This is a genomic window from Shewanella sp. SP1S1-7 (genome assembly GCF_031932105.1).
GTDB classification, from domain to species: domain Bacteria; phylum Pseudomonadota; class Gammaproteobacteria; order Enterobacterales; family Shewanellaceae; genus Shewanella; species Shewanella baltica.
In genome coordinates, this window is record NZ_JAUOEU010000016.1 from 1 (window position 1) to 57,671 (window position 57,671).

Consider the following 57,671-nt stretch of genomic DNA (forward strand, 5'->3'; position numbering starts at 1 on the left):
CAGAGTGTACAATAATTCTGGAGTTGTATCGCAAAACGAACCTAACATGCTTATGAACATTTGCGATTTAGTTTCAAGTTCTTTTTCTTTTGACTCATCGAGCCACAAAGAACAATCCATACTAAACGATCTCAAAGGGAGACCAGTAGCTGAATAAACAGATAAATAACTATCAGCTTGCCAACGCGTCGACATACCGACAAGATACTTACCATTTGTCGTCCATGTTAACGTGAGGAAACGTGGCGAATTTTCTTTATAAGAAAGAGTAAATCCCACATTATTGTTATCATATAACTCAAGATATGATACATCCTTTAATTCTTTCAACTCTTTATCATAATATCTATAGTGACTATGCAAGGCTAGTTTATTCTGGCTCTTGGCAAACACAGATACTTTGCCTTGATAATCTACCAATTGACTTGCCTCAGAAACTAAAGCCGTTAGACCAATTAATAATATAAGTAATTTTCTTTTCATTTTAGTACTATTGCTCCTTCTGGTAAGTCATATATACCTTTATATGAACTTCTCGCACCAACATTAGGCAACCCACTTTGCTTCATAATAACATTTTCAAATTTTGAGGCTGTTTTTTCATTAGTTACATTCTGTAAGCTATTGCCAATTTTATGATTTTTAAAGGCATGAACTAATTCATGGGCTAGTAATCTTGAACCTGTAATAGCTACATAAGAGTTCCCGCCCTCAGCTCGTGAGTACACATTTACACTAAGATTCAGTCTAATAACATTCACTCCTTGTGAATTTCTATCTTGGCTCTGGCTAAAGCAATTTGTGCAAATATTTATATGGATCCCCTTGCCATCATACAATTGAGAAAACTCATAAAATTGGTCAGTCATCGCGATCGCATCTAAATCTTCATAAAACTGCTTTTGTTTACCTAAAGGATCATGACCTGCCATTTTTGAAAAACTGATACCTTTAATTATGCTACGTGCTTTTTCCTGCCTACTTTTAATTTGTTCAGGACTCAATTTTGTTAGAAAAATCTGGCCATCCATTTTAGATCAACAACATAATGCACTTTTGGTTTGTCTACAACTTGTACGAGCTAAAATTGCTTAAATGAGATTCATCAAAAGTTGAAGGGCTAAAGCTAAGGCATAAAAATGAGCTAACTCATTAAAAATAGTGTATTTAAGACATGCTAACCCACCCAATAAAACACATGGGCAGTGATTGGTTTGGTTAAGCAGGATTACAGTTAGTGAAAAATCTGGCCATCCATTTTAGATCAACAACATAATGCACTTTTGGTTTGTCTACAACTTGTACGAGCTAAAATTGCTTAAATGAGAGTCATCAACAGTTGAAGGGCTAAAGCTAAAGCATAAAAATGAGCTAACTCATTAAAAAATGGTGTATTTAAGACATGCTAACCCACCCAATAAAACAAATGGGCAGTGATTGGTTTGGTTAAGCAGTATTACATTTAGTTGCTGTGAAAGTGCTGACAGCTTGCCGCAAAGTGCCGTCGTCGCTTTTCTAGATGTTCGCAGTAATCAGTGAGTGCTTGCAGCGTACCCACCGGACCATGAAATAGCTTGCCAAACTCAGTGGTGAGCTTGAGCCAATTGTCATGTGGGATATTTAATCTTGCCAGTAACTTAGCGCTATTTATACTGATTGCCCCACGTTTATCACTTCGAATTATTCGACCTGTATCATCGACCAATTCAAGGTAATCCGATAATAAAAACGCAATGCCATTGGGCTGGTTGTCGCGCTCATTACCGATAAAAGGCAGTAGATTTTCAGGTTGCTCACCTTTTAATGCGGCCCGAATACGCAGCTGAATACTGGTATGGTCGGATTGTTCTGGTGTATCAGCCAGTTGCGCTCTAATCGGATTCAAATCAACATAGGCCATACAAGTTAACACAGCGGCTTCATCGAGCAGGGCTTGCGATTTAAAGCGACCTTCCCAGAAACGACCTGTACAGTTATCTTCTTGATTTGCTTGTCTTGCTATCGGTTCATTAAGGCAGCGCATAAACCATGAAATATCGCATAATCGGCTGCGGTAAATTGCGATTGAATGCTTTAATCTGTGAACTTCATGCGCCTCAACTAACTCACCTTTGGCGAATTTTTGCGTTAATTCATCGCCTTTAAACAGCTTATGCCACTGCTCAAGTACTTCGCGGTCAGTCCAACGATTGGCGCTGTCGATATCGACCCGCAGCACCACATGCAGATGATTGGACATCACAGCAAAGGCCGCCACATCAATAGCAAAAACCGCTTCGAGTTCAAACAGTAGCAATTCTACCCAAGCGCGGCGATGGTCATAATTTTTTCCCGAATAGGCATCATCACCACACAAAAACGCACGCCGCACAACGCGACTACAGCAATGGTAATAGGATGTGTCTTCAACACTTATCTGAGTTCTACGTGGGCGCGGCATACAAACCTCCTTGTTTAATGCTTAACCCAAGCATAGTAGGAGGTTAACAACTGCGCTATTTAGGCTGGGTGTCCACTTTTATATTTATGGCAAAAACGGCTTCGAGTTCAAACAGTAGTGATTCTACCCAAGCGCGGCGATGGTCATAATTTTTCCCCGAATAGGCATCATCACCACACAAAAACGCACGCCGCACCACGCGGCTACAGCAATGGTAATAAGGCGTGTCTTCAACACTTATCTGAGTTCTGCGTGGGCGCGGCATACAAACCTCCTTGTTTAATGCTTAACCCAAGCATAGTCGGAGGTTAACAACTGCGCTATTTAGGCTGGGTGTCCTCTTTTACTCTTTTACTGCCTGTTTAATGCTTAACCCAAGCATAGTCGGAGGATAACAACTGCGCTATTAACGCTGGGTGTCCACTTTTATTATTGCATCCACTTTTATTGCATTTTTACGGTAGCAGTTTTTTATACAGTTTGATGGGTAATCACTTGATATCGTTTTACCTTTCTCATTGGCTCACATGATTGCGGTTGGATAAAACTGATAAGGCCAGAGCTCTGTAGTATTACTAAAATTGGATCAATGTTTTGATGTTGGAGTTAGCTAGAGGTCATTGTGCTAACGAGGAATGGGGCAGCTTAGAATCAAAGATAGCGACTAGCATCCAGCTAAAACCGCCATATCAATGTGATACTTTATTACTCTTCGACAATAATGTGTCCCCCATATGAGCACCAATGATAAAGCTGTCTAAAGATTGGTAGATGCTATCCATACGTTAGTTACCTAGCTAAAAGAAGTGGTCATTTATCCCAAAACTTGCCACTTTGATAGTCAGATCGTGCCTGACTCTCGCTATAGCTTTTATTGTCAATTTTGACACCGCCAATACCATTCGAGTGTTTGCTAATAAATTCATCTTCATCATCGTCATCTGACTGGCCAGAGCTAGACATTGCAATTAACGTCCCTAGCACCATGAAAACAGAGACTAATATCTCAACTGAAATCTTGAGAACGGCTATTAAAAAATTAAAAGACCATGTAGCTATAATCGGAATTGCTTTTAATAATCTATCTCTGAAATTCATAGTGCCCCTACCTTGGAATCCAATTCCCACGCAATCATAGATGATTGTATTGTATAGCCCGACAATGAAACTTTATACGTATCACAATTAAGGTAGTTCAATAGTGAACGGCTTTTAACGTATACGTTTGCCAATCCCAAGCTTGTTCGCCATTTAACACCAAGTACATTAATACACTGGTTTACTTAATCTTCTGAATGCCACAGAAATCGTAAAAACTTTGTAGCATTACTAAAATTGAGTCAACAGGCCAGTACCAAGCAGAGCTAGTTCAGTCATGCGAAACAGGGAATGGTGCAATAGCTTTTTAGCTAAACGAACTGCAGAAGTGTTAATTAAGATTGGCATTATTGCAACTGTGACCGTTGGCGGCATGAATGCCGTCGTCGACCCCTCAGGGACGCTTGTTGTTAAATGCAAGGGCGGCGAGTCACAGGGGAAACAATGACAATTCATGCTGCAAACTAACTGTCGGTTCTAATTGCATCCTGATGTGAATCTTGACAGGTTCAGTCCAAGTTAATCCACCTTTTGTCATCTGCATGTCATCTAAACTTCATCATTCAGTCAAAGCCCCTCACTAAGCTCATATTCGTTAACAGCCTAACGGGGTGAATACGAGATGACAGGATTTAATTTCAAGGAATTTGAAACAACAGCGCAGGGACAGATAAATGACCCCAGCCTTTCACCTCCTATCTTTAACCGCTCGACGCAATCACCTACATCAGTTCCGACATCTGCACCAACACCCTCAAATCGATTCAATTCAGCTTCTTTTACCCCATCCGCATTAACTTCAGACCAGACGGCATCGCCCCATACACCAAGCATCACAGTTAACGCCCTCTGGCTGTCGGATATCCATTTAGGTTGTAAAGATTGCAAGGCCGACTACCTGCTCAGTTTGCTTGAAACCGTGCGTTGTCAGCACTTGTATCTGGTCGGTGACATAGTCGATTTATGGGCGCTGAAACGTAAGCTGCATTGGCCTGATAGCCACAATAAGGTGCTACAAAAATTCATCGAGCTGGCACAAAACGGCACCCAAGTGATTTATCTGCCGGGCAACCACGACGAACCGATCAAACCCTATGCCGAACTAAGCCTGTGGAATATTAAAATTGCCCGCCAACATATTCACCACGGAATTGGCGGCCATAAATTGTTGATGCTCCACGGGGATCAGTTTGATGCCGATGTGTGTGTCGGCCGTTTCTACGCCATATTGGGCGACCATTTATATGACTTATTGCTGTTCCTTAATCGCAATCTCCACAGCCTGCGGGAACGCTTAGGTTATCCCTATTGGTCACTGGCAAGTTACATCAAATCCAAAGTGGGTAAAGCTCAAGCCGCTATCGGACATTATCGCCAAGCGGTGCTCAACTATGCCCAGCATTTCGATGTTGACGGCGTGATCTGCGGCCATATCCATCAGCCAGAACTCTCAACTCACCCCAGAGCAGCACAATACTGCACGCCCCAAAGTACGCCTGAGCAGCGGCAGATCATCTACGCCAACGACGGTGACTGGGTTGAAAACTGCAGCTTAATCACCGAAACCCTTAACGGTGAATTACAGCTGTGTCGCTGGAATGAACAAACGCTCAATCTCGATATTCTCAGCAGCATAGCGTTAGTGCAACAGCCACCTGAGACGCACAAAAACAAACAACAAAAAACGGCAGCGCAGCAAATGCCAAACACAAATACCGGCGAAACTCGCCCAAGGGATGTTGCCTAACACTATGAATCAACTAAATAACATGACTCATCAATCAGATAACGCTATGGAACAAAATGACCAGACGCTAAACAGTAACCTTAACCATAATAACCAGACGCTAAACAGTAACCTTAACCATAATAACCATGCCGTGCAGCCACCTGCGCTTAAGGCGAAGAGCATGATTTTTACCGTTGATAATATGGTTGAACAAAATCTGCCTTCTATCAACGACAAACCTTGGCTCGCTAAACCCGCCAAGGCCATGCTGCGTTACCTGCTCAATGAAAAACAATGCAATGATATCGCCAATCAATATGCCTATTTACAGGGCGTGGACTTTGTCGAGCAAGTGCTGGCGAGTTTCGACTTTAGCTTTACCGTGCCCGCCAACGAGATAGCAAACATTCCCTGTGAAGGCCGAGTGGTGATCTTCGCGAACCATCCCATAGGTTCGCTCGATGGCTTAGCGCTGATCAAACTGATCAGTGAAATTCGCCCTGATATCAAAGTCGTCGCCAATGAACTCTTGATGGCACTGGAACCGCTGCACTCAATCTTACTGCCAGTGCGCAATATGACGGGCGGCACACCGAAACAGCATTTAGAAAAAATCCACCAGCACCTGCGTAACGAAGGCGCAGTGCTGATTTTCCCGTCGGGCGAAGTTTCGCGCCTTCGCCCTAACGGCGTGCGTGATACCCAGTGGCACTCTGGCTTTTTAAAAATGGCGATTTCCTGTAATGCGCCCTTACTGCCGATATTTTTAGATGCCAAAAACTCTGCGACCTTCTACGGCGCATCTATGATTTACAAGCCACTCGCCACACTGCTGCTGGTGAAGGAAATGTTCAAACAGGCCAAACGTAATATGCCGATCCGCATTGGCGAGCTTATTCCCAATGAAGCCCTGCGCACGATGGACTTTCCACTCAAGACCAAGATAAAACTACTTAAAAATCACTTGTATCGTATCGGCAAAGATAAAGATCCGCTGTTTATCACCCAAAGTGCTATCGCCCACCCTGAATCGCGCCGTGAACTGCAAGCGGCGCTGCAGCAATGCGAACTGCTAGGTGAAACGCAAGATAACAAGTTGATTTACCTGTACCAGCACCACGACAGCAATCCCATCATGCGGGAAATCGGTCGCCTGAGGGAAATCGCCTTTCGCGCCGTAGGTGAGGGTTCGGGCAAACGCCGCGATATCGACAAATACGACTCCTACTACCAGCACTTAGTCCTGTGGGATAAGGAGCAGTTTGAAATTGTCGGCGCCTACCGTTTTGCCAGTGGCGACAAAGTCTTAGAAAAATACGGTGATAACGCCCTCTACAGCCAATCGCTGTTTCAATACGCCGACAGCTTTATGCCCTTCGTGAAGCAAGGCTTAGAACTTGGCCGTAGTTTTGTGCAGCCTAAATATTGGGGTAAACGCAGCTTAGATTATCTGTGGTTTGGCATAGGCGCTTATCTCGCCAAACACCCTGAATACCGCTACCTATTTGGCCCAGTGTCTATCAGCAATCAATTGCCCGGCAGCGCCAGAGAAATGCTCGTACACTTTTACTCGCGGGAATTTGCGCCTGCGCAGCAGATGGCGGTTTCCATGTCGCCCTTTGGTTTATCCAAATCCCAAAAAGCCAAGTTAGATGATTTGTATTTCTCCGAGGATTATCAGAGCAACTTCAAGCAACTCAAACAAGTACTCGCGAGTATGGGCGCCGCCGTGCCGACGCTCTACAAGCAATATGGTGAGCTGTGTAAGGCTGATGGGGTTAAGTTTCTCGCCTTTGGTATCGACGCAGACTTTGGCGATTGTATCGATGGTTTAGTGCTGGTGGACACCCACAAACTGAAAGGCAAAAAGTATCAACGCTACATAGGCGCGCACTTGCCCGAATCGGAGCGGATGCCAATCACCGCCGATGATGAGCCAGAGGTTCAAGATCTTTGAGTTAAAACTTTGTAATGGGTGTTGGCTAAACATGCACCACTCTGTTATAAGTAACTGTAATGCAGCGCATTAACAGAGCGCATCCTAGGATGCGCAAGCTTATCAGGGGATCATCATGCCGATCATTATCGCCGATATTATGAGTACCCGAGTCGTCACGGTTGAAATGGACGACCGATTAACTGTGGCGAAGGAAATCTTCGACCAAGCGAGCTTTCATCACTTGTTGGTCGTCGATGAGTATCAACTTGAAGGCGTGTTATCGGAGCGGGATCTGCTGCGTGCCATTAGCCCCAACTTGGGCAGTAGCGCCGAAACCGCAAGAGATTTAGAAACCCTGCAAAAACGTGTGCATCAAGTGATGACCCGTAATCCGGTTACCGTTGCGCCCCACATCAATTTAGACACGGCAACCCGTATTTTGTTAGACAATGATATAGGCTGCTTGCCGGTGTTAGAAGACGGTAAGTTGGTTGGAATTGTCACTTGGAAAGACTTACTGCGGGCCTATTGTGAATACCGGGCACAAAATCAAAGCGAGTGCTAATCCTAAGACCGCACTCGCTTCTGTTTTCAATAACTCAGTTCAAATCACTCAGTTTGCCTAACTTAAATCGCCCAACCACCCATATAGAACACCACTAAACCTAAGGTAATGGCGAGCACGCCTACTTTCAGTTTGCGCCATTCGCCGCTACAGATACGGCCAACAACCAGAGTCACGAAGCCCAGCATAATACCAGTGACGATATTACAACTTAAGATGATAAACACAGCGCAGGTTAAGCCTGCCATGGCATCGACTTTATCGTCAAAGTCGAGTTTTGCTACGTTACTCAGCATCAACAAACCTACGTACATCAAAGCAGGTGCTGTCGCATAGGCTGGCACTAAATAGCTTAATGGCGCTAAAAACATCATCAATAAAAACAGTACGCCAACGATAGTCGCAGTTAAACCTGTCTTACCGCCCGCCGCAGTCCCCGCCGCCGACTCGATATACACAGCCGCTGGTGCGCCGCCCACGAAACCCGCCACCATGCTGCTAACGGAGTCTGAGGTTAAGGCTTTGCCGCCGCCGACAATATTGTCGTCTTTATCGAGCAAATTCGCTTGGCCAGCCACAGCACGGATGGTGCCGGTCGCATCGAAAATCGCCGTCATCACTAACGCTAATACGATAGGCAAGACCACAGGATTAAAGGCGCCCATAATATCAAGTTGGCCTATGAGCGAATGCTCAGAGGTGAAATCGGGGAAGGCGAATAAGCCTTGGTATTTCACGCTCGGATCGAATATTAAACCAAATACAGATAACGCGATAATCACCAACAGAATACCGCCAGGTACACCGCGGCGCTCTAAACCGATAGTTGCCGCTAAACCTATAACGGTCGCAATAACAGGCAAGCTGTTAATATCGCCCAACTTCACCGGTAAGCCTGCGCTATTGGCCACAATCAACTGCACACTGTTAGTCGCAATCAAAAGTAAAAACAAGCCGATACCTATGCCTGTACCGTGGGCTATGCCCTTAGGTAAATTAGCCAGTACCCACTGACGAACACCTGTCACGCTCACAAGTGTGAACGTCACGCCCATTAGGAAAATCGCGCCTAAGGTGACCGGAATCGACATGCCCTGACCTAGCACTAAGCTAAAGGCCGTAAAGGCTGTGAGCGAAATCGCGCAGCCAATCGCCATAGGTAAGTTTGCCCATAAACCCATGAGCAAAGAACCAAATGATGCAATTAAACAGGTGGCGATAAACACGGCGCCGGGATCAAATCCCGCTTGGCCTAACATGTTAGGCACCACAATCACTGAGTAGACCATAGCGAGGAAAGTCGTTAATCCCGCAATCACTTCTTGGCGAACTGTGCTGCCACGTTGTTGAATAGAAAAATAACGGTCCAGAAACGAACCAGAGGGTACGGCTGTTGAACTCAATTGCTCAGACATAATGTTGTTATACCTTGTGATCTCTTAAAATGGGGTCGGTACCAATTACCTAAAACGCAATTGGCGACGCTGGCTGCGGCAGATTAGAGCCCCAAATCCATCAGACTTGGGTGAGAGATCCACATCATTTTCCTACTGTGGGAAAAATCCATGATCTGCAAGCAGTGATGCTTCGCGATGATTAAAAAGCCATTAATCATGTAGACGCAGCCGTTGTTGGCCGCGGATGATACTGGAATCTCCCAAAGATAGCTAAGACATCACCTGCACTTCGATAAAAAATTAGCGGCAAAAGCCGAAATCAGTTGTTCAAAAAACAGCCCAACCCTAGGCAATAACTGCCCATTGAACTAACATTAATCACCACCAAAGTCTGCCAGAGCAGCGCTAAGCTTACGCCCTTAAAAAGTTTTCATAATCTTTCATATATTGTCAAACCCCATTCATCACAGCAAGCAAGTCCATTCATATCTCCCCTCTATAGTGCTCCTATCAAAAATCGCTTTCGATCGGAGTCGACCCCAATGACAAAGCCAAACATACAAACACCTACATCAGAGAAATCCACGCGCAAAAATGAATTAAAAGCGCTCGGGTTCATCATCTTTTTACTCTTCCCCGCGCTCACTATCGCAGGGATCAGTATTTACGGCTTCATCATTTGGATGATCCAAGCCTTCGGCGGCGTTGTCGGCCACTAATTTATATCTATTAAACATATAGTTACTTTTTGAGGACGCGATTATGAAGTGGTTAACCAACCTCTGGTGTACACTGAACAAACCCACCAAAGCACTGACATTAGGCGCCGTCAGCATCAGCGCTTTTATCATGGGTATCATCTTCTGGGGCGGATTTAACACTGCACTCGAAGCCACCAATACCGAAGCTTTTTGTATTAGCTGCCACAGTATGGAAAGCAAACCCTACCAAGAGCTGCAGGAAACTGTGCATTGGTCGAATCATTCTGGCGTGCGCGCCACCTGCCCCGATTGCCACGTGCCCCATAACTGGAGCCGTAAAATCGCCCGTAAGATGGAAGCCTCCCACGACGTCTGGGGCTGGTTATTTAACACAGTCAACACCCCTGAAAAATTCGAAGCCAAACGCTTAGAAATGGCGAGCCGTGAATGGAAACGTTTCGACCGCGACAACTCCTTAGCCTGCAAAAACTGCCACAACTACAACTCGATGAAATGGGAAGCCATGTCACCGCTGGCACAAAAACAGATGAAACGCGCTGCAGAAATCGACCAAAGCTGTATCGATTGCCATAAAGGTATTGCGCACCACTTACCAGAAATGGGCACGGCCCGTGCACCAGAACTGATTGCAGAAGTCGGATCAGGCGTCAGCTCAGTTGAAACGAATCAAACTTACTATAGCGCCCTGACTAAACCCTTATTCTTCACTGATAAAGGCGACGTTGAAGCTGGCACGCTCAACGTAGCAACGAAAGTCAAAGTGCTCGAAACCCAAGGCAAACGCATCAAGATCGGCATCGATGGCTGGCGTAAAAAGATTGGTGCTGGCCGCGTGATCTACATGGACTTTGGCGTGAACATTCTGTCGGCACAGTTAACCAAAGACGCAGCCGAAACCGAAGGTGTTATCCAAACCTTTGAAGAAAAAGAAGATCCTATGACAGGCCTTAAATGGCAGCGTATCGAAGCACAAATCTGGACCGATAAGGATTATCTGCTGACCGAGCTGCAACCACTTTGGGGTTATGCCCGCGATACCTTCCGCTCCAGCTGCAGTGTTTGCCATACCCAACCCGATGAGGCGCACTTTGACGCCAATACTTGGCCGGGAATGTTCCAAGGCATGTTGGCCTTCGTGAATATGGACCAAGACACCCAAGCACTAGTGCAGAAATATCTGCAGGAACATTCGTCAACTTTTGTGAAAAAAGAGCACTAATTCGGGAGTAATACCATGAACAGAAGAGACTTTTTAAAGGGTATCGCCTCATCCTCTTTCGTTGTCTTAGGTGGCAGCTCAGTGTTAGCGCCCTTAAATGCCTTAGCCAAAGCGGGCATCAATGAAGATGAATGGCTAACCACAGGTTCACACTTCGGCGCCTTTAAAATGAAGCGCAAAAACGGCGTCATTGCCGAAGTGAAACCCTTCGACTTAGATAAGTATCCAACGGATATGATTAACGGCATCCGCGGCATGGTCTACAATCCATCCCGTGTACGTTACCCTATGGTGCGCTTAGATTTTTTACTCAAAGGTCATAAGAGTAATACCCATCAACGAGGTGATTTCCGCTTTGTTCGTGTAACGTGGGACAAGGCATTAACACTGTTTAAGCATTCATTAGATGAAGTCCAAACCCAATACGGTCCATCAGGTCTGCATGCGGGTCAAACCGGTTGGCGCGCCACGGGTCAACTGCATTCCAGCACGAGTCATATGCAACGTGCGGTGGGGATGCACGGCAACTATGTGAAGAAAATCGGCGACTACTCCACAGGTGCAGGCCAAACGATTCTGCCCTACGTGTTAGGTTCAACCGAAGTGTATGCCCAAGGCACTTCATGGCCGCTGATCTTAGAACACAGCGACACTATCGTGCTCTGGTCGAACGATCCGTACAAGAACCTGCAAGTGGGTTGGAATGCGGAAACCCATGAATCTTTTGCCTATCTTGCGCAGTTAAAAGAGAAAGTGAAGCAAGGCAAGATCCGCGTTATCAGTATCGACCCTGTGGTGACTAAGACCCAAGCCTATTTGGGCTGTGAGCAACTCTACGTTAACCCACAGACAGATGTGACCTTAATGCTGGCCATCGCCCACGAGATGATTAGCCAAAAACTTTACGACGATAAATTTATCCAAGGCTACAGCCTAGGCTTTGAAGAGTTTGTGCCCTATGTGATGGGCACTAAAGATGGCGTCGCCAAAACCCCAGAGTGGGCCGCGCCTATCTGTGGTGTTGAAGCCCATGTTATCCGCGATTTAGCCAAAACCTTAGTCAAGGGTCGCACTCAGTTCATGATGGGTTGGTGCATCCAGCGCCAGCAACACGGCGAACAACCCTATTGGATGGCGGCGGTACTGGCGACCATGATCGGCCAAATCGGGCTACCCGGTGGTGGCATCAGTTATGGTCACCACTACTCGAGTATCGGCGTGCCTTCATCGGGTGCCGCGGCGCCAGGTGCTTTCCCCCGTAACTTGGACGAAAATCAAAAGCCACTATTTGATAGCTCAGACTTCAAGGGCGCGAGTAGCACAATTCCGGTTGCCCGCTGGATTGATGCGATTCTCGAACCCGGAAAAACCATTGATGCTAACGGCTCGAAAGTGGTTTATCCCGATATCAAGATGATGATTTTCTCGGGTAATAATCCTTGGAACCATCACCAAGACAGAAACCGTATGAAGCAAGCCTTCCATAAGCTTGAGTGTGTGGTCACTGTTGATGTGAACTGGACGGCAACTTGCCGCTTCTCGGATATCGTACTGCCCGCTTGTACTACCTATGAGCGCAACGATATCGACGTTTACGGCGCTTATGCTAACCGCGGTATTTTAGCCATGCAAAAGATGGTTGAGCCACTGTTTGATAGCTTGTCGGATTTTGAAATTTTCACTCGCTTTGCCGCCGTACTCGGCAAAGAGAAAGAATACACCCGTAACATGGGCGAAATGGAGTGGTTAGAAACCCTCTATAACGAATGTAAAGCCGCCAACGCGGGCAAGTTTGAGATGCCTGACTTTGCGACTTTCTGGAAACAAGGTTATGTGCATTTTGGTGACGGTGAAGTCTGGACGCGCCATGCAGACTTTAGAAACGATCCTGAAATCAATCCACTAGGCACGCCTTCAGGTTTGATTGAAATCTTTAGCCGTAAGATTGATCAATTCGGTTACGATGACTGTAAAGGTCACCCAACTTGGATGGAGAAAACCGAGCGTAGCCATGGCGGCCCTGGCTCTGACAAGCATCCGATTTGGTTGCAGTCATGCCACCCAGACAAGCGCTTACACTCGCAAATGTGTGAGTCGCGAGAATACCGCGAGACCTACGCAGTCAATGGCCGTGAGCCTGTGTATATCAGCCCTGTCGACGCAAAAGCGCGCGGCATCAAAGATGGCGATATAGTGCGAGTCTTTAACGACCGTGGCCAACTGTTGGCAGGTGCTGTGATATCGGACAACTTCCCTACTGGTATTGTGCGGATTCACGAAGGCGCATGGTATGGGCCAGTAGGTAAAGATGGTAGCACTGAAGGTGGGGCAGAAGTCGGCGCCCTGTGCAGTTATGGCGATCCTAACACCCTCACTTTAGACATAGGCACCTCTAAACTTGCCCAAGCTTGCTCAGCCTATACTTGCTTAGTCGAGTTTGAGAAATACCAAGGCAAAGTGCCTAAGGTCAGCTCCTTCGATGGCCCTATCGAAGTCGAAATCTAACTTTAGAACCGAAACGCTGGATGCGCCGAACGCGGCGCGTCTCAGCATCCAATCTTAGCGCCAAAACTAGGGCGTGTTGAGGAATATACAATGAGTCAAGTCGATATCAACCACGCCAGAGCCTTGGTTTATCAGCTGTTATCATCACTGTTTGCCCGCGAAGTTGACGAGCAAAGACTTAAGGAACTCACCAGCGAAGCGGCGCAGCAATTCTGGGAACAGCTTAGCCTAGAGGCTAAGCTCACTCAGTCAGTGGATAAAATTCGCTGCACGCTCAATGGGATAAAAAGCGATGAGACGTTACTCGAACTCGCGGCGGATTACTGCGGCTTATTTCTCGTTGGCACCAAACACAGCGCTTCACCCTATGCTAGCCTGTATTTAAATGGTGAGGATGAACCTCTGCTATTTGGTCAGCAACATCAGCAGATGAGTGAATTTTTACACCAGAGTAAACTGCAAGTGCAGAGTCATTTCCCTGAGCCCGCCGACCATTTGGCCGTGATGCTCGCCTATATGGCGCACTTATGTTGTCACAGTGAAGACAGTGTCCAATTAAGCTTTTTGCAAACCTGCGTCGACTCCTGGTTAGCAAAATTTATTAACCAACTCACTCAATGCGACAAAAACGGTTTTTATAGTGCAGTTGCCACACTCACCCTAGCGTGGGTGAAGCAAGATATCGCACAGCTTGAACCCGCTGAGGCGGTGATTAGCTAAACGTTCTAGAGCGACTTATCTTTAGACTAACGCTATCCAATGGGTTTATGAGCAGGCAAGTTCAGTCGTTTTGTGCAGCTAACCATTGGCTCAAGGCGACAATAGATGCCTGCCGGCAAGACTCAAGCCGCTGAAATTCACTAAGCTCCAACGCGTTATTTGCACTGGCTTTTAGCGCCAGCTCTAACTCCTTACATAATTTAGCTAACGCTATCAATCCCATACTGGCACTGCTGCCCTTAAGCCCGTGCAGCAATTTGGCTACCTCTTCCTTGGGATTAGCTAGAGACAGTTTGGCAAGCTGCTCACGACTCGAATCACTAAAAAGATCGAGCATAGACATCATAGCTTCGCTGCCGAGTACGTCCTTATCCTGCGCTAACTGCTTGAGATCTAATAACGGCTCATCATCGACATCCGCTATTGTCGTTGCAATCTTAGCTTCCGTTGTGACTTGAGGCGGCGCAGACAACAGGTCATTAACAGTCGATGATGAAATGGATGCCGACAAGGGAGAAACCGCAACACCAAGCCATTCTGTAAGGGTTTGTAGACTTAGGGGCTTAGCCAATACAGCATCAAATCCTGCCTCGCGGTAATGCTGTAAATCCTCGCTCTGCATTTGGGCGGTAAAGGCTGCAAATTTCACACTAGGATTGGCAATCAACATTTTTAACTGCGGCAATAAATCGATTCCAGTGCCATCACTGAGCTGAATATCCAGCATCACAGCATCGAAAACCACGCCGCTAGACTCAACAAATTCAAGCGCCTGTTGGCAACTGACAGCAAGAACTGACTTGTGACCTAAGTGCGCTAAAAATCCCTGCGCCACCATAGCATTCACTTTATTGTCTTCTACCACCAGCACTTGGCGAGTAGGCACTAATACCCTCTCTGTTACCGCTTTGACATAGGTCATATCGCATTCATTAAAGGCCAGTTCAAAACCAAACTCACTGCCTTTTCCTGGCTGACTTTTAACCCAAATCCCGCGGCCGCTAGCATCCATTAACTCAACCAATTGCTTACAAATGGCGAGCCCTAAACCCGTGCCGCGACTGCGACCTTGATTAGGTAAAGCACTGTAGGGCATAAACAATTTATCGAGTGCCGCAGGCACAATACCAACGCCCGTGTCCTGCACGACGAAGGACAATTGGGTGCCTTGCAGACTAACAGTTAGCGTCACGCAGCCCTCTTGCGTAAATTTAATGCCATTGCCGATTAGGTTGAACAATACTTGGCGCAACTTAGGCCCATCGATATTGATGCAGCTTGGTAACTTAGGCTTGTTCATTTTGAGGCTGAGCCCAGCTAAATTTGCACCCGCAACCATGATCGCCAGCACTTCATCGAGCAAGCTATTGATATCGGTTGGCCTTGGCTCGTGGCTGAGTTTCCCTTGTTCAAGGCGCGAAAAATCCAAAATGTCGTTCAACACGGTTTGTAATAAAGTGCCGCTATATTGCGATAGCGCTAACATTTGCTGCTGCGCTGGCGGTAGATCACTGTGACCGAGCAAGGTTAATGTACCGAGTAAACCATTGAGCGGCGTACGAATTTCGTGGCTCATGGTCGCAAGGAATTGGGATTTTGCCTGACTCGCCTCTTCAGCTATTTGCCTTGCTTTAGCATGGCCCTTGGCTTCGGCATCGAGGCGATTATTGGTATCGGCCAGCTCTTGCGTACGGGCAGCAACCGTTTGCTCCAACGCCTTTTTATGCTCGGTCAACTCATCTGCCACCTGACGTAAATCAGCCTGTAATTTAAGATTATGGGCAGTTTTACGCTTGAAGGCTTCGATAGCATTTGCCATCGCAGTCAGTTCATCATCCCCGTGGGCCTCTAAACTCACGTCCGTGTCACCTAAACTCAAGCGGGACATGGCTTCGGTCGCCTGATTTAACCTAAGGGCGATACCGCGATAAATCACTCGATAGATCACAAAGCCAATCACCACAAACATCAAGGCACCTGTGCCCCAAAGCCCAAGCCTAGCAAGGGACAATTGGTGTAGATAATCACTACGTGCTAATTCAGCCTGTTGTTGCTGTTGATTTAGAGCTCTATCCACCAGCGTATTAAGTCCATAGAGTTTTTCGGCTAACTCTTGCTGCTGACGCTGTTGCTGCTGCAGTGTTTGGCTTAATTCCCGCTGTAATTTAATGATTTGTGGTGTGTGCGCTAACACTGCTAATTCGGTTTTTAACGCCTGCAAACGCCCCGGATCGCGAATTATCTCGGGCACATTATCGAGTGCCATCAAATCGATATTGATGTCACTCGAAGCAAGCGCTGAATCCGTCTTATGGGCAAGCGCCCTGTCCATTGCCGTCGCTATCTCAGGCTCAGGAAGCGTAAAACTCGGGGAAGGATTCGTGCTTGCAAACGTCGCCAGCAAATTCGGCACACTTAATTGCAATTCTGACTGCAATTCGGAGGATTCAAATAACTGACTTAACAAGGCAATTTGATGAACTAACTTAAGGGCACGATTGAGCTGCTCTTGAATATCAAGTTCGCCCTCAATCACATCGTCGAGCAATCGGCCGCTGCGCTTCGCCCCTGCCATATCTGGATAGGCCTGACTCAACTTCGCCAAAATGGCAGAATTCACCACGGCGAGCTCAGATTGAAGTAATTCGGAGGCATGTCCTGCTGCAATGGACAATTCATGGGCCTTCAGCTGCAATTCATCGCCCATGGTCAAACGCCGACCCACACTTTTGCCAAGTAAAGTTAATTGGCTGATGATTTGTTCGGCCAGCAGGTTCAGATTTTGGCCTTCGTCGACATCCAATATGGTTAAGGTTTTGATGCCATTAAACATATTGACACTTTCAAGGCTCAGTTTACGACCAATAAACTCCCGTTGTCGTTCATCTTCTACCCGCCCTAACTGCTGCACACCATCGGACAAAGCATTAGAAGCTTGTACTAGCTGCCTTGCCGCTTGGGATGCGGGGAGCGACTCTTCGTACAAGTAACTGTCGGCCTGTTTTAACCAATGCAGACTTAAGCTGCCTAAGCTAACAAGCAGCATCAACAATACGCCTAACACACTGAAGGCGAGCATTAATCGACCGGTTAAACTGGTTCGCGATAAAGATAAAGGAGCCACACATCTTCCTTAAACTGTTACAATGCCACCCAAGATTATGCTTAGCGGATAATACGGGATGATGCGAAAATATTGGCAACGATGGTTCACACTCGCCACATTTGGCCTCGTGTTTTCAGGCTATGCGACAAGTGACCCCCTCACTTGGCCATTAGAGCAGCGCACGCCATTCAATGTCAAAATCCAGCAATCCCAAACATTAAACTACTTACCGCTGACAAAAGCCCAACAGCCTTGGCGGATTTGCGCCCTAGTGCCACACCTCAAAGATGCCTACTGGATTGGCATTGATTATGGACTGATCCAACATGCGAAAACCCTTGGCGTCTCACTCGATCTCTTCGAAGCTGGCAGTTATTACCATATAGATAAGCAACTGGCTCAGCTGCAAAGCTGTATGCAAGGCGACTATGATGCCATCTTACTGGGCTCAGTCAGCCCTAATTTACTTGCCCAATTTACCGCGCCACTGACTAAACCCGTGCTAGCCCTAGTCAATAAACTTAATAGCGACCAAGTCAAAACTCATATTGGCGTCAACTGGTATCAAATGGGGCTACTGGCGGGTAACTTCATCAAAGCCGATGCATCATCACAACATCCGCAACAAACGGCAAATTTGGCACTCTTAGCCGGACCGGAAAACCTAGGTGGCACAGATTTAGTTGAGCAAGGTATACGTCAGGCGCTTGAAGGGAGCCAAGTCAAGATTAGTGCCATTCAGCACGCCGATAATAATCGCAATTTGTATCGTGACCAGTTGCAGATGCTGCTTAAAGCTCAGCAGCCAGATTATATTCTCGGCAGCGCAGTGGCGATTGAGGCCGCCATTAGTACCTTGAAACAAAAGGGATTAAGTAACAGAGTCAAGCTAGTAAGCAGTTACTTATCCCCCGCCATTGTGCGTGGGCTCAAACGGGAAAAAGTCATCTACAGTAATGATGATCTAGTCGTATTACAGGGAAAACTCGCCATTGATGTTACAGTGAAACAACTCGAAGGCGCTCAGCCATTTGGCGATATAGGCCCTGCGATCATCAAGCGAACATCATCCTCTAACACTTTGTCTCAATTAGATTTCAGTCTAGCGGAGGCCGACTTTTACCCTCTGTACCAAGTGCGACCTCACTCGCATTAATCGTCCACTTTAGCGGCAAATAAATAACCTTCCCCATGAACAGTGACAAACAATTCAGTGTCGAGTTTATTGCGAAGACGGCGAATGATCACATCTATGGTTCTGTCATTGACATCCAGATTACGGTGACTGGTTTGCTGCATTAAACGCTCACGGGATAAGACTTGCTGCGGATGCAGAGCAAATGCGACCAGTAACTCAAATTCCGCTTTGGTGAGTTTGATCAACACATCGCCATGGCGTAATTTACGGCTGTTGAGTTCGAGTTGATAACCTTCGAAACTTAACACATCGTCCGGTTGGGATAATTCTTCGGCGACCGCCAGCTCGGCTTGCTTCACAAGGGAAATCCGCCATAGAAGGTTTTTAACCCTAACCAGCAACTCCCTCAGCTCGAAAGGTTTAGTCACATAATCATCGGCGCCCATTTCGAGACCAACGATTTTGTCGATAGATTCATCCCGCCCTGAGACCAGAATGATGCCCACATGGGAGCGGCTGCGTAGCTCACGGGTCAAGCTCAAACCATCGACACCGGGCAAATTGATATCTAGCATGATCAAATCGATATGTTGGCGATTAAACTCGTACCACATTTGCTCGCCATCGGCCGCCTCAACGACGCGATAACCTTCCTTTTCAAAATATCCCTTTAATCGCGCACGGATAACCGCTTCATCGTCGACAACCAGCACACTGTAAGCCATTTTCAATTTCTCTTATTTTACTTACGTGAATTATTCATACTTTTTCATATTTGCATATGCGTGAAAGGTTAAATATGCGATCTCGGTAGCTTTATTGAACAAAAAATTGCTCTGCTTTTACAGTCACATCAATATGACATATGCTTAGGGACACTGATGGGACTACACTTAGCTCACTATGAAAGAAAAAGGATTGGGTATGGACGAAAGGCGCAAGTTTTCGCGGATTCTATTTGCCACGAATGCACATCTACAACAAGGTGTCGCACAGTGGGAGACAACCATTCTCGATTTGAGTCTAAATGGTGCCCTGGTCGAAGAGCCGCAAAATTTTATTCACTCGGGTGATGCTATTACCCTCAGCTTTATCTTGCCCGAATCTGACATCGAGATCCGTATGGAAACTGAGTTGGTCCATCAAAAAAATGCCCAATTAGGCTTGAAGTGTAACTTTATCGACGTCGACAGTATCAGCCACCTAAAACGTATGGTGGAGCTTAACTTAGGCGATGCTTCCTTGCTGAATCGCGAACTTATGTTGTTTATCGAAAAACACAATATCACAGATTAAAACACTCGCTCATAAACACAAACAGCGCCTAATGGCGCTGTTTTGCTTGCTGACATTAATCTCACTCGCGAGCATTTGATGTTAAATCGCTTCTAGCGCTTCGGATAACTTAGACACACCCACGACCTCCATTCCCGCAGGAGGCTTTTTCGGCACATTGGCCTTTGGCACTATGGCGCGCTTAAAACCATGTTTAGCGGCTTCAACTAATCGCTCTTGGCCATTGGGCACAGGCCGAATTTCGCCAGATAGCCCCACTTCACCAAAGGCGACTAAATCGCTGGGCAAAATATCCCCGCGAAAACTCGATACCATAGCCAAGAGTAACGTTAAGTCGGCACTGGTTTCTGTCACTTTCACGCCGCCCACCACGTTCACAAATACATCCTGATCCGACATCTGTAAACCACCGTGGCGGTGCATCACGGCAAGCAACATAGCTAAACGGTTGGCATCCATACCCACAGCTACGCGCCGGGGGTTAGACATGGCCGAGTTATCCACCAACACTTGCAGTTCCACCAGTAGCGGCCGCGTACCTTCCCAGACCACCATAACAAGCGAGCCAGAAGATTCTTCTTCACCACGGGAAAGGAAAATTGCCGAAGGATTGGCGACTTCTTTTAAGCCGCGCTCTGTCATGGCAAATACGCCTAACTCGTTGATCGCACCGAAACGGTTTTTGTGGGAACGCAAGGTGCGGTAACGACTATCACTATCGCCTTCGAACATCACTGAACAGTCAATACAATGCTCCAATACCTTGGGCCCAGCCAGACTACCATCTTTGGTCACATGGCCGACCATAATCACGGCAATGCCATTTTCTTTCGCAAAACGCGTTAAGTAAGAAGCGGATTCACGGACCTGCGACACACTGCCTGGGCTCGATGCCACATCGCTCATGTGCATCACTTGAATCGAATCGACCACTATGACTTTGGGTAATTCTTTTAGGGCAACTTCGCAAATTTGCTCAACGCTGGTTTCAGACAACATCCGCAGTTTATTGGTTGGTAAACCAAGGCGATGGGCACGCATGGCCACTTGCTGCAAGGACTCTTCACCCGTGACATACAGTGCAGGCATTTGCTCGGCCAGATGACACAAGGTTTGCAATAAAAGCGTACTCTTACCCGCGCCTGGATGACCGCCAATCAAAATGGCAGAACCTGGCACTATCCCGCCACCGAGCACTCGATCTAACTCCCCGAAATGACTCAATATTCGCGGCAGAGCATTGAGATCGATTTGATCTAATGTCTTCACTTCATTGCTGCTCGCACCAGCGTAACCGACAAACTTAGTGCTGCGCCCAGGAGAAGCCGCACCGAGCCTGACCTCAGTAATCGTATTCCATTCCTGACAAGCACTACATTGACCTTGCCAACGGGGAAAGTCTTGTCCACACTCATTACATACGTACGCTGTTTTATTCTTTGCCATAACTTATTAAAATCTGTATAAAATCAATTTAAGTAACGATGAATACTGCCGACATAAGACTAACACAGCACGGCATAAAATCAGCATTAGAAAAGAACCCTACATGAGTCTAGATAACCACAGTGCACTCATCGAACAGCTCAAGCCGTTACTCATGGAACCTAACTTCCAAGAGATTTTTCAGCAGCTGACGATAGATGAAACCAATTCGACCCGTTTTCTTGTGAAAATGGAATTGAGTCGTTTGGCTTCGCCTTGCACCCGAATTATCGATCTCAGGGATAAATCAGAGCTTCCTTGTACTGAAGTCATGTTAGGTCAACAGCGACATTTTTTAGATGAGCCAGCCAAAAGCAGTATGCATGAGGCCATGTCACTGTTTCGCAACCAATATACCTTAGGTGTGTATGAATATGTGCTCAATGCCCATCAACAGCGTCGGGTAAAATTACGCCAAGGTGTGACTCAGATTGAAGCCGCCGAGCCAGAACCTTTTATGGTGCCAGGCGTAGTATTAGGCAGCTATTTCAACCGCGCCGAAGAACGGATGAATTACAGTATTCGCATTGCGGCATCACAAACGGGTCGCGGTGAAGTGCCAGGGATCACGGCAGATTTATCTATCGGCGGCGCCCGTATTCGTCTTGCAGCCAATCATCCCTTCGATCTCGACCAACCACTCAAAGTTAAGTTACTGGAACTCAGTGAAGAGTTTTACTATCCAGATCTCCAGCTAGGAGTGGATTATCAGATTGTCGATAGCCAAACCAATGGCGAATATATTTGGCTAAGACTCAAACGCCTTGGTGGCAGCGAAGCCTTAAGTGAAATGCTCGGCAATTTAATCCGCGGCTATAAACTGCGTTACAAGGTAGATGTCAATGATGTGATAGTTAGTGCAACAGGACTAGGATTTGAACGCCATTATTTACCCCACCTGCCTCACTTACCTTTGTATTTCAATACTCAAACCCAAGGTTTGAGTCACATGCTACTCAGCCGTGACAACCAACAGATAGTGCATTATTTTCAAGATGAGAATGATGTCAGCCAGTTACCAGCCATGTTGACGCCAACCCGAGTATCGGCACTACTGAGTCATCCAGAGAATCCCGATCACGGGCTATTTTTTAGTTTTACCTATAACGCCCAAGGCTGCTTATATTTTTACTCTGCCACCTTAGCCGAGCTTAAAGCTAAGGGCATGATGCCTTTATTTTTAGGCTTTGCGTCGACCAAACCTAGCTGGCGGATCTTTAAAGTCACCCAAGATAAAATTTATCATGATAAAGGCTATGGCCGCGCAACCCTGCCGGGCGATGAGGCTAAATTCAGCCCGCTGGTCGAACAGCAGTTATCGCAGTTTAGTCATTTACTGCAGCTCATTGATATCAGCAATGAAGATGCCAGAGGGCATTACAAAGCTTGGCAAGACAGCAGTAATGCCAATGCCCTTAAAACCTTTGGTCAACAACGATTAACCACCAATCAAATTAAGTTAGTTTCCATGCAATTTAGCGAGCGACGCCAAGAGGCTCGTTTCGCCTTTAAAACCTTAGTCAACGTGACGCAAGACAAGCTAAAAGCAACGGGCATTACCTTAGATATTTCTAGCCGCGGCATGCAATTAACCTTAGATAATCCGACAGATTTCTCATCGAATAAACCACTACTATTAAGCTTTCCCAAACTACAAACTATTGCAGGAAAAACACAGCTAGATAACCTCCCCTACCGTTTAGTGCGCACCCGCAAGAATGGCGTGACACTGCATTTAACCGCAGTCATGGGCCATACCCCCCATGTGGGGGTGGAGTTTTTAAATAAACTCATTGCCCATAATAAGGAAAAGCTAGAACAACTGACCGAGAACAATAGTGAGGCTAATGAACTTGCCGATGGTTTAAAAAACATTTTGATGCATGATCTGCATTCTGTGCCCTACTTTGTTGAAAAAACGACAAAATCGGCCCAAGTCGCGTGTTTAGGCGTCGGTACGCGACAAGATGAGATCAGCGATATTTTTGCTGCGGGCACCTCAGATACCCTGCAATATAATTTAGCGCCGCTGCTAAAAGACGGTTTCTTTAAACGGGATATTCTCGAACCTATTCGCCAGATGAAACCCCAGCAAGATATGGATTTTATTGAAGTGTTTGTTCAATTGATCCGTCAATCACGTGGCAAAATCTTTTTAAAGTGTACTCCCGCCACGGAAGTCGGTGAAGTTGATGCTCAGATAACCTTTATCAATCAGAGCAAAGCAGTAGGCCGATTCCTCGCCCTACGCATTTACCGTGGCGCAACAGAGAAGCCAGATATGAGTTACCTGCGCCGCGAGTTGGAATACATTAATATTCATGCAAACCATAAAGCCAAACAGTTAGAAGAACAACTATGGCGAGTGATTGGCGTCGGTGAACTCTTGGATATCACCCAAGAGGTTGAATTAAGATACCCAGTACTCCACAAAAAACAGTCTTAACCATTTAACACCGCCAAATCAAAACTTAAATACCAATCACTAATTTTGGGAAAATGATCGCTGGTGGCATCTAAATGCGTCAGCATATCGGCATGACCATAGTCATGCTTAAAGCCATTCTCCTTAGAAAGAAGCGTTGATTTAACTCGTTTAAAGCCACACTCTGCGACCATATCCGCCACATCTTCAGGATGCCCAAGCACAGTATCGTTTAGCCCTGAGATAAACCAAGCCGGTGGCCAATCAGCGCGCTTTGCCGCTTTCGCATAATCAAATCCATCGTCGTGATCGATCCAATCACCCTGCACCCAATCGATACTTTGAACTAAAGAGGCGCGGCTCTCATTATCCATACCGATGCGCAGCTTATCGGCAGCAAGATAACCTTGGCCCATCGCTAAGCCTGGCGCTAGACGGTTCCAAAAGACATCGACCATCAACCACTTTTTGAAGGACTTAACCCGAATCGTCCGCTTGCTACCGAAGGTGACTAACGAACGAACGCTTTGTTGTAACTCAGGATAACGGACCAGACTGCTCGCCATTAATACCCCGCCCCATGAATGGGCGCACCAATGCACCTGCGAAGGCGCCACGGCTTTGCGATCATCTTGAGCCGTCTGTTCTTGGCAGGCTTTTTGATGTAAATAGAGAATGGCCTGCTGCACTAAAGGTAATTGCTCGCGGATCACTTCACCTTGCCCTAAGGTAAAATCACGATCGATTTTCGGCAAGCTGAGCCCTCTGCCAGCAGTATCCAGCACATACACCACAAATCCCGCCTTAGCCAAAAAACAACCTAGGCCACGGCCACTTTGGCTATAGAACACCCGACCATTAGACATGGCGCCATGGAGCATGAGAATAGGTGTCTTTGAAAAGTCAGGCGCCGACGGTAATAACTGCCGTAGATGCAGCTGTCCATCGCGGTACGGCAGGTAGATTGAAGACTGTGAAATGGTCGAAATTGAGCCTTGGGCGAGCTGAGTCAAAATGAGTCACTGGTAGTTTATCAATCTCCCTAAACTACCAGTTCATCGATAAAAGACAAGAGTCATTACTCTAACTCTGTCCTTACTTAGATTTTCATCTCGACTCAAATTTCAAATAAATGAATAACCTAGATTTGCAACAGATAAGGTAAAACGCGCAGGTCAAGATGGCGAATATTCGCATCCGCCACAGCTGCCAGCTTAGGTTTGGCATGGAAAGCGATACCAAAATCCGCCGCCATAACCATAGGGATATCATTCGCACCATCACCGATAGCAACTCTTTGGCCTTTTGGAATGTCCCACTGCTCACTGCAACGCTCAACCACATCCGCCTTAAACTGCGCGTCCACCACTTTACCCGTCACTTCACCCGCGAGTTTGCCATCAGTGATGACTAACTCATTAGCAAAGGCCGCATCTAGGCTTAACAGCTGCTTTAAATGGCCCACAAAAGGGGTAAAACCGCCAGATGCCACCACTAAGCGCCAGCCATGGGATTTAAGCTCCAAAAGCATGGACTCAAGCCCTGGCATTAAAGGCAAGTTATCGCACAAAGTCGTGATAATACTGGCATCAGCGCCCTTAAGCTGCGCCACGCGCTGACGCAGACTCTGTTCAAAATCCAGCTCGCCTTGCATAGCACGTTCAGTAATCGCCGCCACGCGCTCGCCAACGCCCGCCATGGCCGCTAATTCATCAATGCATTCAATCTGAATCGCCGTGGAATCCATGTCCATCACTAATAAGCCGGGATGATGCAAGCGAGGCAAATCAACATGGAGCACATGCAGTTCAGCCAAAGACTGAGGGAACGCCGCTAACTGTGCCTGAGAAGGCACATTCACCAGCGCCAACTCGATGCAATGTAAGCCAACTTGGCGTTTGATATGGGCAATACCGATAACATCAGACGAAGGTAATGCCGCAATCCAGGCCGATATCGCTGCCTGCGCTAACGTATCTTGATAGATAACCCGCAAACGCAAAACACCAGCGGGGTTTGCTGACTCTTGATAACGTTCAAACACTTGCCCTTGGCGTTCAAACCTTGGGGAATGGTCAGAGACTAACCACAAAAAAAGCGCATCTTGGTTCAAGCTTTCCATCGGACTTAAATTCTCCAACTATCGGGCTCACTCAGAATCAATTATGATTAGGCAAGCGCTCTACATTTTAAGGGTCAAAGTGTTATATCTTAAAGGGCTAAAGAAAAGCCATAAAATCAGTAGACTGATCCAAATTGCCGCCGCCTTCGCCTTGATATTCGGCTTAGTACAATTGTGGCAGACAAGCCTACTACAAGGTCAGCTGCTTCTAAAGTCCCAAACTCAAAAGATGGCCAGATTACTGGTACAGCAAACCGCTTATGGTGCAGCGCCCGCGCTACAACTGCAAAATGATGAGCAGTTGCAATGGCTCGCCAGTGCTTTAGTGGAAGATCCTAAGGTGATGTCTGCGGCTATCTTCAGCGACCAAGGCATGCGGTTATCTTTCGCCCAAAGTATCACTAAGGATGTTGTCGATCCTGACTCGGAAGAAATGAATTTGCTACTAAGCAAATATCCTCCCTATGTTGAGCCTGTGATCCAAGAAGGGAAAAATCTAGGTTATGTCGAAGTCAGGCTCGATACCAAGCTGTTTTTCAACGAAATCAAAGAAGCCCACAACTTAAACATGGAACAACAACATATCATGCTGCTGGTTGCAGGCTTGATTGGTATGTTGCTTTCGCGCTCTTTGTCTTTCAAACGCGCCGATTTTGACCGCCGCCGCTTTCGGGTTAAATTGCGTCAATCTCCGAAAAAATCTAAGAAAAAATCCTCAGCTGAAGAGCCATCTGCAAGTGCGAGTGATGGATCAGCGCAAGTGATAACCGAAGATCAACCAGTGTCGACCACTGATCACCCACAAGAGAAAGCGGCTAAATCCACTAAGGCGCCAAAAGCAGTAACAGAGACAAATGTCGATAAGCTCACTCAGACCAGCGTGCAAACTAAGGCCGAAAAAACGTCAGAAAAATTATTAGAGTTACAGGATAGTACTGCAGTTGAAAACGCGACAAACGATGCGGAACAAGCAACACCTGCAAAGGTTAAACCTAAAGTGAAAAGTGTCCGCCGAGTAAAACAGGCGACGAAAGCAACAGCCGTGGTAGCCGAACCCTCAACACCAAAAACCCCTAGTGAACCAAGCGACCTCGACACAGATTCCACAGGTTAATAGTTATCCCAATAGATAGGATAAATCGCTAATCTATTGAAAGCTTGGCTTTAGATAAGCAATAAACAATTTCAAATAACCAAGCCATAAATAACAAAGTCGAATAGAAAAGCCGCTAAAAATTGACATAAAAAAAGGTTCGCATTGCGAACCCTTTTTTCAGTAGCACACTCTTACAGAATAACAGTTACAGTGTAATAGCTGCTTCTAATGTCATGATGATCATGTCATTGAATGTGGTTTGACGTTCTTCTGCAGAAGTCTTTTCACCGGTGCGGATGTGGTCAGATACAGTCACAACGCACAGGGCACGTGCACCAAACTCATGGGCAACGCCATACAAACCAGCCGCTTCCATTTCTACGCCTAATACGCCCATTTTCTCCATCACGTCGAACATTTGTGGATCAGGAGTGTAGAACAGGTCCGCAGAGAAAATGTTACCTACGCGAATTTTAGTACCACGAACTTTCGCAGACTCGATAACCGCATTCATCAGCTCATAGTTAGCGATAGCGGCGAAATCTTGGCCTTTGAAACGTAAACGGTTAACCGCTGAGTCAGTACATGCACCCATACCGATGATCACGTCACGTACTTTAACGTCAGTGCTGATCGCACCACAAGTACCCACACGGATTAGGTTTTTAACGCCGTAATCACGAATTAATTCAGTTGCATAGATAGAGCATGAAGGAATACCCATGCCAGAACCCATAACTGAAATACGCTTACCTTTGTAAGTACCAGTAAAACCTAGCATGTTTCGAACATCAGTCACTTGCTCAACATTTTCTAAGAATGTTTCAGCAATATATTTTGCACGTAATGGATCGCCTGGAAACAGCATTGTCTCAGCGAATGCGCCCTCTACAGCATTAATGTGTGGTGTTGCCATCGAAATAACCCCTGTTTATTTTATTAAGACTTAAGTCTTTGTTTACTGGCGGCAAATGTCAGCCGCCAAATCGAAATAAATGCTAATTTGCCTAAAGGAACGATTCGCCATAGGCCATAGGTTCAAGCTTAAAGTGGCTTGCAATAGATTGGCCGATATCGGCAAAGCTATTACGGCGCCCCAGAGAACCGGCTTTCAATCCAGCGCCAAAAGCTAATACTGGCACATATTCACGGGTATGATCTGTGCCTTGCCATGTTGGGTCGCAGCCGTGATCCGCGGTTAAAATCAGCAGATCATCTTCACCCAATAATACGAGCATTTCAGGTAAACGGGCATCGAAATATTCTAACCCTTTGGCATAACCTGCCACATCACGGCGATGACCGTAGTGCGAGTCGAAATCCACGAAGTTAGTAAACACTATAGTGTTATCACCCGCAGATTTCACTTCGGCTAAGGTCGCATCGAAAAGTGCTTCTAAGCCGTTCGCCTTCACTTTTTTAGTGATACCACAGTAAGCATAAATGTCGGCAATCTTGCCTACACTCACCACTTCACCGCCAGCCTCTTTCAGCTTATCGAGTACAGTTTTTGCAGGTGGCGCGAGCGAATAATCCTTACGATTGCCGGTACGGGCAAAATCACTTGGACCAGTACCATCAAATGGACGGGCAATGACGCGACCTATGTTGTAAGGCTCTAACTCTTCACGGGTTATTTCGCAAAGACGATAGAGATTGTCTAAACCGAAGGTTTCTTCATGACAAGCGATTTGGAATACTGAATCAGCAGAGGTGTAGAAAATAGGCTTGCCAGAGCGCATGTGCTCTTCGCCTAACTCTTCTAAAATGGTTGTACCTGAGGCATGGCAATTACCTAAGAATCCATCCAGACCCGCACGAGCTAAAATCTTATCCGTCAGTTCTTTAGGGAAAGAATTTTGGTGTTCGCTGAAATAACCCCACTCGAATAGTACGGGTACGCCCGCCATTTCCCAGTGACCGCTCGGCGTATCTTTACCCGAACTTAACTCTTGCGCATGACCATAAGCACCAATCAGCTCAACATTATCGCCAAAACCGGGTGCAAAGGCGCCCGTGCTTTCCATCGCCGCATGACCCAAACCTAAGCGCGCTAAGTTAGGTAATTTCAGCGGACCTTCACGGCCAATATCGGCTTTACCTTCGGCGCATGCTTTAGCAATATGACCAAAAGTATCGGAACCGACATCACCAAAGCTTGCTGCATCAGCAGAAGCACCGACTCCAAAGGAGTCCAACATCATAATAATGGTACGTTTCATAATTCTTCCTTAAAGATCCGATGCACGAATATAGGCATAGATCTCAGGTGTTTTTTCTGGAGCGGTTTCACCAATGTGAATCGCTTTTTTCACCGCAAGTTCCGCTTCCGCGAAGGCGGCTTCAGACTGTGCATGGATAACGGCAATTGGCGTCGATGAATCCACTTTATCGCCTAGGGCACACACTTGGGTTAAGCCAACACTATAGTCTAGTGCATCACCGGGCTTACGGCGGCCGCCACCTAAGGTCACAACCGCTAAACCTAATTCACGGGTATCCATGCTATAGGCATAACCTTGCATATCGGCAAAAACCGGGCGAATAATTTGCGATTGCGGTAGGTATTTACTGTAGTTTTCAACAAAATCGACCGGACCACCAAGACCCGACACCATCTTGCCAAAGAGTTCTGCGGCGCGGCCATTATCGAGTACACGATTCAGTTTAGCGCGAGCGTCGGCCTCATTGCTTGCAAGACCGCCAAGAAGCAGCATCTCAGCGCAAAGACCCATAGTGACTTCATATAAACGCGGATTACGGTAAGCCCCCGTTAAAAAGTCGATGGCTTCTTTCACTTCAACCGCGTTACCAGCACAAGATGCAAGCACTTGATTCATATCGGTAAGCAAAGCCGTCGTTTTAGTACCCGCGCCATTTGCAACGGCGGCGATACTGCGAGCTAATTCTTCCGATGCCTCATAGGTTGGCATAAAGGCGCCGCTACCAACTTTTACGTCCATCGCTAGCGCATCTAAATTACAGGCTAATTTCTTAGACAGAATCGATGCTGTGATGAGGGAAATAGATTCAACGGTGGCGGTATTATCGCGGATAGAATAGAAACGTTTGTCGGCAGGAACGAGATCGCCTGTTTGGCCAATAATCGCCACACCGACGTCTTTAACCACTTTGCGGAACAATTCACTTGAAGGCTCAGTTTGGTAACCAGGAATGGCATCAAACTTATCGAGCGTGCCGCCAGTATGACCTAGGCCGCGCCCAGAAATCATAGGCACATAACCGCCACAAGCCGCAGCCATAGGGCCAAGCATGAGACTAATCACATCGCCGACACCACCAGTGCTGTGTTTGTCGATGACAGGACCGTTGAGTCCCAATGATTGCCAATTAAGCACAGTGCCAGAATCACGCATCGCTGTCGTTAAAGCGATTCTTTCATCCATATTCATGTCATTAAAATACACCGCCATGCCTAATGCGGCGATCTGACCTTCAGATACGGAGTTGGTAGTGATACCTTGAACAAAGAACTGTATTTCTTCGGAACTTAGCGCTAAACCATTACGTTTTTTACGAATAATCTCTTGAGCTAGAAACATGATACTGCCTCCAAGATAGGCACTAACAACTCTGTTGCTAGTGCTTATCTTTGCAATGAAACATCAAAACTGTAGCAATATTACAAGTTCATACTATCGAAGTTTTGAGTTTACCAAATAGATTTAGGTCACACTTAATTAGGCTCGCTATACGCAGATAGTATTAATCAGCGATAGTTTGCAATTAATAGCCTTGAGTCGGCTTAGGCGCATCTGCCAGTTCTAATGTGTGCAGCAAGCTGTTGAGTAAGCTTGAAGCACCAAATCTAAAGGTACGCGGTGAAACCCAGTCAGCACCTAAAATACGCTCTGCAACACCTAGGAACTCAGCAGCTTGGGCAGCATCACGCACACCACCGGCAGGCTTGAAGCCTACTTGGGTATTCTTTTCGCTGATCACAGTTAACATGATCTCAGCCGCTTCGAGTGTGGCGTTTACAGGCACTTTACCCGTAGAAGTTTTGATAAAGTCAGCACCCGCATCGATTGAAAGCTCAGATGCACGGCGGATAAGCGCAGGATCAGCTAACACGCCAGATTCGATGATGACTTTTAACAAGACTTCACCACAGGCTTCTTTACAGGCTTTAACTAATTCAAAACCAATCGTTTCATTGCCTTCCATCAGTGCGCGGTATGGGAATACCACGTCAACTTCGTCTGCACCATAGGCAACGGCAGCACGAGTTTCTAGCACGGCAATAGCGATGTCATCGTTGCCATGGGGGAAGTTAGTCACTGTGGCGATTTGGATATCTTCAGCACCGATTTCATCGAGTGTCTTACGTGCAATCGGGATGAAACGTGGGTAAATGCAGATAGCGGCAGTATTGCCTGCAGCCGTTTTCGCTTTGTGGCACAGGTCGATCACTTTTTGATCTGTGTCATCATCATTCAAAGTCGTTAAGTCCATTAACTCGATGGCGCGTTGTGCTGCTTTTTTTAAATCAGTCATAATAGCTCTCCAAAATAAAAATTAAATGAATAGAAATCAGTCGCATAAAAGCAACGCTTAAGAGGTGGCATTATTTTGATTATTTTTATGGCCGGGCCTTCAGGCGATGCCGAGTAATTTGCTTGTACAAACTACCTTGTTGTAGGTATTCAATCTTGCCTAAGTCATAAAGAGCAATAGGCATCCTGACACTTAAAATAACTTATAAGTGACCACGACTTGAATCCTTGAAGACCGGAAGAGAGGATACGAATAAAATCTTGCTCCTACTTTTCCGCGAAAAATCCATTTTAGCGCGAGAAAAACACAAACCTTTATATAAACCCACTTGTTAGCCTAATAGGCTTAGATAAAGACTCATGGTAAAACAAAGATGGAGCCGCATAATGCGGCTCCAACAAGCAACTAGTATTACAAGAAATTAGAACTTGTAAGTAGCGGTGAAGTAATGCGCCCAACCAGTCGTATCTAGACCAAAAGTGCCACCGTCTTTAAGCAGGTAAACATCTTTAAAGCCTTTCAGACCATAACCTAGAGCATAGTTATCTGAATGCCAGTATAGGCCAAAGAACACGTTACCACCGTTAGAGGTAAAAGTCGTATTCTGATAAACACCATTTGTGTCATAGGCATTTACTTCATCAGCGCCAAATTGATAATCAACATAGCCTTGGAATGACAGGAAGCTCTTGTTATCAAAGAAGTAGAAAGGTTTGAACCAGTTAGCAGAAAACTGGTAACCATTCCAATCCTTAGCATTGATATCGTAAGTAGCATATAAGTTCATGCCAGTTTTACCTAACCAAGGCACCATAACGTCAGCACCAATACCCCAGAACGACATGTTTACATCGCCTGCGTTATTGATTTTTTGTGGACCAGGATGATCCTCGACATCAAAAGAAATGCTTTGACCTTTAATTGCACCACCACCCCAGTTAAATAGAGTAGAGAAGTACACTTCTTGAATTGGACCCACAGAAAGATCTAATCCTGTGATTGCATCCAGTGAAAAACGTGGAGCAAATTTCATGAACATTTTGCTTGCACCAGCAACTTTGTCGCCAGAACCGCTGTTTGCTAAGTTGAAAACATCAACATAACCATATAGGTCAACAACACCTTTACGGCCACCAAACTCCATTTCAAGGTAGTTATGTTCTGCATCGGCACCTGGAGCAATTGGGTGTTCATCAATTGCATACATAGCGTTGAACTGCATCCACTTGTAATCTGTTGCGTAGATATCAGAACGATCAGCGGCAAATGCGTTGCCAGAGATTGCAGCTACTGCTGTAGCAGCTAAAGCTAAAGTTTTAACGTTTTTCATCATCAACCCCATTTATCTTGTTTACTACCATCGAGGGTAGCGTTCTTTTTGTGGCGCTCGCATTCTACCTAGATTAAATAAAATCTCAATAATCTAGCGTAAAATCACAAACACAAAATTCTTAATTGTGAACAAAGTCGCGACTTCTGCATTACGATTAATTAACTTAACCTTGTTCCCGCGACATTTAAGACAGAATAACAGCGACATTTCGGTTGCATTCTGTATCTTTCAATTGGAGAAACTATTCACTACAGGAATCACTACTGGCACTACTGGAAAATGGTTGAATTAACTTAGGTCCTGCCCTGCATGGTCAGGACCCAGTTAGTGGGGTTTCCCCCGACTGCCGCTCAATAACTTACATAGCTAAGAACAGACCAGCAAGTGTCGCACTCATTAAGTTAGCTAAAGAGCCGGCGATAACCGCACGAATACCCATTGTAGCTAAATCATGGCGACGAGTAGGAGCCATAGCACCTAAACCACCAAGCAGAATCGCGATTGAAGACAAGTTAGCGAAACCACACAGAGCAAAGGAGATAATCGCTTTGGTTCTGTCAGTCATTGCTAGACCCGTTTCAGCTACTACCATACCGCCATCAGCGATGTCTTTCAGGTATGGAGCAAAGTTTAAGTAAGCAACAAATTCGTTAACTACGATCTTTTGACCGATGAAAGAACCTGCTACTAATGCTTCATTCCAAGGTACGCCGATAAGGAATGCTAAAGGCATAAACACATAACCGAGGATCAGTTCAAGTGTTAACTGAGGCATGCCCACCCAACCACCGATACCACCGATGATACCGTTGATCATAGCGATCAAACCAACGAAGGCTAACAACATAGCGCCAACGTTTAACGCTAAATGCATACCAGATGAAGCACCTGCTGCAGCTGCGTCTAACACGTTAGCTGGTTTGTCAGGATCTTCTGGCAAATCGCTCATGTCATTTTTAGCAACTTCAGTTTCAGGGTGCATCAGTTTAGCCATTAATAGACCACCTGGTGCTGCCATGAATGATGCGGCAACTAAGTACTCGATAGGTACACCCATCTGCGCGTAACCAGCCAATACTGAACCCGCGATTGACGCCAAACCACCGACCATGATCGCAAACAGTTCAGACTGCGTCATAGTTGGGATGAATGGACGAACAACCAGAGGAGCTTCAGTTTGACCCACGAAGATGTTAGCTGTTGCTGACATTGATTCTGTACGGCTTGTGCCCAATGCTTTTTGTAAACCACCACCGATGATACGGATGATCCACTGCATAACGCCTAAGTAATATAGAACCGCGATCAGAGAAGAGAAGAACACGATAACGGGTAACACGTTTACTGCGAAGATGAAGCCAAGTTTGAAGTTAGCTAAATCACCAAACAGGAAACCGATACCGTTTTGTGCGTAACCAATAACGCTAGAAACCGCATCAGACATACCTTTCAGAATGTCTTTACCAACAGGAACGTACAGTACAAAACCACCGAAAGCAGCTTGGATAGCTAACGCGCCACCCACTGTACGCAAATTAATTGCTTTTTTGTTATTCGATAGGAGGAAACCTATCGCAAGTAGGGTGACCACCCCTACTAAACTCATCAATATATTCATTAACCATCACCCTATTGTTAACACTTTTTAATTATGTTGTTAATCAACCTATTTCCGAGTCAGATTATACCCGAGCCTAAGTCGAAAATCGTCGTTTTGATCATATTTTTGGAGTTTAATTTCAATCGCTTAGTGGAGAATGCTAGTGCGACCTACACCTGTTTATTTAAAAACAACTAAAGGTCAAACAGTTGCATAGCATTCGACATCAAGTGTTCTGATATTAGAACACTTGATTTTTTTTGCAAAGTAGCGATTTTGTCTATAAAAAGAACAAGGTTAGCGGGTTGGTTACGTTTTTCAGTAACATTTATCGGCGTCATTGCCGGAGAGTCAGTCTCAAGTATGAGGTGTTCGAGTGGGAGTTCAGTGACTGTTTTGAGTAATTTTTTGGCATTGGGATTCATAATCAAACCACCAATTCCCAACTTAAAACCTAACTTAATATATTCCTGTGCTATCTCAACACTGCCAGAAAAAGCATGTATCACACCGCCTCTAGGCAATTGATACTTTTTTAAACAGGCCAAAACCTCGGGATGCGCTTTAACACTATGAATAATCACCGGCAGATTAACGGATTTAGCTAACGTCAATTGCGCCTCAAAAAACGCTAACTGCTGCGGCCAAGTAGCGGAATAAAGTTTATCTAAGCCACATTCACCAATAGCAACAAAACGAGGACATTCGAGCAACGCGGCAACTTTAGATGTTAATGCTAAGATCCCTGCATCAACATTCTCTGGGCAAAACCAAGGATGGATGCCAAGGGCAAAATAGGTTTGATATTGTGCGGCAACAGCGAGCTGTTTGTGCCAGTGTTGCGGGGACACGCCAGGAATAATCAGATTATTAACCCCAACACTGTGCATTCGCTGCACTACAGTATCGCGGTCAAGATCAAACTCGGCAAAATCTAGATGTGCGTGGGTATCAATCACTGCAAATACCTCACTCTGCGGTCGATTGACCGTTTGAATGCGCTTCAGGCGGCAATGCCGTTTCATCAGCTGCTGTCGTTTTAGCGCATTTTATCGCTAATGGCGGATCTTCAAGGCGTGGCATACAACAACGACGATTTTCAGGTGTCAGCCCCATGCGGTCGCACCACTGAATATAAACCTGCCATGTTTTTGTGATCCAATTCGCCATCATTCACATCCAGAACCGTTTTTAGATTTCATTAGATACAAAAATGGCGGTGAATTCACCGCCATTTCAACCACTATTTTGAACCTGACCTAATTAGTGCTCGCGGGTTTTCGCAAACTCAATATCAGGATATCTTTCCATCGAAAGATTCAGGTTGACCATAGTTGGCGCAATATAGGTTAAGTTATCACCACCATCGAGTGCTAAGTTTTGGCTACACTTGCGGCGGAACTCTTCAAGCTTACGCTCATCCTTGCAATAAACCCAGCGAGCGGTCGAAACGCTGATACCTTCGTAAATGGCTTCAACGTTGTATTCGCTCTTAAGACGTCCAACAACCACTTCAAACTGCAGCACACCCACGGCGCCAACAATTAAATCGTTAGTATCGATTGGGCGGAATACTTGCACAGCACCTTCTTCAGACAACTGTACTAAGCCTTTTAACAGTTGCTTTTGCTTGAGTGGATCGCGCAGACGGATACGGCGGAACATTTCAGGCGCAAAGTTAGGCACGCCAGTGAAGCGGAACTTTTCACCTTGGGTAAAAGTATCGCCAATACGAATAGTGCCATGGTTATGCAAACCAATGATATCGCCTGGGTAAGCCTCTTCAGCACGCTCACGATCGCCCGCCATAAAGGTCAATGCATCGCTGACGTTAACATCTTTACCGATACGCACATGGTGCATTTTCATGCCCTGCTCGTAACGGCCAGAACAAACACGCATAAAGGCGACACGGTCACGGTGTTTTGGATCCATATTTGCTTGGATCTTGAACACGAAACCAGTGAATTTCTCTTCTTCAGGCATAACTACGCGTGCATCGCTTTCACGCGGTAATGGCTTAGGTGCCCACTCAACGATACCGTCAAGAATATGATCCACACCAAAGTTACCTAACGCGGTACCAAAGAACACTGGCGTCAGCTCACCTTTCAAGAAAGCCGCATGATCAAATTCATTCGACGCGCCACGCACTAATTCCATCTCATCACGTAAATCAGCGGCATAACTACCTATCGCTTTATCAAGATCAGGATTATTAATACCCTTCACCACGCGACGCTCTTGGATAGTATGCCCCATACCACTTTGATACAGCACGACTTCATCACGCAGTATGTGGTAAATACCTTTGAATTCTTTACCGCTGCCAATAGGCCAAGTAATAGGTGCGCAGGCAATATTCAGTACGTTTTCGACTTCATCCATCAAATCGATAGGATCACGGATATCACGGTCGAGTTTGTTCATAAAGGTCACGATCGGCGTATCACGCAGACGGGTCACTTCCATCAACTTAATGGTACGGTCTTCTACACCCTTTGCAGAGTCAATGACCATCAAACAAGAGTCAACAGCGGTCAGTGTACGATAGGTATCTTCAGAGAAGTCTTCGTGACCAGGCGTGTCGAGTAGGTTAACGAGGGCGCCACCATAGGGGAACTGCATCACAGACGTAGTAATAGAAATACCACGGTCCTTCTCCATTTCCATCCAGTCAGACTTAGCATGCTGACCCGATTTTTTGCCTTTAACCGTACCCGCTTTTTGCAAAGCGTTTCCGAATAACAGCACTTTTTCGGTAATGGTTGTTTTACCCGCGTCGGGGTGCGATATGATCGCGAAGGTGCGACGTTTATCGACCTCTACTTTATTGCCTGACATGTTAACCTATGCACTAGTATCGCTAAAAAGGCGCAAATTATAGCGCCTCAGTTCGAGCTTGGCTAGGCAAAGCCCGAGAAGAGCTCGGGCTGATGAGGGTTATTTTGTAGCTTCGAGCAAACCTTTGACTTTAGCGAGCTCAATCCGCGCATATCTATGTTCAACAAAATCATAAATATTGGTCGCCAGTGCGAGGCGGAAATAGTTAGCAGCATCTTGATATTGCTTGTTTTCTATTGCCATTTTCGCCAGGTAAAAATAAGCCTCACATAAACGTTCGGCATATTCTTTTGGATGAGTTAAGCCAACTTTCGCAGCAGCAAACACCTCATCATGGCTCTTTGTTCCTAAATAATAATCAACGATAACGGTCGCCCAAGCATCATTGTCTAAATTCTTACGGTTTTCAGCTAACTGTTTTTTAGCTTCAACTGCATCATCTTTAAAATCAATCAAATACAGCCACAATGCGCGATAACCATCTTTATTATCACCAGCATAAAATGCCTGCATATCTTTAGTGGCTAAATCGTTACGGTCGCCATAGTACAAGGCAATACCGCGATTCAAATAGGCATAATCGTAATTAGGGGCGAGTTCTAACACGCCATCGAATGCTTCATAGGCGCTAGCGTATTCGCCTTCTTGGGTGTAATAAATCCCAAGAAAATTATAGGCATCGGCGAGATCGGGTTGCAGCTTCAGCGCTTGCATAAAATCGATGCGCGCGAGCAGTCTTAAGCCCACACTGTCGTAAATCACACCGCGATCGTAATGAAATCTGGCTCTTTGCTCATTGGTTAATTCGACCGTAGCCAAAATCTCGTTGAGCTTCGCTAACGTCACTTCCACTTTATAATCGGGCATGACAGGTGCGATAACCAATTTACCTTCAACATCATTATGGTTATCTAAAGGAGACTGGGTGGTAGCGCATCCGGCTAACAACAGACTGGCGCCCGCCAGCACAGCAACGACAGCGGTTCTAATTTTAAGACTCATCCATTTCTACCTTTTTAGATTCCCAACATACGCAGAAGAATCTTCATGATAGCAATCCCACCACAGGACTGCTATTGGGGAATCAAGATTAATACTGACTTTCTTAATGCCAAAAACAAAAAAGGAGATCATTTGATCTCCTTTTGATGCAATCACTTAGAAAGTGTGTGCCTATAATAAGTCAAAGACTCATTATTCAGCAGCTGCAGCTTCTTTAGTTTGTGCTTCTTTGATTGACAGACGTACGCGGCCTTGACGATCCACTTCCATTACTTTAACAGCAACTTCTTGGTTCAGTTCAAGGTGATCAGACACGTTAGCAACACGCTCATCACTGATTTGTGAAATGTGTACTAAACCGTCTTTGCCCGGCAGAATGTTCACGAACGCACCGAAATCAACGATACGGATAACTTTACCGTTGTAGATACGACCCACTTCAACTTCTGAAGTGATTTCTTCGATACGACGGATAGCTTCTTTGGTTGCTTCACCATTTGAAGAAGCAATTTTCACAGTACCATCATCTTCCAGCTCAATCGTAGTGCCGGTTTCTTCGGTCAGAGCACGGATAACTGCGCCGCCTTTACCGATAACGTCACGGATTTTTTCTGGGTTGATCTTGATAACAGTGATACGTGGAGCGTGATCAGAAATATCATCACGGTGTGAACCAATCGCTTGATCCATCACGTTCAGGATATGTACACGCGCGCCATAGGCTTGTTGCAGTGCGATATCCATGATTTCTTTAGTGATACCTTCGATCTTGATATCCATCTGCAATGCAGTAATACCATCACGTGTACCCGCCACTTTAAAGTCCATGTCACCTAAATGATCTTCATCACCTAAGATGTCAGAAAGAACAACGAAATCATCGCCTTCTTTCACTAGACCCATAGCGATACCCGCTACAGAAGTTTTGATAGGCACACCGGCATCCATCAGCGCTAGTGAAGTACCACATACTGACGCCATAGAGCTTGAACCGTTAGATTCAGTGATTTCAGATACAACGCGCACGCTGTATGGGAATTCAGCAGCTGAAGGCATAACAGCATTGATACCGCGCCATGCTAACTTACCATGACCGATTTCGCGGCGCTTAGGTGAACCCACCATGCCTGTTTCACCAACAGAGTATGGAGGGAAGTTATAGTGCAGCATGAAACGGTTAGTGCGCTCGCCCATGATGCTGTCAATCTTCTGTGCATCACGTTCAGTACCTAAAGTACAAGTGACTAACGCTTGAGTTTCACCACGAGTGAACAATGCGCTACCGTGAGTACGTGGCAATACGCCCGCTAACACACTTAAGGCACGGATCATGTCTGGTTCACGACCATCGATACGTGGCTCACCACGGATGATGCGACCACGAACCACTTTCTTCTCTAAGCTACCCAGCAAGTTGTCTACTTCACGTAAATCAATGCTTGGATTGCTGGCTAACAAGGCTTCTTTTGTTGCTGCTTTAACAACAGAAACTTGAGCATAACGATCTTGTTTAACTTGGATTTTATACGCATCACCTAAACCCGCTTCTGCAAGCTCTTTGATTTGGGCAACTAAATCGGCATCTTGCGTTGGTGCAGTCCAATCCCAAGTTGGTTTACCAGCTTCTGCTTTAAATTCAGCAATCGCTTTGATAACCACTTGTTGTTGATCGTGACCGTAAACAACAGAACCTAACATCACTTCTTCTGGTAAGGCTTGGGCTTCTGATTCCACCATTAATACTGCACCAGCAGTACCAGCAACCACTAAATTCAGTTGGCTGGTTGCAAGTTGCGCAACACTTGGGTTCAACACGTATTCGCCATCAATGTAACCCACACGTGCAGCACCTAAAGGACCGCTGAATGGAATACCAGAAATAGCCAGTGCCGCAGAAGTACCGATCATAGAGATGATATCTGGCTCGATTTGTGGATCGACAGAGACTACAGTAATGATAACTTGAACTTCGTTTTTGAAACCATTAGGGAAAAGAGGGCGAATTGGACGGTCAATCAGACGAGCAATTAAAGTCTCATCTTCTGAAGGACGGCCTTCACGCTTAAAGAAACCACCAGGAATTTTACCTGCTGCGTAGGTTTTTTCTTGATAGTTAACAGTCAGAGGGAAAAAGTCACGACCAGCTTCTGCTTCTTTTTTACCGACAACAGTGACCAACACAGTCGTGTCACCCATGCTCGCTAAAACGGCTGCATCTGCTTGACGCGCTATAACACCTGTTTCCAGGGTGACTGTATGTTGACCATACTCAAAACTCTTTACAATAGGATTCACGTGACCCATTCCTTAATTAATGACCTTGAATTACGCGCGTAAGTATACTGCAAATCGGATCAATAGATAAAGAGCAGATAATGATGACAAATACGTAACTTTTCACTAAAGTGGTTAAATCAACAAAGAGTTGCGGTTTACATTGATACGGAAATTCTCGCAGATGGTGAATAATTATCATAAAGGATGCGCCCGATGACAGGCCGTTTTAAGTCACTGACGTGGAAACAAACTAATCTAGTCGTATTTACCGCCCTCTTTTTTGCCATTGCAATTTTTATTGTTGAAATCGCTTTAGTCGTCGTATCAACCAAACAACAGCTCACAACTACCCAGCAAGAACTCCTTGATTCAGTTGAACAACCAGCAGCAAATGCCGTCTGGGCTTTGGATGATAATTTAGCTCGCCAAACATTAGAAGGGGCCATTAAGGTTGAACATGTCGGCTCAGCAGTGATTGAGCTCGACGATGGTTCCATGTTTGTTTCAGTCAGCAATAATAAAAAGAACAACTCGCAGACTTTTATCAGCTTAAGTAACAAATTATTTGATGATCTCAAGGAAATATCTCGCCCGCTGTACCGCCCTTTTTATTTTGAAGGCACCCAACAGCAACAACTTATTGGCACATTAACAGTTTTCTACGACACCCAAGAGCTGACAAATACCCTTTTCTCACAGTTAAGATTTAGTTTTTTCGCCACACTTGCCCGCGCTCTCTTGCTCACCTTAGTATTATCTGTCGTCTTCCATCGCTTCTTAACTCAGCCTATCGCACGCATCAGCGAGGCCATAGATAAGATTGAGCCCGACTCTCCGGACGAAAACCTCTTACCTATGTCCAATGCGCACAAGGATGATGAACTCGGTCTAGTGACCTCTAAATTCAACCAAATTCTTATCCAATTTAGCCAGACCCAATCCAAACTGCGCAAGATGGCGACCCGAGATCCGCTAACAGGCTTACCCAACCGCACGCTATTGCTTGAAACCATCGCAGTCACAATCCAACGTTCGCGAGTACACAAACGCAGCTTTGCCTTGATGTTTATCGACTTAGACCGCTTTAAGAATATCAACGATTCCCTTGGCCACGCATTAGGCGATCAATTTCTTGCCCGTATTGCCCGCATCCTTGAACGCTTCGTTGGCGATAAAGGCACAGTTTCCCGCTTAGGAGGCGATGAATTTGTTATTCTGGCTGATACAGTTCACACCCCAGACCAAGCGGCAGATTTTGTAGATAAGCTACTGATCCAGCTCAATGTCCCGATTCAATTAAATGAACATGCAATTCATCCTGCGGCATCAATTGGGATTTCTATTTATCCCGAAGACGGTAACAGTGCTGAAGATTTGATCCGTCACGCTGACATTGCCATGTACAGCGCGAAAGCTGCAGGCTCGAATCAATGGGCCTTCTTTAAACAGCAGATGACAGAGCGCGCAGCTGTGCGTTTACGCACCGAAGCATCTTTGCATGATGCGTTAAAAAACAACGAATTTTTACTGTATTTTCAGCCAAAACTCGACCTACAAACGGGCAAAGTGATCGCCTGTGAAGCCCTGATCCGCTGGCAAAAAGACGGCCGACTCATCAGTCCGGTTTCTTTTATTCCCGTCGCGGAAGAAACAGGGATCATCATTCCAATTGGACGCTGGGTAATAGAACAAAGCTGCAAGGTCTTGAGGGAGTGGCAGAAAAAATATAACTATGCCATCCCAATTGCGATTAATGTTGCCTCACAACAATTTGCCGATGCTAGTTTAGTTCCCGATATCAAGCAGATGGCATTACGCTATCAAATCCAACCCGAGTTGCTGGAAATTGAAATCACTGAAACCTCGTTGATGAACGACATTGAACTGGCTATCGCTAAACTTGAGCAACTAAAATCTGCAGGATTTGGTATTGCCGTCGATGACTTCGGCACTGGGTATTCATCACTTTCTTACCTACGCCATTTACCCATCACCACCATGAAAATTGACCGCTGTTTCGTGTCCGATTTACCAGGGGATAGTGCAATCGCATCGACCATTTTGATGTTGGGTAAGCAGCTTAATTTGACCATTGTGGCCGAAGGAATTGAAAACGAGCAGCAGTTGGATTGGTTGAAGCAGAATCAGTGCCAAGTTGGCCAAGGTTTCTATTTTAGCCAACCCTTGCCCCAAGCGGAATTTGAAGCCCTGTATATAGCGACACAGACAGCAACGATAAGCACTTTAGATGGACTACGTGGTGCTTAGAGTTCTTTAATCAGACCAATGATTTATGCGGCGTTAAGGCCAGCGTAAAGACATAATATCGACATGCTCTGGCCTAAATCCTACACAGCTTGATTTAATCATCTACTGAATTTTAGGCAATAAAAAAGGAGGCTTAAGCCTCCTTTTTCACGCTAGTCAACGCGAGATTAACGACGTAGACCTAACTTTTGGATCAGTGCAGTGTAACGTGCTAAATCAGTACGTTTCAGGTAAGCAGTTAACTTACGACGTGAGCTAACCATACGTAACAGACCACGACGTGAGTGGTGATCGTGAATGTGCTCTTTGAAGTGATCTTGCAAATGGTTGATTTGCGCAGTTAACAAAGCAACTTGAACTTCAGTTGAACCAGTGTCGTTTTCGCCACGGCCAAATTCAGCCAAAATTTTTGCTTTTGCTTCAGTACTTAGTGACATGTATATCTCCAAATAAATAATTATGAATCTCTAGCCGATCACTAACTCAGCCAGAGGGCGCGCTATTCTACCCAGAAACCCACCCTAGCGCAATAAAAGGTGGAGACTAATCCATGAACAAATTAATTAATTTGTTCATGGATAGCAGACTAATGCGATTCTACAGGCTCGTCATGGATTACTATGAGTCGTTTCGGCGCAAGTAAGCCGTCTTCGTTCATAGTACCAATCCCCACAAATCGGCGGATGTCACCTAAAGTGATACGCACCAGTTCATCGGTTTTCAAGTCTGCATTAACGGGCACCCGAACAGCCTGACCTTGCATTAAATAAGGGGCGATTGCATCTGGCACATTCACCTCAGGAAAATCGGCCACGGCCGTGTCCATAGGTAACAACAGCGGATCAAGTAAAACACTCGGATCTATCTGTTGTTCATGTGCTTGGGCAACAAGCGCTTCAAGTTGTTCTAAGGTAACCATTCTTGCATAGGGATATTGTGCAACTTGAGTGCGACGCAACATGATCACATGGGCGCCACATCCGAGCATTTCGCCGAGATCGTCTATGATAGTGCGAATATAAGTGCCCTTAGAACAATGAATATCTAAGGTCAGCTCATCGCCTTCAAGACCGATGAAATTAAGCTCAAATACCGTAATAGGGCGAGATTCGCGCGGCACTTCAATGCCTTCACGGGCATATTTATACAGGGGCTGGCCCTGATATTTTAGCGCGGAATACATAGAAGGCACTTGCTGAGTCTCGCCGCGGAAGAAATCAAGCGCGGTTAATAACTGCGCCTCAGTAAAATCAATGGCGCGGGTTTGCACCACTTCGCCATCGGAATCACTGGTATCCGTACGCTCACCCAGTTTTGCGGTAACTAAATAACGTTTATCAGCATCTAACAGATGCTGGGAAAACTTAGTCCCTTCGCCTAAGCACACAGGTAACATACCTGTTGCTAACGGATCGAGTGCGCCCGTATGCCCTGCTTTGTTCGCATTAAAAAAGCGCTTTACCCTTTGCAATGCAAAGTTAGAACTCATGCCCGTGGATTTATCCAGCAGCACTATTCCATCAATAAAACGACCTTTTGGACGACGAGCCATTAATCTTTACCTTCCGTTTCATCTGCATCATCGGCAATATCATCACCTAAGACTTCATCTTCAACCGATGCGTCTTCGCTGCCAAATTGCTGCTGCTTCGCTTTGTCTTGGTTGATCACTTGGCTAACTAAGTTAGACATGCGCATACCTTCAACCAGCGAGCTATCATAGATAAAACGCAGTTCAGGCATCACACGCAGCTTCATACGGCCAGCCACTAAAGTGCGGATATAAGGAGCGGCGCTGATCAAAGCATTTAGCTTTTCTTGAACAACGGCTTTGTCTTCTTCAAAGAAAGTCACGAAGACTTTTGCATAACTAAGGTCGCGTGAGACATCGACGTCATTCACGGTTACAAAGCCAATACGAGGATCTTTCATGTCGCGCTGTAGCACTTGAGCCAGTTCTTGCTGAAGCTGCTGAGCGATTCGACGAGTACGACTGAATTCTTTTGCCATAATATTTCTTACCATAGCTTAAATTGATAAGGGCGGCTAAAGCCGCCCTTATTATCGTTACAGAGTACGAGCAATCTCGACGGTTTCGAATACTTCGATTTGGTCGCCTACGCGAACATCGTTGTAGTTCTTAACGCCAATACCACATTCCATACCATTGCGAACTTCAGCAACGTCGTCTTTAAAGCGACGTAGAGATTCAAGTTCACCTTCGTAGATAACCACGTTATCACGTAGTACGCGAATTGGTGCGCTACGCTTGATGGTACCTTCGGTAACCATACAGCCAGCAATTGCGCCCAGCTTAGGTGATTTGAACACGTCACGCACTTCAGCCAGACCAATAATTTGTTGTTTGAATTCAGGAGACAGCATACCTGTCATCGCTGCACGAACTTCATCAATCAAATTATAGATTACGCTGTAGTAACGTAAATCAACACTTTCGCTGTCGATTGTCTTACGCGCTTGTGCATCGGCACGCACGTTAAAGCCAACGAGGATAGCGTTAGATGCTGCCGCTAAGGTTGCATCCGTTTCAGTCAGTGCACCCACACCGCGAGCGATGATGTTCACTTTCACTTCATCGGTAGACAGACCTGTTAACGAGTCAGTAATCGCTTCGAGTGAACCTTGTACGTCTGCTTTAAGAACGATGTTCAGTTCTTTCACTTCGCCGTCTGTCATGTTCGCGAACATGTTTTCTAGCTTAGATTTTTGCTGGCGTGCCAGTTTCACATCACGGAATTTGCCTTGACGATACAGGGCAACTTCACGCGCTTTACGCTCGTCACGTACTACTGTTGCCTCATCACCTGCAGACGGAACGCCTGACAGACCCAGAATTTCAACAGGAATAGATGGACCCGCTTCAGTAATTGAACGACCGTTCTCGTCTTTCATTGCACGGATTTTACCGTACTCAAGACCACACAGAACGATATCACCTTGGCGCAAAGTACCTTCTTGAACCAGAATCGTTGCCACTGGGCCGCGACCTTTGTCCAATTGTGATTCAATGACCACACCGGCAGCCATACCATCACGTACCGCTTTCAGTTCGAGAACTTCAGCTTGCAACAAAATGCCTTCTAACAGTTCATCTACGCCTTCACCTGTCTTAGCTGAAACGAAGGCAAACATGTTGTCTCCACCCCAATCTTCAGACATGACGCCGTGTTGTGACAATTCGCTCTTAACGCGATCGATATCCGCTTCCGGCTTATCCATCTTGTTCACAGCCACGATTAATGGCACGTTACCGGCTTTAGCATGTTGAATAGCTTCGATAGTTTGCGGCATTACACCGTCATCGGCAGCAACAACTAATACAACGATATCCGTTGCCTTGGCACCACGGGCACGCATTGCAGTAAACGCGGCGTGACCAGGAGTATCAAGGAAAGTGATCATGCCGTTTTCAGTTTCAACATGGTATGCACCGATATGCTGAGTAATACCACCGGCTTCGCCAGCAGCCACTTTAGCGCGGCGAATATAGTCGAGTAGTGACGTCTTACCGTGGTCAACGTGACCCATGATAGTCACAACTGGTGCACGAGATTCTAGCTTGATGCCATCTTCATCGTCACGGTCTTGCATCACTTGGTGCTCAAGTTCGTTTTCACGGATAAGCACAACTTTGTGACCCATTTCTTCAGCAACTAACTGGGCGGTCTCTTGATCTAACACTTGGTTGATCGTAACCATAGAACCCATTTTCATCATTTGCTTGATGATTTCAGTCGCTTTCACTGCCATTAAATGCGCAAGTTCAGAAACAGTCACAGTTTCACCGATACGCACATCACGGCTTACCGCTGCAACTGGCTTATTAAAGCCGTGCGCCATAGACTCAGGTGCAGTACTGCGGTTACGCATGTGTTTTTCACGGCCGTCACGGGCATCTTTGCCACCACGTTTTTTGGCATTACTCTTGTTACGAGCACGACGTCCGCGTTTTTCTTCATCCAGATCAGAGGTATCTTCAGCAGCACGCGCTACTTTAGAGGTGGTGATGTGGTGATCGCCGTTTTTCTCAGCTTCTAAACGTTGACGTTCTTCTTCAGCCCAACGCTTAGAGTTTTCTTCTGCAAGTAAACGCGCTTTTTCAGCGGCTTTTGCAGCTTCTTCATCTTGCTTACGCTTAGTTGCCGCTTCTTGTGCCGCTTTTAAACGCTCAGCTTCTAAACGTGCCGCTTCAGCTTCTGGTGAAGTATCTTTGGTCACTTTCACTTCGGCTGCTGCTTTGGCTTTCGCCTTGGCTTCTGCATCCGCTTTTGCCTTCGCATCAGCTTCTGCTTTCGCTTTTGCCGCAGCAGCATCTGCTTCAGCCTTTGCTTTTGCCAAAGCTTCTGCTTCGGCCTTCGCTTCTTCTTCAGCCTTCAGAGTAGCCTCATTAGCATCACGCTTGACGAAAGTTCGTGTTTTACGAACTTCAACTTTAACATCTTTAGATTGACCACCATTACCAGCCACACTCAGGGTCGATACGGTTTTACGCTGCAACGTCATTTTCGTTGGCGCATTTTCGCCACCGTGCTGCTTTTTCAGATAATCCAGTAACTGCTGCTTTTCAGCTTCAGTCACGTTATCAGCTTGGCCTTTCTTAATTCCAGCCTGAGAGAATTGCTCAATCAGACGTTCAACACTTTTACCCACTTCCGTGGCCAATTTCTCTACGGTAGTATCTGCCATCAGTTAAATCCCCCTGTTGATCGACTTATGCTTCTTCGCCAAACCAACAGATATTGCGGGCTGCCATGATGAGCTCACCTGCTTTTTCTTCTGTCAATTCTTCAATTTCGATCAAATCATCAATGCCTTGTTCAGCCAAGTCTTCTAGAGTCACAATACCTTTGCTAGCGAAAACATAGGCTAAGTGTCTGTCAACACCTTCAAGTGCTAGCAACTCTTCACTTGGCTCCACACCATCCAGTGCTTCTTCAGTAGCGAGAGCTCGAGTTGAGATCGCCGCTTTTGCACGTTCACGTAAGGCTTCAACGAGATCTTCGTCAAAACCGTCAATCGCCAATAGTTCAGACACAGGCACATAGGCAACTTCTTCGAGCGACGTAAAGCCCTCGTCCGCCAGTACTTGTGCAAAATCTTCATCGACATCCAGTGAGTTAACGAATAAATCAACCACCTTGGCACTTTCTGCCTGGTGTTTCTTATTCATATCGTCCACTGTCATAACGTTCAGAACCCAACCTGTCAGCTGTGTTGCTAAACGTACGTTCTGGCCATTACGTCCAATGGCTTGTGCCAAACTATCTGCTTCAACAGCGATATCCATTGAATGGTTATCTTCGTCAACTATGATAGAGGCCACATCGGCTGGCGCCATGGCATTGATCACGTATTGTGCTGGATTATCATCCCACAACACGATATCAACACGTTCGCCACCCAGTTCATTCGACACAGCTTGTACACGTGCACCACGCATACCCACACACGCACCGATAGGATCGATACGACGGTCATTTGACTTAACGGCGATTTTAGCGCGCGCGCCTGGATCACGGGCTGCGCCCATAATCTCAATCAGTTCATCAGCAATTTCAGGTACTTCTACACGGAAAAGCTCGATTAGCATTTCAGGTTTAGTACGGCTTAAAAATAACTGTGCGCCGCGAGCTTCTGGACGTACTGAGTACAGTAATGCACGTACGCGGTCGCCTGGGCGGAAAGATTCACGTGAAATTAAATCTTCACGGAACAACACGCCATCAGCGTTATTACCTAAGTCAACCACTACGCTTTCACGAGTTGCTTTTTTGACTATACCAGTGATTAACTCACCTTCTTGGTCTTGGAACTGTTCAACCACTTGAGCACGTTCAGCTTCACGTACTTTCTGTACGATCACTTGCTTAGCGGTTTGAGTGGTAATACGGTCAAACACCACTGACTCGATATCGTCTTCGATAAACTCGCCAGGTTGGATATCTGGATTTTCGTATCGTGCCGCTTCTAACGTGATTTCGCGGTAAGGATTTTCTAACGCGGCACCGTTGTCATCAACCACCATCCAACGACGGAAAGTATCATAACCACCGGTTTTACGGTCGATAGCAACACGAACGTCAATATCACCTTCGTATTTTTTCTTGGTTGCTGTGGCCAGAGCAATCTCTAGCGCTTCAAAAATTTTCTCGCGTGGAACGGCCTTTTCATTTGAAACCGCCTCAGCGACTAGCAGAATCTCTTTATTCATCTCGTCTTGCCTCGTTCACCTTGAAACCATCAAAACTTAGCGATTAAGTTGCCTTTGCGGATATTATCCAAGGCGACAACTAACTCTTTACCATTCACTTTCAGCGAGAGCATTTGCCCGTCGACCGCAGTGATGGCGCCTTTTAAATTACGACTGCCGTCAACCGGCATAGTCAATTGAAGCTTTACATCCTCGCCCACATAGCCCGCATACTGCTCAGCAGTAAATAAGGGTCTATCAACACCTGGCGAAGAAACCTCTAGGGTATATTCTGTAGAAATAGGATCTTCAACATCGAGTACAGCACTGACTTGGCGACTTGCATTGGCACAATCTTCAATATTGATACCATTCTCACCATCAATGAACACTCGCAGTGTGGAATGCTTACCCGCTTGAACATATTCAATGCCCCATAGCTGAAAGCCTAATGCTTCCACAGGTACTTTGAGCATTTCTGCCAGTCTGAATTCTAACGTTGCCAAGATTGACCCCCGAAAAAACAAAAAAGGGCTTAATAGCCCTAGTACAACGCCACATACGAAGCATGCGACAAATTTAAAAGTCCCAGATAACAAAAAACCCCGTAATCACGAGGTCATTAATTTCAAGAACCTGTAAACCATAACGAATTCAAACACTATTCGTTACTAGGAGCTGGTTGCGGGGGCCGGATTTGAACCGACGACCTTCGGGTTATGAGCCCGACGAGCTACCATGCTGCTCCACCCCGCGTCAACTGTGTGCAAGTATATTGACTATCGTCTTTGCTTGCAATAACTAAGAGAGAACTTATCTCGCCTATCTTAGTTATATTTGGTGCCGAGAGCGGGACTTGAACCCGCACGACCGTTAGGTCACAGCCACCTCAAGGCTGCGCGTCTACCAATTTCGCCACCTCGGCGACACCTTTTACTAGTCAGGAATTTTCGTTTCTGACTTTTGGGTTCCTTGCTCAACAGGTTGGGTGACCTGTTCAGTGTCTGAACCTAAATTTTTCCATGAATCTTCATTTTTTGCGTGGTTTGCACTTAAGTTGCCAATCAGCAGACTTAGAGTGAAAAACGCAATGGCAAGAATCGCAGTAGTGCGTGTCAGGAAGTTACCTGAACCGCTTGAACCAAACAGAGTACCTGATGCACCGGCGCCAAAAGAGGCCCCCATGTCAGCTCCCTTACCTTGCTGAATTAATACTAGGCCAATCAGACCTAATGCAACCAACAAGTAAATAACTACTAGAACTTCATACATATTATGCGCTCATCGCTATGGTACATAGACTTAAAAACTCGCTAGAGTTTAAGCTAGCACCGCCAATCAGTCCACCATCAACATCAGGTTGGGCAAATAAATCTGCAGCATTACTCGGTGTGACACTACCACCGTAGAGAATCCTGATATTTTCTCCGATAAACGGAGATACTTCAGAGAGGCGTTTGCGAATAAACGCATGAACTTCTTGTGCCTGCTCTGGTGTAGCGCTTTTACCAGTCCCTACAGCCCAAAGTGGCTCGTAGGCGATAATGGCGTTATCAAAAGCCATAGTGCCATTTTTCTGGATCACTATGTCCAACTCTTCAGCAATCACCTCAAAGGTACGTCTTGCTTCACGCGCTGGACCCGACTCACCCACACATAAAATGGGAGTTAAGCCATGCTTTTGTGCAGCGGCGAATTTCTCCGCTACGATATTACTCGTCTCTCCGTACATACGGCGACGTTCTGAATGCCCGATAATCACATATCGACATCCTGAATCTTTGAGCATCTGACCTGAAACTTCTCCGGTATAAGCGCCAAAGTCATGTTGACTCAGGTTTTGTGCGCCCATCCTAACAAGTGAACCGTCTAACGCTTCCTTGTTTGCTTCTAGCAGTTGCCTGACGCTCTCTAGATAGATAGAAGGCGGGCATAAAACCACTTCAGCTGAATCATTTTGGAGCTTAGAGGCAAATTTCTTGAACAACTCTTGGGCTAATGCCGCACTGCCGTTCATCTTCCAATTGCCAGCTACCATAGGACGTCTGAGTGCCATCACTGTCTCCTCTGAAAGCGGCGTGAATAATAGCGAACCACTTATTAAGTTACAATAGCAAAATTCGAATTTTTTCAGATATCAGGTTGGAGTGCTTGTTTTTTAGACTCAAAAGCTGATTTCTGTTCATTTGTGCAGCTAACACCTTAATTTTAAATTGGTATCAGCCGCACTCATTATTAAATAGGCAAAGATTAGCTTGCCGATTTTACCGCATCCGCAATCAAATTTGCGTGCGCCAATACTGTACTATGATCGTCACCTTCTACCATGACACGGATCAAAGGTTCAGTACCTGACTTACGTAATAGCACTCGACCACGAACACCAAGCTCTGACTCAACCTGTGCCTGTGCCGCTTTTACTTTATCTGATTGAAGCGGGTCATGCTCGCCCTCAAAGCGCACATTGACTAATACCTGTGGCAACATTTCCATCGCAGAAGTCAGTTGTTCTAGCGTGGCATTTTGGCGGCGCATGGCCGCTAACACTAAAATCCCAGCGACAATACCATCACCGGTTGTGCCGTGGTCAAGATTAAGGATATGCCCAGAGTTTTCACCGCCGATGCGCCAATCGAGTTCCTTCAGCAATTCCATCACATAGCGGTCACCCACTTTTGAACGCGCAAAGGGAATATCTAAGGCTTGCAAAGCTAAATCAAGCCCAAGATTTGACATTAACGTACCAACTACACCACCGCGTAATACGCCGCGGGATTTCGCATCACAGGCCAAAATATATAAAATCTGGTCGCCGTCAATGACTTCGCCTTTACTATTGACCATCATAATACGATCGCCATCGCCGTCGAGCGCAATACCTAAATCGGCACTTTCGGCGAGCACAGTTTCACAAATCTTACCCATGGACGTAGCGCCCACTTTGTCATTGATGTTAACCCCATTAGGTTTATCACCAATGGCAATCACCTCGGCACCTAACTCACGAAATACTGCGGGGGCTATGTGATAGGTTGCACCATGGGCACAATCGACCACAATTTTTAACCCAGTTAACGTGTGTTCTGCGGGGAAATTACCTTTGCAATACTCGATATAACGACCACGAGCATCTTCAATGCGCGACACTTTGCCAAGCAGATGTGATTCAACGCAAACGAGGGGCTTTTCAAGTTCGGCTTCGATTTCTAGCTCTAAGTTATCGTCTAACTTACTGCCGTCGGTCGAAAAAAATTTAATGCCGTTATCGTAATAAGGATTGTGTGATGCGCTGATCACCACCCCAGCTTCTGCGCGAAACGTACGCGTTAAATAGGCGACTGCGGGCGTGGGCATGGGTCCCATTAACATCACATTAAGACCAGCAGCAGAAAGACCCGCTTCTAATGCCGATTCGAACATATAACCTGAAATACGGGTATCTTTACCTATGATCACCTTTTTGGTACCACTGCGGGACAATACACGACCCGCTGCCCAACCTAATTTTAGCGCAAGCTCAGGTGTCATTTGACCTGAACCGACCTTTCCCCGAATACCGTCAGTTCCAAAAAATTTACGTTCTTTCATATCGCCCCACAAACTCAAATGTGTCCCAATAATTTGGGATCATAATATTAATTAAATGCTTAACGAGAGCATAACGATGCTTAAAAATACGCTTGTGTCGCTTGTAACACCTTGAGCATATCCACAGTTTCAGCAACATCATGCACGCGAATGATATGAGCCCCCTTTTGGGCCGCTATCATTGCGCCAGCAAGGCTTCCAGCAAGACGATCTGAGGTCGGTTTTGCTAAGAGGTTCCCTATCATGCTCTTACGGGACAATCCTATCAATAAGGGCAAATCAAACTTGGCAAAAGAATCGAGTTTTGCCAGTAATTCATAGTTATGTTCTAAGCTTTTGCCAAAACCAAAGCCAGGATCGAGTATAAGTAATTCACGGGGGATCCCAGCTTGTAAGCAAGCGTTAACCCGCTCGGTCAAAAAAGTAGACACTTCTTCAATAACATCATAATACGTCGGCGAAGACTGCATATTCTTCGGCTCGCCCTGCATATGCATTAAACAGATAGGAACGTGCAACTCCACGGCGGCTTGGAGCGCACCGGGTTCCATCAAAGCACGGACATCATTAATTAGGTGTGCACCCGCGGCAACGGCTTGACGCATGACTTCAGCTTTACTGGTATCGACAGAAATCCATACATCATGGTGCGCCGCCACATATTTTACTAACGGGATCACCCGCGCAAGTTCATCGGCTAAACTCACTTCGGCGGCGCCTGGCCTTGTCGACTCTCCACCAATGTCGATCACTCCCGCGCCTTGAGCCACCATATCATCGGCATGCTGACAGGCAAGTTCATAGGAAGAATATTGACCACCGTCGGAAAAGGAATCGGGAGTGACATTCAAAATGCCCATCACAATGGGCGAAGATAACGCGAGGCGTTTAGTGCCAGCAATCAGTTCAAACACGCATTTACTCCAGTAATACGAACACTTACGATTTTACCAATAGGCATAACTTGCGTCATTAGTTTTAGCCTTCACTTTCTATCCAAGGTAATGATGTCAGAGGATAAATATTAGTAATGGCAAAGTGGATAAATGACAGCGCAGTCAAATTGCTAACAAGATAAAACAAGAAAACCCCTTTACGGGGTTTTCTTTTATCTCACAACAAATTACTTAGCAGGTGATTCATCAGGCTCTTTCAAGTCTGGTTCAGCAGACGTTGTAGTCACTGTATCTTCAGCTTTCTCAGCTGGTTCACCATGACCGCTGCCTTTGTCGTTAGAACCATGGTCATCCACTTGCCAATCGGCAGGTTGACGCACTTCACGACGCTTCATTAAATCATCAATTTGAAGTGAATCAATAGTTTCGTATTTCATTAAAGCTTCTTTCATCGAGTGCAGAATATCGAGGTTATCGGTCAATATCTGTCTCGCTCTCGCGTAATTCTTGTCAATAAAGACTTTCACTTCAGCGTCAATGATAGTCGCAGTTTCATCGGACATGGCTTTGGCTTTACCCATGCTGCGACCTAAGAACACTTCACCGTCTTCTTCGGCATACAGTAATGGACCTAGTTTGTCCGAGAAGCCCCACTGAGTCACCATGTTACGCGCAATAGAGGTCGCGTATTTGATGTCCTGTGATGCGCCAGTCGACACTTTTTCGCTGCCGTAAATAAGCTCTTCAGCTAAACGACCACCGTAAGCGACTGAAATTTGGCTTTCTAGCTTACGACGGCTCTGACTGACTGAGTCAGCTTCAGGTAAGAAGAAAGTCACGCCCAGTGCACGGCCGCGAGGAATGATAGTGACCTTATGCACAGGATCGTGCTCAGGTACTAAACAACCCACAATCGCATGGCCAGCTTCATGGTATGCAGTCATTTCTTTTTCGGCTTCAGACATCACCATAGAACGGCGCTCAGCACCCATCATGATTTTATCTTTTGCACGTTCAAATTCTTCCATGCCAACAACTCGGCGATTTCCACGAGCCGCAAACAGGGCTGCTTCGTTCACTAAGTTAGCTAAGTCAGCACCCGAGAAACCTGGGGTACCACGGGCAATTACACTCGCCTTCACATCTTCAGAAAGTGGTACTTTACGCATATGCACTTTCAAAATCTGCTCACGACCACGCACGTCTGGTAAGCCAACGACCACTTGACGGTCAAAACGACCTGGACGCAGCAGTGCAGAATCGAGTACGTCTGGACGGTTAGTTGCCGCGATAACGATAACGCCTTCATTACCTTCGAAGCCGTCCATCTCAACCAGCATTTGGTTCAGTGTTTGCTCACGTTCATCATGACCACCACCTAAACCCGCGCCGCGTTGACGACCGACCGCATCGATTTCATCGATAAAGATGATACAAGGTGCAGACTTTTTCGCTTGTTCGAACATGTCACGCACACGGGATGCACCAACACCAACGAACATTTCAACGAAATCAGAACCCGAGATAGTGAAGAAAGGTACTTTAGATTCACCCGCAATGGCTTTCGCCAGCAAGGTTTTACCTGTACCCGGAGGACCCACCATCAGCACGCCCGTTGGAATACGGCCGCCCAACTTTTGGAATTTAGTTGGGTCACGCAGATAATCAACTAACTCTTTGACTTCTTCTTTTGCTTCGTCACAACCAGCAACATCGGCAAACGTGGTTTTAATCTGATCTTCGCTCATCAGCTTGGCTTTGCTCTTACCAAAGGACATAGCGCCTTTGCCACCGCCGCCTTGCATCTGGCGCATGAAGAAAATCCATACCCCGATAAGCAATAACATGGGGAACCAAGAAATGAAGATTTGGGTTAGGAACCCTGATTCTTCGGCTTCTTGGCCCTTCATGGTGATGCCTTTACGATCAAGATCATTAATTAAATCTTGGTCATATAACGGCATGATAGTCGTGAACTTTTCACCCGTTCGTTTAGCACCCTCGATAGTACGTTGATCGCTTTTCACTTCAACAGTTGCGACCTGCCCATCACGGACATTATCTAAGAAGGTAGAATAATCCATCTTCTGCGATGACGAAGAAGAGGGGGAGTAACCCTGAAACACTGACATCAGCACAACGGCGATGACAACCCAGAGTATTAGATTTTTTGCCATGTCACTCAAATTACTAGACCTCATTAAGTCTTGCGATTATTAACGCTAGGTTACTACAACTTGTACCCTGTCGCCACAAGATAGACTTCACGGGAACGCGCCCGCGAAGAGTCCGGTTTACGTGTTTTAACTACTTTGAACGCCTCTTTTACCGCTTTCATGTATTCGTCAAAGCCCTCCCCCTGAAAGACTTTTACCGCAAAACAGCCGTTAGGTGCCAAAACTTGATGACACATATCTAACGCCAATTCCACTAAATACATGGCGCGCGGCTGGTCTACACCATCTGAACCACTCATGTTGGGCGCCATGTCAGACAACACAACGTCAACCTTAGCGTCACCGACTCGGGTAAGCAATGCTTGAAGGACTTTATCTTCACGAAAATCCCCTTGCAAAAAGTCTACCCCGACGATGGGATCCATAGGCAAAATGTCACAGGCGATGACCTTACCTTTTTCTCCGGCTAATTTAACCGCCACTTGAGACCAGCCTCCCGGCGCAGCCCCTAAGTCAACCACTGTCATGCCTGGGCGGATAAGTTGATCCTTTTGCTGGATCTCCTCAAGCTTAAACGCAGCGCGAGATCGCAATCCCATTTTTTGTGCGAGTTTGACATAATGATCATCAAAGTGTTCTAGCATCCATCGATTGGAACTGGCCGTACGTTTTTTACCTGACATTTAAAATCCGCAACAATTGAGAGTTACACAAAGGCTATATAAGGGTAGAATAGCCGTTTTTCAACAGTAACTCAGCAAAAGTTGGTAGAAATGAACTTAACAACCAAACAAAAACAGCATTTAAAAGGTCTAGCGCATCCGCTAAAGCCAGTGGTGCTGCTTGGTGCCAATGGATTGACTGAAGGTGTACTCGCTGAAATTGAAAGCGCACTCGCTTATCATGAATTGATTAAAGTGAAAGTAGCCTCTGCCGACAGAGAGCTAAAAAATGCCATCGTTGATGCCATAGTACGTGAAACTCAATCCGCAAAAGTGCAACTTATTGGTCATATTCTGGTGATTTATCGTCAATCACCAGAAATGAAAATTGCTTTGCCAAAGGCAAAATAATTTTTCTTGATTTTTATTGTGTTAACAAAGAGGCTACTCAATTGAGTGGCCTCTTTGTTTTTGCTACGAATGAAAATAAAGCACTAAGGCGTATCAGAAATCACTTGTTCCTTATAATGCTCAGGCGTTAAACCTAAAAACTCAGGCAGTGAGGTGCCAACAGAAATAGATGAGAATGTACCGGTTAAAATACCGATAAACATCGCAATCGAGAATCCTTCCAACGGACCACCGCCCATGATCCACAGCGCACCGACCGTCATTAATGTTGTCCCTGACGTCACCATAGTACGGGAGAATGTCGCCACAATCGCTTGGTTATTAATTTCTTGAATGGCAAGCTTTGGCCTAGCAATCAATAATTCACGGATACGGTCAGCAATGATAATCGAGTCATTTAACGAATAGCCTAAAATCGCCAGCACAGCCGCCAGTACCGTTAAATTAAACTCCATCTGCGTCAGCGCGAAAAACGCCAGCACAAACACAACGTCGTGTACTAGCGCAAACAAAGCGCCCGATGCGAGTCGCCACTCGAAGCGATAACTTAAATAGCCTAAAATACACAGCATAGCGACTAACAACGCTAACCCGCCCTGCTCCGCCAGTTCTTGACCAATCTGCGGCCCTACAACGCTGCTGTTAAGGACTTGCACTTCAGAGTTAAGTGGCGCTAATGCCTGCTGAATGTCGACATTGCTTTGCTCAGTATCAGCACTCTTTATATCACCATAGCGTAATACCCAACGGCCCGGCTCACTGGCCGAGATCACAGAGACTTCCTGCTGATAGGCAGCGTTAAGCAAAGGTTGTAACTCACTGCTGGTGATTTTTCTATCGAGCTGAACCTCAGTCACCACACCACCGGTAAAGTCTAATCCC

At 46.0% G+C, this 57,671-nt stretch carries 48 protein-coding genes and 2 tRNA genes (1 of these 50 running past the window's edge); 13 read left to right on the forward strand and 37 right to left on the reverse strand.

Translation table 11 applies throughout. The features are described 5' to 3' along the window. The 5 genes from Q4Q49_RS13235 to Q4Q49_RS13255 form a co-directional block, all read right to left on the reverse strand. Positions 1-483, reverse strand: a 483-nt coding sequence (locus Q4Q49_RS13235) for a hypothetical protein (protein ID WP_311999560.1), incomplete at its 3' end; no start/stop codon positions are given. Next, positions 480-1,031 (reverse strand): hypothetical protein, encoded by a 552-nt coding sequence (locus Q4Q49_RS13240; RefSeq protein WP_311999561.1) that lies wholly within the window; start codon positions 1,029-1,031, stop codon positions 480-482. The genes Q4Q49_RS13235 and Q4Q49_RS13240, both read right to left, overlap by 4 nt. Positions 1,032-1,462: 431 nt before the next feature. After that, a complete protein-coding gene (locus tag Q4Q49_RS13245) occupies positions 1,463-2,440 on the reverse strand; it encodes a transposase (protein WP_311999562.1) in 978 nt (325 codons plus the stop codon). Between the two features lie 55 nt (positions 2,441-2,495). Then, the gene (locus Q4Q49_RS13250) at positions 2,496-2,705 is read right to left on the reverse strand and encodes a hypothetical protein (protein ID WP_409373210.1); all 210 of its coding nucleotides are present in this window, start codon (positions 2,703-2,705) and stop codon (positions 2,496-2,498) included. A 545-nt stretch (positions 2,706-3,250) separates the two neighbouring features. Beyond that, positions 3,251-3,538: a hypothetical protein gene (locus Q4Q49_RS13255; protein ID WP_263255865.1), complete on the reverse strand. Its 288-nt coding sequence runs from the start codon at positions 3,536-3,538 to the stop codon at positions 3,251-3,253. A 622-nt stretch (positions 3,539-4,160) separates the two neighbouring features. On the opposite strand from Q4Q49_RS13255, the gene Q4Q49_RS13260 reads away from it, so the two are divergent. From Q4Q49_RS13260 to Q4Q49_RS13270, 3 genes are all read left to right on the forward strand, one after another. Then, complete coding sequence (locus tag Q4Q49_RS13260; protein ID WP_311999563.1) at positions 4,161-5,285, forward strand: UDP-2,3-diacylglucosamine diphosphatase; 1,125 nt, start codon at positions 4,161-4,163, stop codon at positions 5,283-5,285. 4 nt (positions 5,286-5,289) lie between these two features. Further along, positions 5,290-7,224: a lysophospholipid acyltransferase family protein gene (locus Q4Q49_RS13265; RefSeq protein WP_311999564.1), complete on the forward strand. Its 1,935-nt coding sequence runs from the start codon at positions 5,290-5,292 to the stop codon at positions 7,222-7,224. 115 nt (positions 7,225-7,339) lie between these two features. Then, positions 7,340-7,771 (forward strand): CBS domain-containing protein, encoded by a 432-nt coding sequence (locus Q4Q49_RS13270; RefSeq protein WP_006082686.1) that lies wholly within the window; start codon positions 7,340-7,342, stop codon positions 7,769-7,771. Between the two features lie 62 nt (positions 7,772-7,833). Here Q4Q49_RS13270 and Q4Q49_RS13275 read toward each other — a convergent pair whose 3' ends face one another. Then, on the reverse strand, positions 7,834-9,186 hold the full coding sequence (locus Q4Q49_RS13275; protein WP_311999565.1) for an NCS2 family permease: 1,353 nt from the start codon (positions 9,184-9,186) through the stop codon (positions 7,834-7,836). A 524-nt stretch (positions 9,187-9,710) separates the two neighbouring features. Between Q4Q49_RS13275 and torE the strand changes: the two genes are divergently transcribed. The 4 genes from torE (at position 9,711) to torD (ending at position 14,334) form a co-directional block, all read left to right on the forward strand. Then, positions 9,711-9,887, forward strand: a complete 177-nt coding sequence (gene torE / locus Q4Q49_RS13280; RefSeq protein WP_006082688.1) for a trimethylamine N-oxide reductase system protein TorE — start codon at positions 9,711-9,713, stop codon at positions 9,885-9,887. 43 nt (positions 9,888-9,930) lie between these two features. After that, on the forward strand, positions 9,931-11,109 hold the full coding sequence (torC, locus tag Q4Q49_RS13285) for a pentaheme c-type cytochrome TorC (RefSeq protein ID WP_311999566.1): 1,179 nt from the start codon (positions 9,931-9,933) through the stop codon (positions 11,107-11,109). Positions 11,110-11,124: 15 nt separating this feature from the next. Beyond that, positions 11,125-13,614, forward strand: coding sequence for a trimethylamine-N-oxide reductase TorA (torA, locus tag Q4Q49_RS13290; RefSeq protein ID WP_006086920.1), 2,490 nt, complete (start codon positions 11,125-11,127; stop codon positions 13,612-13,614). Between the two features lie 90 nt (positions 13,615-13,704). After that, complete coding sequence (gene torD, locus Q4Q49_RS13295) at positions 13,705-14,334, forward strand: molecular chaperone TorD (RefSeq protein ID WP_311999567.1); 630 nt, start codon at positions 13,705-13,707, stop codon at positions 14,332-14,334. 61 nt (positions 14,335-14,395) lie between these two features. Here the strand turns inward: torD and torS are convergent, their stop codons facing one another. Next, on the reverse strand, positions 14,396-17,458 hold the full coding sequence (torS, locus tag Q4Q49_RS13300; protein WP_311999568.1) for a TMAO reductase system sensor histidine kinase/response regulator TorS: 3,063 nt from the start codon (positions 17,456-17,458) through the stop codon (positions 14,396-14,398). 61 nt (positions 17,459-17,519) lie between these two features. On the opposite strand from torS, the gene torT reads away from it, so the two are divergent. Next, positions 17,520-18,596 carry a TMAO reductase system periplasmic protein TorT gene (torT, locus tag Q4Q49_RS13305; RefSeq protein ID WP_311999602.1) on the forward strand — a complete coding sequence of 359 codons (1,077 nt, stop codon included), beginning with the start codon at positions 17,520-17,522 and terminating at the stop codon, positions 18,594-18,596. Here torT and torR read toward each other — a convergent pair. Further along, the gene (gene torR, locus Q4Q49_RS13310; RefSeq protein WP_106651293.1) at positions 18,593-19,303 is read right to left on the reverse strand and encodes a two-component system response regulator TorR; all 711 of its coding nucleotides are present in this window, start codon (positions 19,301-19,303) and stop codon (positions 18,593-18,595) included. The genes torT and torR overlap by 4 nt on opposite strands. 199 nt (positions 19,304-19,502) lie before the next feature. Between torR and Q4Q49_RS13315 the strand changes: the two genes are divergently transcribed. Next, complete coding sequence (locus tag Q4Q49_RS13315) at positions 19,503-19,874, forward strand: PilZ domain-containing protein (RefSeq protein WP_006082695.1); 372 nt, start codon at positions 19,503-19,505, stop codon at positions 19,872-19,874. An 81-nt stretch (positions 19,875-19,955) separates the two neighbouring features. Here Q4Q49_RS13315 and radA read toward each other — a convergent pair whose 3' ends face one another. Next, positions 19,956-21,320: a DNA repair protein RadA gene (radA, locus tag Q4Q49_RS13320; protein WP_311891587.1), complete on the reverse strand. Its 1,365-nt coding sequence runs from the start codon at positions 21,318-21,320 to the stop codon at positions 19,956-19,958. 103 nt (positions 21,321-21,423) lie between these two features. Here radA and Q4Q49_RS13325 point away from each other — a divergent pair, with 103 nt between their 5' ends. Next, positions 21,424-23,805: a PilZ domain-containing protein gene (locus Q4Q49_RS13325; RefSeq protein ID WP_311999569.1), complete on the forward strand. Its 2,382-nt coding sequence runs from the start codon at positions 21,424-21,426 to the stop codon at positions 23,803-23,805. On the opposite strand, the gene Q4Q49_RS13330 is transcribed toward Q4Q49_RS13325, so the two are convergent. Further along, a complete protein-coding gene (locus tag Q4Q49_RS13330) occupies positions 23,802-24,797 on the reverse strand; it encodes an alpha/beta hydrolase (protein WP_311999570.1) in 996 nt (331 codons plus the stop codon). The two genes, Q4Q49_RS13325 and Q4Q49_RS13330, sit on opposite strands and share 4 nt — an antisense overlap. 128 nt (positions 24,798-24,925) lie before the next feature. Further along, positions 24,926-25,906, reverse strand: a complete 981-nt coding sequence (gene serB, locus Q4Q49_RS13335) for a phosphoserine phosphatase SerB (RefSeq protein WP_311999571.1) — start codon at positions 25,904-25,906, stop codon at positions 24,926-24,928. Positions 25,907-25,985: 79 nt separating this feature from the next. On the opposite strand from serB, the gene Q4Q49_RS13340 reads away from it, so the two are divergent. After that, positions 25,986-27,020: an AhpA/YtjB family protein gene (locus Q4Q49_RS13340; RefSeq protein WP_409373215.1), complete on the forward strand. Its 1,035-nt coding sequence runs from the start codon at positions 25,986-25,988 to the stop codon at positions 27,018-27,020. A gap of 187 nt (positions 27,021-27,207) precedes the next feature. Here Q4Q49_RS13340 and deoD read toward each other — a convergent pair whose 3' ends face one another. The 11 genes from deoD to pnp all read right to left on the reverse strand — a co-directional run bounded on the left by deoD (position 27,208) and on the right by pnp (position 40,594). Beyond that, positions 27,208-27,918, reverse strand: coding sequence for a purine-nucleoside phosphorylase (gene deoD / locus Q4Q49_RS13345; RefSeq protein WP_006082701.1), 711 nt, complete (start codon positions 27,916-27,918; stop codon positions 27,208-27,210). A gap of 91 nt (positions 27,919-28,009) precedes the next feature. Further along, positions 28,010-29,224 (reverse strand): phosphopentomutase, encoded by a 1,215-nt coding sequence (locus tag Q4Q49_RS13350; protein ID WP_311999573.1) that lies wholly within the window; start codon positions 29,222-29,224, stop codon positions 28,010-28,012. 9 nt (positions 29,225-29,233) lie between these two features. Further along, entirely contained in the window at positions 29,234-30,565 is a 1,332-nt protein-coding gene (gene deoA / locus Q4Q49_RS13355; protein WP_012587040.1) for a thymidine phosphorylase, read from the reverse strand. Positions 30,566-30,749: 184 nt separating this feature from the next. After that, entirely contained in the window at positions 30,750-31,520 is a 771-nt protein-coding gene (gene deoC / locus Q4Q49_RS13360) for a deoxyribose-phosphate aldolase (protein WP_006086931.1), read from the reverse strand. A 421-nt stretch (positions 31,521-31,941) separates the two neighbouring features. Next, positions 31,942-32,850: an outer membrane protein OmpK gene (locus Q4Q49_RS13365; protein ID WP_106651300.1), complete on the reverse strand. Its 909-nt coding sequence runs from the start codon at positions 32,848-32,850 to the stop codon at positions 31,942-31,944. Positions 32,851-33,211: 361 nt separating this feature from the next. Then, on the reverse strand, positions 33,212-34,471 hold the full coding sequence (locus Q4Q49_RS13370) for a NupC/NupG family nucleoside CNT transporter (RefSeq protein WP_311999574.1): 1,260 nt from the start codon (positions 34,469-34,471) through the stop codon (positions 33,212-33,214). Between the two features lie 176 nt (positions 34,472-34,647). Beyond that, positions 34,648-35,412: a TatD family hydrolase gene (locus tag Q4Q49_RS13375; protein ID WP_311899852.1), complete on the reverse strand. Its 765-nt coding sequence runs from the start codon at positions 35,410-35,412 to the stop codon at positions 34,648-34,650. Between the two features lie 10 nt (positions 35,413-35,422). Then, the gene (locus Q4Q49_RS13380) at positions 35,423-35,626 is read right to left on the reverse strand and encodes a hypothetical protein (RefSeq protein ID WP_311899853.1); all 204 of its coding nucleotides are present in this window, start codon (positions 35,624-35,626) and stop codon (positions 35,423-35,425) included. A 90-nt stretch (positions 35,627-35,716) separates the two neighbouring features. Then, positions 35,717-37,297, reverse strand: coding sequence for a peptide chain release factor 3 (gene prfC / locus Q4Q49_RS13385; RefSeq protein ID WP_311999575.1), 1,581 nt, complete (start codon positions 37,295-37,297; stop codon positions 35,717-35,719). Positions 37,298-37,396: 99 nt separating this feature from the next. Continuing rightward, a complete protein-coding gene (nlpI, locus tag Q4Q49_RS13390) occupies positions 37,397-38,299 on the reverse strand; it encodes a lipoprotein NlpI (RefSeq protein WP_006086937.1) in 903 nt (300 codons plus the stop codon). Between the two features lie 192 nt (positions 38,300-38,491). Next, on the reverse strand, positions 38,492-40,594 hold the full coding sequence (gene pnp, locus Q4Q49_RS13395) for a polyribonucleotide nucleotidyltransferase (RefSeq protein ID WP_220590915.1): 2,103 nt from the start codon (positions 40,592-40,594) through the stop codon (positions 38,492-38,494). Positions 40,595-40,789: 195 nt separating this feature from the next. On the opposite strand from pnp, the gene Q4Q49_RS13400 reads away from it, so the two are divergent. Continuing rightward, positions 40,790-42,844 (forward strand): EAL domain-containing protein, encoded by a 2,055-nt coding sequence (locus Q4Q49_RS13400; RefSeq protein ID WP_311988213.1) that lies wholly within the window; start codon positions 40,790-40,792, stop codon positions 42,842-42,844. Between the two features lie 167 nt (positions 42,845-43,011). On the opposite strand, the gene rpsO is transcribed toward Q4Q49_RS13400, so the two are convergent. The 14 genes from rpsO to rlmE form a co-directional block, all read right to left on the reverse strand. After that, entirely contained in the window at positions 43,012-43,281 is a 270-nt protein-coding gene (gene rpsO, locus Q4Q49_RS13405) for a 30S ribosomal protein S15 (protein ID WP_106651344.1), read from the reverse strand. A 149-nt stretch (positions 43,282-43,430) separates the two neighbouring features. Continuing rightward, positions 43,431-44,396 (reverse strand): tRNA pseudouridine(55) synthase TruB, encoded by a 966-nt coding sequence (gene truB / locus Q4Q49_RS13410; RefSeq protein ID WP_220775722.1) that lies wholly within the window; start codon positions 44,394-44,396, stop codon positions 43,431-43,433. Further along, a complete protein-coding gene (rbfA, locus tag Q4Q49_RS13415) occupies positions 44,396-44,854 on the reverse strand; it encodes a 30S ribosome-binding factor RbfA (RefSeq protein WP_105251700.1) in 459 nt (152 codons plus the stop codon). The genes truB and rbfA overlap by 1 nt, the downstream gene beginning before the upstream one ends. Before the next feature lie 57 nt (positions 44,855-44,911). After that, entirely contained in the window at positions 44,912-47,551 is a 2,640-nt protein-coding gene (infB, locus tag Q4Q49_RS13420; RefSeq protein ID WP_220590917.1) for a translation initiation factor IF-2, read from the reverse strand. 25 nt (positions 47,552-47,576) lie between these two features. Next, positions 47,577-49,076 carry a transcription termination factor NusA gene (nusA, locus tag Q4Q49_RS13425; protein WP_220590918.1) on the reverse strand — a complete coding sequence of 500 codons (1,500 nt, stop codon included), beginning with the start codon at positions 49,074-49,076 and terminating at the stop codon, positions 47,577-47,579. A 29-nt stretch (positions 49,077-49,105) separates the two neighbouring features. Beyond that, positions 49,106-49,561 carry a ribosome maturation factor RimP gene (rimP, locus tag Q4Q49_RS13430; protein ID WP_006082718.1) on the reverse strand — a complete coding sequence of 152 codons (456 nt, stop codon included), beginning with the start codon at positions 49,559-49,561 and terminating at the stop codon, positions 49,106-49,108. 173 nt (positions 49,562-49,734) lie between these two features. Beyond that, a tRNA-Met gene (locus tag Q4Q49_RS13435) sits at positions 49,735-49,811 on the reverse strand. 82 nt (positions 49,812-49,893) lie between these two features. Next, a tRNA-Leu gene (locus Q4Q49_RS13440) sits at positions 49,894-49,980 on the reverse strand. Between the two features lie 11 nt (positions 49,981-49,991). Further along, positions 49,992-50,327: a preprotein translocase subunit SecG gene (gene secG, locus Q4Q49_RS13445; RefSeq protein ID WP_006082719.1), complete on the reverse strand. Its 336-nt coding sequence runs from the start codon at positions 50,325-50,327 to the stop codon at positions 49,992-49,994. Position 50,328: 1 nt separating this feature from the next. Beyond that, a complete protein-coding gene (tpiA, locus tag Q4Q49_RS13450) occupies positions 50,329-51,111 on the reverse strand; it encodes a triose-phosphate isomerase (RefSeq protein ID WP_006082720.1) in 783 nt (260 codons plus the stop codon). Between the two features lie 194 nt (positions 51,112-51,305). Further along, the gene (gene glmM / locus Q4Q49_RS13455) at positions 51,306-52,643 is read right to left on the reverse strand and encodes a phosphoglucosamine mutase (RefSeq protein WP_106651350.1); all 1,338 of its coding nucleotides are present in this window, start codon (positions 52,641-52,643) and stop codon (positions 51,306-51,308) included. A gap of 80 nt (positions 52,644-52,723) precedes the next feature. Further along, positions 52,724-53,557: a dihydropteroate synthase gene (gene folP / locus Q4Q49_RS13460; RefSeq protein ID WP_311999576.1), complete on the reverse strand. Its 834-nt coding sequence runs from the start codon at positions 53,555-53,557 to the stop codon at positions 52,724-52,726. A 209-nt stretch (positions 53,558-53,766) separates the two neighbouring features. After that, a complete protein-coding gene (ftsH, locus tag Q4Q49_RS13465; protein WP_261272692.1) occupies positions 53,767-55,740 on the reverse strand; it encodes an ATP-dependent zinc metalloprotease FtsH in 1,974 nt (657 codons plus the stop codon). A 29-nt stretch (positions 55,741-55,769) separates the two neighbouring features. Beyond that, a complete protein-coding gene (rlmE, locus tag Q4Q49_RS13470) occupies positions 55,770-56,399 on the reverse strand; it encodes a 23S rRNA (uridine(2552)-2'-O)-methyltransferase RlmE (RefSeq protein ID WP_311899866.1) in 630 nt (209 codons plus the stop codon). A gap of 90 nt (positions 56,400-56,489) precedes the next feature. Between rlmE and yhbY the strand changes: the two genes are divergently transcribed. Further along, positions 56,490-56,789: a ribosome assembly RNA-binding protein YhbY gene (gene yhbY / locus Q4Q49_RS13475; RefSeq protein WP_006082725.1), complete on the forward strand. Its 300-nt coding sequence runs from the start codon at positions 56,490-56,492 to the stop codon at positions 56,787-56,789. Between the two features lie 83 nt (positions 56,790-56,872). Here the strand turns inward: yhbY and secF are convergent, their stop codons facing one another. Next, positions 56,873-57,671 carry the 3' portion of a protein translocase subunit SecF gene (gene secF, locus Q4Q49_RS13480; RefSeq protein WP_311999577.1) on the reverse strand. Its footprint extends 104 nt past the window's final position, so the window shows 799 of its 903 coding nt (coding positions 105-903); the start codon falls outside the window, past its right edge — the gene reads right to left on this strand; its stop codon occupies positions 56,873-56,875.

Bases quoted from the DNA above. Each gene is read 5' to 3' on its own strand.
- Q4Q49_RS13245 (WP_311999562.1), bottom strand. From the start codon at position 2,440: ATGCCGCGCCCACGTAGAACTCAGATAAGTGTTGAAGACACATCCTAT.
- prfC (WP_311999575.1), bottom strand. From the start codon at position 37,297: ATGTCAGGCAATAAAGTAGAGGTCGATAAACGTCGCACCTTCGCGATC.
- infB (WP_220590917.1), bottom strand. From the start codon at position 47,551: ATGGCAGATACTACCGTAGAGAAATTGGCCACGGAAGTGGGTAAAAGT.
- Q4Q49_RS13255 (WP_263255865.1), bottom strand. From the start codon at position 3,538: ATGAATTTCAGAGATAGATTATTAAAAGCAATTCCGATTATAGCTACA.
- Q4Q49_RS13265 (WP_311999564.1), top strand. From the start codon at position 5,290: ATGAATCAACTAAATAACATGACTCATCAATCAGATAACGCTATGGAA.
- nusA (WP_220590918.1), bottom strand. From the start codon at position 49,076: ATGAATAAAGAGATTCTGCTAGTCGCTGAGGCGGTTTCAAATGAAAAG.
- torE (WP_006082688.1), top strand. From the start codon at position 9,711: ATGACAAAGCCAAACATACAAACACCTACATCAGAGAAATCCACGCGC.
- serB (WP_311999571.1), bottom strand. From the start codon at position 25,906: ATGGAAAGCTTGAACCAAGATGCGCTTTTTTTGTGGTTAGTCTCTGAC.
- torA (WP_006086920.1), top strand. From the start codon at position 11,125: ATGAACAGAAGAGACTTTTTAAAGGGTATCGCCTCATCCTCTTTCGTT.
- torC (WP_311999566.1), top strand. From the start codon at position 9,931: ATGAAGTGGTTAACCAACCTCTGGTGTACACTGAACAAACCCACCAAA.
- Q4Q49_RS13270 (WP_006082686.1), top strand. From the start codon at position 7,340: ATGCCGATCATTATCGCCGATATTATGAGTACCCGAGTCGTCACGGTT.
- secG (WP_006082719.1), bottom strand. From the start codon at position 50,327: ATGTATGAAGTTCTAGTAGTTATTTACTTGTTGGTTGCATTAGGTCTG.
- ftsH (WP_261272692.1), bottom strand. From the start codon at position 55,740: ATGAGGTCTAGTAATTTGAGTGACATGGCAAAAAATCTAATACTCTGG.
- Q4Q49_RS13315 (WP_006082695.1), top strand. From the start codon at position 19,503: ATGGACGAAAGGCGCAAGTTTTCGCGGATTCTATTTGCCACGAATGCA.
- yhbY (WP_006082725.1), top strand. From the start codon at position 56,490: ATGAACTTAACAACCAAACAAAAACAGCATTTAAAAGGTCTAGCGCAT.
- Q4Q49_RS13250 (WP_409373210.1), bottom strand. From the start codon at position 2,705: ATGCCGCGCCCACGCAGAACTCAGATAAGTGTTGAAGACACGCCTTAT.
- Q4Q49_RS13260 (WP_311999563.1), top strand. From the start codon at position 4,161: ATGACAGGATTTAATTTCAAGGAATTTGAAACAACAGCGCAGGGACAG.
- deoD (WP_006082701.1), bottom strand. From the start codon at position 27,918: ATGGCAACACCACACATTAATGCTGTAGAGGGCGCATTCGCTGAGACA.
- Q4Q49_RS13365 (WP_106651300.1), bottom strand. From the start codon at position 32,850: ATGAAAAACGTTAAAACTTTAGCTTTAGCTGCTACAGCAGTAGCTGCA.
- torD (WP_311999567.1), top strand. From the start codon at position 13,705: ATGAGTCAAGTCGATATCAACCACGCCAGAGCCTTGGTTTATCAGCTG.
- tpiA (WP_006082720.1), bottom strand. From the start codon at position 51,111: ATGGCACTCAGACGTCCTATGGTAGCTGGCAATTGGAAGATGAACGGC.
- rbfA (WP_105251700.1), bottom strand. From the start codon at position 44,854: ATGGCAAAAGAATTCAGTCGTACTCGTCGAATCGCTCAGCAGCTTCAG.
- Q4Q49_RS13240 (WP_311999561.1), bottom strand. From the start codon at position 1,031: ATGGATGGCCAGATTTTTCTAACAAAATTGAGTCCTGAACAAATTAAA.
- rpsO (WP_106651344.1), bottom strand. From the start codon at position 43,281: ATGTCACTAAGTACTGAAGCAAAAGCAAAAATTTTGGCTGAATTTGGC.
- nlpI (WP_006086937.1), bottom strand. From the start codon at position 38,299: ATGAGTCTTAAAATTAGAACCGCTGTCGTTGCTGTGCTGGCGGGCGCC.
- Q4Q49_RS13325 (WP_311999569.1), top strand. From the start codon at position 21,424: ATGAGTCTAGATAACCACAGTGCACTCATCGAACAGCTCAAGCCGTTA.
- Q4Q49_RS13350 (WP_311999573.1), bottom strand. From the start codon at position 29,224: ATGAAACGTACCATTATTATGATGTTGGACTCCTTTGGAGTCGGTGCT.
- deoA (WP_012587040.1), bottom strand. From the start codon at position 30,565: ATGTTTCTAGCTCAAGAGATTATTCGTAAAAAACGTAATGGTTTAGCG.
- rlmE (WP_311899866.1), bottom strand. From the start codon at position 56,399: ATGTCAGGTAAAAAACGTACGGCCAGTTCCAATCGATGGATGCTAGAA.
- glmM (WP_106651350.1), bottom strand. From the start codon at position 52,643: ATGAAAGAACGTAAATTTTTTGGAACTGACGGTATTCGGGGAAAGGTC.
- radA (WP_311891587.1), bottom strand. From the start codon at position 21,320: ATGGCAAAGAATAAAACAGCGTACGTATGTAATGAGTGTGGACAAGAC.
- deoC (WP_006086931.1), bottom strand. From the start codon at position 31,520: ATGACTGATTTAAAAAAAGCAGCACAACGCGCCATCGAGTTAATGGAC.
- torT (WP_311999602.1), top strand. From the start codon at position 17,520: ATGCGAAAATATTGGCAACGATGGTTCACACTCGCCACATTTGGCCTC.
- truB (WP_220775722.1), bottom strand. From the start codon at position 44,396: ATGGCTCGTCGTCCAAAAGGTCGTTTTATTGATGGAATAGTGCTGCTG.
- Q4Q49_RS13370 (WP_311999574.1), bottom strand. From the start codon at position 34,471: ATGAATATATTGATGAGTTTAGTAGGGGTGGTCACCCTACTTGCGATA.
- Q4Q49_RS13275 (WP_311999565.1), bottom strand. From the start codon at position 9,186: ATGTCTGAGCAATTGAGTTCAACAGCCGTACCCTCTGGTTCGTTTCTG.
- torR (WP_106651293.1), bottom strand. From the start codon at position 19,303: ATGGCTTACAGTGTGCTGGTTGTCGACGATGAAGCGGTTATCCGTGCG.
- Q4Q49_RS13400 (WP_311988213.1), top strand. From the start codon at position 40,790: ATGACAGGCCGTTTTAAGTCACTGACGTGGAAACAAACTAATCTAGTC.
- Q4Q49_RS13380 (WP_311899853.1), bottom strand. From the start codon at position 35,626: ATGATGGCGAATTGGATCACAAAAACATGGCAGGTTTATATTCAGTGG.